Genomic DNA, 56,318 nt, shown 5'->3' on the forward strand with positions numbered 1-56,318 from the left:
TCGACTTCCTGCGCCCCGACTATGCGACCGCCATCCTCCTGTCGCAGGTCAGCGCGAACCAGACCGCGGCGGCCGCCAAGCGCGCGCTGCCCTTCCCCACCGCCGGCGTCGTGTTCCCCACGCCGTACACCAACGTCAACGACACCTATTACGACAGCGGCGGCGTGCGGCGCGACTGGCTCGGCGCAGTGACGCTGGACGTGCCGGTCGCCGACTGGCTCGATACGACCGCCACCTATTACCATCATTACGACAAGGGCAGCGGCGGCATCTATACGCCCGCGGTGTTCTCGCCCGACGGCTTCGCCTTGTCGGTGCGGACCACCGAATACGGGATCAAGCGCGACGGCGGCATCGCCAACGCGACCGCAAGGCTCGGTGATCACACGATCCAGCTCGGCTATTGGCACGAGGACAACCGCGCCAGCACGGACCGCAATTACTATGCGGCCAGCCTCACCAACCGTCCCGACGTCACCGATTTCCTCACCAACCCGTTCCGCAGCGACTTCCTGACGGACCTGACGACGGTCACCAACCAGTATTTCGTCAGCGACAGCTGGAAGATCCTGGACGCGTTGACGATCGCCGGCGGGTTCAAGGGGACGCGCGTCGCCAATGGCATCACGACGACGTTCGGCACGCCGTTCATCAACGGCAGGATCGCCGCGAAAGACTGGTTCCAGCCGCAGGTCGGCGCGACCTACAAGCTCGGCCGCCAGGAGTTCTTCGCCAATTATGCCGAGAACATGCGCGCCTATATCAGCTCGTTCCGCGGCCCGTTCGGTACGACGCAAGTCGGCTTCGAGGCGATCCGCGACACGCTGAAGCCCGAGACCTCGCGCACGATCGAGGGCGGTTGGCGGTTCGACCTCGGCAAGCTTCGCGGCGTGATCGCGGGCTACGACGTCAAGTTCAAGAACCGCCTGCTCGCGGCGTTCAGTGGCGCGAACATCCTGGGGAACCCGAGCATTCTCCAGAACGTCGGTAGCGTGACGAGCCGCGGCGTGGAGATCGGCGCGACCTATCAGGTCGCCCGCCCGCTCGCGCTGATAGCGTCCTATTCGTACAATGACAGCACGTACGACGACGACACCGTCAACGGCACCGCCTTCGTCGCGACCAGGGGCATCCGCACCGTCGACACGCCAGCGCACCTTGCCAAGGGCGAGATCAATTATGACGACGGCACGGTCTTCGGTAACGTCGCGGGCGCCTTCACCTCGCGGCGCAACGTCACCTACACCGGCGACGTGACGGTCAAGGGATACACGCTGTTCGATGCGGCGATCGGCTATCGCTTCCCGGTGACGAGTGCGCTCGCCGGCGTCGAGATCCAGGTCAACGCAGTGAACCTGACCGACCAGAAATACATCGCCGCGCTGGGATCGGGCCAGTTCTTCAATAGCGCGTCGTCGCTCAACAACACGATGCAGGCGGGGTCGCCGCGCCAGGTATTCGGGACGATCCGCCGCCGCTTTTGACGCGCAGGCACGCGCACCACGGGACCGAGTCGCAAATGCCACTTGCGTTCGGTCCCGCCCGATCCTCGGCTCGAGACACAAAAAAAGGGCGGCCCCGCAGGACCGCCCTTTCGTCTCGGCAGGGTCCGCGGCGTTACGCCGGCACCTTGTCCTTGTTGTAGATCGCGGCCGCAGCGCGGAGGATGTCGAGGATCTTCTCCTGCGCCTTGGGCTCGTCGAGCTCTTCCATCGCCGCCAGTTCGCGCGCGAGCCGGCTGGTCGCGCCTTCGAAGATCTGGCGCTCGGAATAGCTCTGCTCGGGCTGGTCGTCGGCACGGAACAGGTCGCGGACCACTTCGGCGATCGACACCAGGTCGCCCGAATTGATCTTCGCCTCATATTCCTGCGCACGGCGCGACCACATGGTGCGCTTGACCTTGGGCTTGCCCTTGAGCGTGTCCATCGCCTCGCGCATCGTCTTGTCGGACGACAGCTTGCGCATGCCGACGCTTTCGGCCTTGTTGGTCGGGACACGGAGCGTCATGCGCTCCTTCTCGAACCGCAGGACGTAGAGTTCCAGTGTCATGCCGGCGATTTCCGAGCGCTGGAGCTCGATCACACGGCCGACCCCGTGCTTTGGATAAACGACGAAATCACCGACATCGAAGGACAGTGCCTTGGCAGCCATTTGGGGCCTTTCCGGATCAGGCCTCCACGCGACGCCTCGACGAAGGACTCGTCGCTGCTGCATCGGGGGGAGGGATAGGTCTAACTCACGCCAGGCGCACGACTATCGTCATCACGCCCGTCACGGACGTGAGTAGCAGCTTTGCAACAAAATTACCAGCCGCACATGGGCCCCACGTGGCAGCCGGCTTGACCTATCCGGGATTGATCAGTCGCCCGCGCCGGGTTCGGGCGAGAAAAACTTGTCGAACTTGCCCTCGACGCCCTTCATCGCATCCGCGTCCGGCGGCGTCTGGTTGTCGTTGCGCGTGACGTTGGGCCATTGCGCCGAGAAGGTCGTGTTCAACTCGAGCCACTGCTCCAGCCCGCTCTCGGTGTCGGGCAGGATCGCCTCGGCGGGGCATTCGGGCTCGCACACGCCGCAGTCGATGCACTCGCTGGGATTGATCACCAGCATGTTCTCGCCCTCGTAGAAGCAGTCGACGGGGCACACTTCCACGCAGTCCATGTACTTGCAGCGGATGCAGGCATCGGTGACGACGTAGGTCATTGCAGAACTCCTGGGCCGGATTCCTTTCCGGCGACGAACGCGCCAGCGACTATGCGCGCAGGTCGGTCGCGTCAATCATAGCAAGCCTTCTGCGAGACGTTATCAGGGTTTGCCGGTCACGATTCCCCCCGCCCAAGCCACGCCGTCATCCTGACGGAAGTCAGGATCCAGAGTTACGAGACGCCGTCCTTTGGTATCCTGGGTCCTGACTTTCGTCAGGATGACGGGGGTGCTGTTGCGACGTCACCCGCTTCGACGATCGCGTATGTCGGAAATTCAGCTCACTCGGAAGCCGGATCGCGCACCGTCCCAACAGGCGTGCTGCCGGCAATCAGATCCTGATAGCATCCGTGCGCCTCGGGCGCGGGCCCACGCCGCACCGGCAACGCTTCGACCCGGATCACCCGGACCTGATCATCCGCCGCAAACGTCAGCACGTTGCCGACCCGCACCGGGCAATGCGCGCGGTCGATCGGGCGGCCGTCGATGCGGAGGCGCCCCTTCTCGGCGATCGCCTGCGCGGCGCTGCGCGTCTTGGCGAGCCGCACGAACCACAGGAACCGATCGATCCGCATCGCGCCTTCAACCATGGCGAACCAGTGCGGCAAGCCCGGCAAAGGCATTCTGCCGCGACGGATCGACCGGCGTCGGCAGCGCGGGGCGCGCAGGCGGACGACCACGCCATACCCAGCGCGGCGCATCGCCTGCCAGCGCCTTGAATCCGAGTTCGACCATCAACCGCTCCAACGCCGCAGGATCGACACCGATCGAGGTGGCCAGCGCGGGGTCGGGCGCAAACGGCGTACGCCCCTGCCGCGAGTCGTGCGCGGCCCGTGCGATGCGCTCGATCAGATCGACGCGAACCGCCTGAAGCCCGAGCGGGCGGAACCCGGCCTCCAGCACCGCACCCTCGCTGCCACGCGCCAGCACCGTGGCGCCATCGCGCGGGGCGGTGATCGTCGCACCGCGCACCGCCGCGAGGATACGCCGCCAGCGCGCCGACTCGGGCTTGAGCAACCGCGCATCGAACAGGTCGAGCGCGCCGACCGTGATGCCGATCTTGCGCAACCGCTTGCGCTCCTCGGGATCGATCGCGTCGAGCGCGAGCCGCATCGGTAGCCGCGGCAGGATCCCGCCGGCGTCCTCGATCGCACTGGCGACCGCGCGCAACGCCGGCGTGGCGTTCGGATCGCGACTCAGTTCGGCGAGGTGGACCAGCACCGTAATCCGCCGCTTGAGCATCGCGCCGAGCCAGAGCGACAGCCGCGCCTCGATCCGATCGCGCGCCGCCTTGTCGAGACAGTCGAGCGCGCGGTCGAGGATCAGCTTGGGCCGCGCGAACGACGGCCCTGCACCAAGCTTGGCGACCGGGTGCCCCGCCCAGATGATCTGCGCGGCATCGTCGAGCGCGATGTCGCCATCCGCCGCATCGACCAGCGACTGCCCGCGCCGCGACCGCTCGCCGGTCAGCCGCTTTTCCGCCGCCGCGAGCAACAACCTTTTGTCGCTCGCCCGTGCATCCGCCGCCACCGTAAACCGGAACCCGTCGAGACGGCCGATCGGATGATCCTCGACCATCACCTCGCCCTCGGGGCCGATCACCACCGGCAGCGCGCCGGCATCGGCACCGATCTGGCGCATCAGCGCGGTCGTGCGCTTGTCGACGAACCGCTGCGTCAGGCTCGCATGCAGCGCGTCCGACAGCCGCTCCTCCAGCGCCGTCGTCCGCGCCGCCCACAAGGTCGGCTCGGCCAGCCAGTCGGCGCGCTGTGCGATATACGCCCAGATCCGCGTCGCCGCGATCCGCCCGGCGATCACCGGCACGTCCCCTGCCACGGTATCGAGCCGCGCGATCTCGTCCGCGAACCACTGGTGCGGGATATGCCCCCGCCCCTCGCTCAGATGCCCGAACACCCGCGATACGAACCGCGCATGCGGATCGAGCCCGACTTTCCGGAAATCGGGCAAGCCGCACGCCGCCCACAATCGCGCGACCATCGCCGGATGCCGCGTCCGCTCGCGCACCCACCCCTCTTCAGCCAGCCGCTTCAACACGCCCAGATCGAGCGCCTGAGGCGCGGCGCGCAGCACACCGGCTGGGGGCCGCGCCTCAAGGCTCGCGACCAGCGCATCGATGCTGGAGAAATCCGGCTCGCCCTGCCGCCAATAGAGATTTTCGAGCCGCGGAAACCGGTGCTCCTCGATCGCCAGCACTTCCTCGGGCAGGAACGCGCCGGGGCCGTCGTCCGACAGCGCACCGAACGTGCCGTCGCGCTGATGCCGGCCCGCGCGCCCTGCGATCTGGGCCATCTCCGCCACCGTCAGCCGACGCTGGCGCTTGCCGTCGAACTTGTTGAGGCTGGCGAACGCGACATGCGCGACGTCCATGTTGAGCCCCATGCCGATCGCGTCGGTGGCGACCAGATAGTCGACCTCGCCCGCCTGGAACATCGCGACCTGCGCGTTACGCGTCCGCGGCGACAGCGCGCCCATCACCACGGCCGCACCGCCCCGCAGGCGCCGCAACATCTCGGCGACCGCGTAGACTTCCTCCGCTGAGAAGGCGACGATCGCCGAGCGCTTGGGCAACCGGCTGATCTTCTTCGCGCCCGCATAGGTCAGCGTCGAGAAGCGCGGCCGATTGACGATCTCCGCGCCGGGAACGAGCTTCTTGATCATCGGCCGCAGCGCTTCGGAGCCGAGGATCATGGTCTCCTCCCGCCCCCGCGCGCGCATCAGGCGATCGGTAAAGACATGCCCGCGCTCGGGATCCGCCCCCAGTTGCGTCTCGTCCAGCCCGACGAACGCGACGTCGCGATCGGGCATCGACTCGGCGGTACACAGGAACCAGCGTGCGTCGGCCGGTACGATCTTCTCTTCGCCGGTGACCAATGCGACCCGGTTCGCGCCCTTGATCGCGACCACGCGGTCATAGACCTCGCGCGCGAGCAGACGCAGCGGAAAGCCGATCATGCCACTGGAATGCGCGCACATCCGCTCGATCGCGAGGTGCGTCTTGCCCGTGTTGGTCGGGCCGAGAACCGCGGTCACGCCAGCGGAGACATCGTCGCTCATGGCCGACAACATCGGGGGTAAAGCGGGCGTGTGCAATGACCTGTGCGGAATTGCGGGGTTTAGGTGAGGCGAATTGCCTCTCCCTCCCTTAATTGCTGAACCCGGGAACAGAAGACGCGTGCGCCGAAATCTGACACCATCCGGCGAAGGCCGAGCGGGTCTGTAGGATCAGGCGCCCGCAGCCGGAGCACGCCCCGTCGCCGCCAAGCCCCGCAAGCGCCCCGGTTAATTTGACTTTAGTAAGTCGTCGCCACAACCGTCGCTTGGCGCCGAGGACATGCCGGCGCACGAGGTTTTGGACGCGATTTCGGGGCGGGCACGCGTGTATTTGCAGAAGGATCAGGCGCTGGATCTGGCAGGCGGCGCCGCCCGAGGGTTTGGCCGTGCGCGCGATCGTCAGCACGATATCGTATCGAAACTTGCCGCGCCCCGGATCGACTGGGTTCCCGATCTCGGCGCACGGATCGGCAGTCGCGACTGGTGGCGCGGGCTCGCGACCTGCACGGCATTGTGCGCGGCGACCGTCACGCTCGCGCCGGGGTTCACGCCGCTGGTCGGCGCGGTGCCGTCGCCGCTCGCCGGCGCGGAGTGGGAGGAAATGCGGGCGCAGGGCATCGCGCCGCTCGGCCAGGGCGCGACCACCGGGCGGCGAATGGCGGCGAACGATCTCGTCGCGCCGCTCGCCAATGCCCCGGAAAGGCCGACGCTCGAACTCTCCGCGACACTTGGCCAGGGCGATGCGTTCGACCGGGCGCTGATCCGCGCGGGCGTCGGTCGGGGCGATGCGGAGGCCGCCGCCGCGTTGGTCGCGCAGTCGGTCGATCCGATAACCATCCCGGCCGGCACGCGGATCGCGCTGACGCTCGGACGCCGGCCGGACCGCACGGTCGCGCGGCCGCTGGAGCATCTGAATTTCCGCGCACGGTTCGATCTTGCGCTTTCGCTCGCGCGCGGTGCGGGCGGGCTGACCGTCAACCGCGCGCCGATCGCGGTCGATTCGACGCCGCTCCGTATCCAGGGCCTGGTCGGATCCAGCCTGTACCGATCCGCGCGCGCCGCCGGTGTGCCCGGAAAGGCGGTGGAGTCGTTCCTTAAGGCGATCTCGACGCGGCTTTCGATCGGCCGCGACGTGACCGCGGCGGACAGCTTCGACGTGATCGTCGAACGCGAGCGTGCCGCGACCGGCGAGACCAGGATCGGCGACCTGCTGTTCGCCGGGATCGACCAGGGCCGGCGCAAGGTTCAGCTCGTCCGGTTCGCTCCCGATGAGGCGAACGTCGACGCCGACGACGAATCGAGCCGCGGCGGATGGTTCGATGCGAACGGCCAGACCGAACGCCGCGCCGTCTCGGGCATGCCGGTGGCCGGCCGGATCACGTCGAACTACGGCATGCGCTACCATCCGTTGCTGGGCTTCACGCGGATGCACAAGGGGCTCGATATCGGCGCACCCTATGGCTCGCCGATCCATGCAATGACCGACGGGATCGTCACCTTCGCCGGCCGCACCGGCGGATACGGCAATTTCGTCAAACTGTTGCACGGTGGCGGGATGGCCAGCGGCTACGGCCATATGAGCCGGATCGCGGTATCGTCCGGCACCCGCGTCCAGCAGGGCCAGGTGATCGGCTATGTCGGCTCGACCGGCATGTCGACCGGCCCGCATCTGCACTGGGAGGTGTGGAAGAACGGTGCCGCGATCAACCCACGCGCGGTGTCGTTCGCCAGCGTCGCTATACTGTCCGGTGCGAAGCTGCGGGCGTTCAAGGCGAAGGTCGCCCAGTTGCTGGCCGTGAAGGTGGGCGGGTAGCGGATCGTTCCCCATGACGCGGTGACCCAGCCGCACCATGGGACGCTCGATATGAGACGGCCCCAACGCCGTAGCCATGCTGCCAGAAGCCGGTCTGCCTGCCCGACCTTCGACGCCGATCGCGCCATCGCGGACGACCGTAGGGGCAATGTCTCAGGCAGGGCAAACCGACGTGGCGACGGTAGCCCCGCGCCGCCGCTACTTCCCCTGTGCCCGCCAGCGCTGGATCGTACGGCCGATGATCTGGTCCTCGCCGCCGACGTCGCGCCACAGTTCGGAGAATAGCGGGTCACCCGAGGCGGGGCATTTCGCTTCCGCGAGGTCGTCGAAGCTCACGCGGATCGGAATCGTGACGCCCTCCCCGCAGATGATGCATTCGCGATTCCGCAATGCGGGAATCGAATCGAGAAATCCTCGCGCGCCTTCCGGCATCGCCGCGCGGACGAAGGCCTGGTCGCGGTCGTTGTTGAGGCGCATGGCGATTATCGTGCCGCATTGCGACAGCACACCCTCGGCCAGATCCGACGGGCGTTGCGTGATGAGGCCCAGCGACACGCCGTATTTGCGGCCCTCCTTGGCGATCCGGCCCAGGATGCGACCGACCGAACTGTTCGCTTCCGTGCCCGCCGGAATGTAGCGATGCGCCTCCTCGCAGACGAGCAGGATGGGCCGCTGCGGTTCGTTGCGCGACCAGATCGCGAAGTCGAACGTCATCCGCGCGAGCACCGCGACCACCACCGCGGTGATATCCGACGGTACGCCGGAGACGTCGATGATGGAGATCGGCTTGCCGTCGCCGGGCAGGCGGAAGATGCGCGCGAGGAAGCTCGCCATCGTGTCGGCGACGAGCATGCCGGAGAACATGAACCCGTAGCGCGGATCGGCCTTGATCTCGTCAATCTTGGACTTGAGCCGCAGATAGGGCGCGGTGTCGCCGGCGCGGTCCATCTTGCCCATCTCGGCGCTGATGATCGTGGTCAGGTCGCTCAGCATATACGGGATCGGCGCGTCGACGGTCAGCTTGGCGATCTCTTGCCCGAGGCGGCTTTTCGCCTTCGCCGCGAGCAGGCATTTGGCGAGGATGTCGGCATCGAACTGGCGCGCGGAGCCGCTGCTGGTGAGAAAGACCTCGCAATGCTCCTCGAAGTTCATCAGCCAATAGGGCATCTGCAAATTCGAGACGTCGTAGATCGCGCCGTTCGCCTTGAACGCGGCGGCATATTCGCCGTGCGGATCGATCATCACGATATGCCCCTGCGGTGCGAGCTCGCAGATGCGGTGCAGGATCAGCGCGGCGCTGGTCGATTTGCCGGTACCGGTCGATCCGACGAGCGCGAAATGCTTGCCGAGCATCGCGTCGACGTACAACGCCGCGGGGATGTCGGTCGTCGGATAGACCGTACCGATCGTGATGTTCGCACGGTCGTCGGCGGCATAGACCTGTTGCAGGTCCGCCGTGGTGATCGGGAACACCTCGCAACCGGGCATCGGATAGCGCGTGACGCCGCGGCGGAATCGATAGAGCCGGCCGGTCAGCTTGTCCTCGTCGCCTTCGCCGAGATAGTCGATCTCCGCCGCCACGCAGGTGCCGGCGGCATCCTCCAGTTTCAACGAGCGGACATTGGCGACCAGCCATGTCGCGCCGACGCGCATCTTGATCTGGCTGCCGACCTGTCCGGCGGCTGCGACGACGCGGTCGGGATCGTCCTGCAGCACCGCGATCGCGGCACGATCGAGCAGGATGCGGCTGCTCGATCCGGCGATCGCGAAGACGACGCCGATGGGTGCGGCCGCGGCGCTCGCACTCGCGACCCCGCTCGTCAGGGGTGCCGCGCGCAGGAACGCGCCAGGTCCCGGCATGTCGCTCATTGCCGCAAAGTCTCCAGTCATGTCCGACCGACCCTGCCGCGATAATTGTAAATATCCGATGACGACAGCATTGATCTCGCTGAGAAAATCGCTGCGAGAGTGTAGTTACGCACGCATCGCGTGCTTTGGAGGCGCGCTAGACCCTGCGCGCGATCCAGCCTGCCGCCCAACCCAGGAACACCGACAGCGCGACCGCGACCAGCCCGTAGATCACCGAAGACCGATCCGCGGCGCGCGCGACGAAGCGCTCGAACCCCGATTTGCGGATGTCGATGTCGCGTACTGCGGCGGCCAGCACGCGTCCGTCGCGGATCAGGAACGTCTCCGCGGTGAACCGGCCGACGGGCACGCGGGCGGGTATGGACACGCGCGCGCGGTAGAGCACGCCGTCGGTGATCTCGACTGCGCGCGGCGCCTCGTAATACAGGCCGGCCCGGCGCTTGAGGTCGACGAGTCCCTTCTGGAAGCGGTCCTGTATCGGCGCTGGTGCGCTCGACGCTGGCGACAATTGCAAGCTGTCGAGGCCAAGTTCGTAGATCGCGCGCGTCCGATCGTCGACGAGACGGTCGATCGGCTTGGACGAGGCGATCGCGTAGAAGCTGGGGGCGGAGCGGTATCGCAGGCGTGCGGCGTTGACCCAGATGCCGGCGACCTTCTCCTTTTCGCGCATCAGGATCGACTGGGTCGGCCCCTTGACGACGACGACGACGTCGGTGGGCTGCTCACCCGTCGGCAAGCGGCCGCCGGGATAGAGGATCGCACCGAACAGCAGCAGCTCGGCGCCAGTGAAGCTGTAGGCGATCTCGATATTGCGCTGCGACACATCGGGGACGAGCACGGGCTTGGCCTGCGCCATCAGCAACGGCGCCAGCACCAGAAGCGGCCATGGCTTCATGCTCGCCGGCTCACGACAACGCGACCGAGAAGATTTCCTCGGGCCGCCAGACGAGTCCGAGCAGGATCCTCGCGCCGACGAGCAGCACCATGACGGCGAGCCCGAGACGCAGATATTCGGGCCGGAATTTGGTCGCGAACCGGGCGCCGACCTGAGCGCCCACGACCGAGCCCAGCAGGAGCAGCGCGGCCAGCACGATATCGACCGCCTTGGTGGTGGTCGCGTGGACCATCGTCGCGACCGCGGTCACGAACAGGGTCTGGAACAACGAGGTACCGACCACCACCGATGTCGCCATGCCAAGCAGGTAGATCATCGCCGGAACGAGGATGAAGCCGCCACCGATACCGAGCAATATCGTCAGAATGCCGGTGAAGAACCCGAGCAACAATGGAGCGAGCGGCGAGATGTACAGTCCGGAGGCGTAGAAGCGGGTGCGGAGCGGGAGCGCGGCGACGAGCGGGTGATGGCGACGCTTGCGCGCCTTGGGCGGGCGTCCGGTGCGGGCACGGCCGATCGTGCCGATCGATTCCTTGGCCATCAGGCCGCCGATCGAGCCGAGCATGATCACATAGACGATCGCGATCACCGTATCGATCTGGCCACTTTGCTGGAGCAGGCGGAACAACCAGGCGCCAAAAAACGACCCGAGGATACCGCCAGCGACGAGAACGCCACCCATCTTCGTATCGACGCCCTTGCGCCGGAAATGCGCGAACACGCCCGATACGCTGGCTCCGGTCACCTGACTTGCGGACGAAGCGGCGGCAACGGTCGGTGGAATGCCATAGACGATGAGCAGCGGGGTCGTCAGGAACCCGCCGCCGACGCCGAACATGCCCGACAGCAGCCCGACCCCCCCGCCCAGCAGGATGATGACAAGCGCGTTGACCGACAGGTTGGCGACGGGAAGGTATAGATCCACGCGGGCAGCGTTACACCGGATTACGCGGGCGGGGCTAGGCTCGACCTCTCAGAAGTCGCTACCGATCGACAGGGCGGGACCGGAGCCCGGGCGCGCGCCGCCGGCGATGCGTTCACGCCAGTCGAGCGTCAGGCGGATGGTCTTGCGCGAGACGGGCAGCGCGCCGACGATCGAAGGTCCGATGTCGAGACGCTCGGCGTCGCGTTGCGCGCTTCCCCATACGCCGACGCCGACATCGACCTGTGCCCCCGCGAACGTCCCGAGCGGATGCGTGAGTCGTGCGGAGGCATCGACGAAGCCTTCGATCCCGTCTCGCCCGATCGCGCCGGCCTGGCCATACGCTTCCAGACGCAGACCCGGTGCGACGTCCGCCGGACCATAGCCCGCAATCACCCCGACCGTCGGTCCGCCACGTCCGCCATCGAGGGCGAAGCGTTGCTCGGCGACGAGGCGGATCGGTAAGCGCGTCGGTTTCCATTCAATGCCGAACGCCGCCTCCCGTCCGACACCCTCAAGCGGCGTGGCAACGCGCGCGACCACCGCGAACCGGCGATGGCGGCCAAGCGCATAGGCGAGTCGCAAACCGCCTTGCGATGCGCCGAGTTGTCCGCCCGACACCGTTCCAGCTGGACCACCGCGCGCGAGCAGCCATGCGCTGGCGCTGAGTCGCCCCGGTGCTTTGGCGGCCAACGGCAGCGTTACCGGCAAGGGGCTGGCAAACATGTGAGGCGCGGCGGGGAACAGCACATCGGGACGAGCGCGCGCCACCAAGGGTGGCGGCTTGATCGTTGGTGTCTGCCATCGTCGCGGCTCGACGAAGACCGGCTGTGCGAGGGCATCATATGCCACGGTCGCCAGCCGAGGCGGCACGCGTGATCGCCGAAGCACCGCGGCGGCGACTTTGGGCACGAGCACGTCGATAACCCGCGGGATCATGGCCGACGACGGACGTACCGCGACCTCCGGTAATAGGAACGCCACGCGAATCATGACCCATCCCCCCAACGCCAATGCGAGAAACCGCAGCGGGCGGCCGACACTCATCGTGCCACGGCGGCGAGGCCCGGATCGGTGGCAGTTGCGGTGACGGCATCTTCGGGCGCCAGGTTGGGAAACTCGTGGCGCGTCTTGTCCCAAACCGGCGGCGCCCCTCGCAGCATGCCGATATAGACGAGCACCGCGCGTGGTGCGGCGATCAACGCGATGAGATTGCCGACCAGGAACCGCGGTAGCGCCCAGAATGCCTCGCGCACGCCGTAACTGCGCGCCGTGAACAGCATCCGCATGATCAATCGCCACGCCAGCAACGCGCCATTGGCGACAAGCAGCCAGAACGCGATCGGGTATGCGCCGTTCGCGTAGGGTGACGTCACGCCGACCTGGATGTGCAGTACCAAAGACGCCAGCCAGATCGGCACTGCGAGATAGCCCACCGCGAGAATCACGACCGCAAGCGGCGCACGTCGATCGCGCATCCGCATCCAGTGGTCGGCGATCGCGCGGGGCCGCCCCCAGCCGGTACGGTCCCAGCCGGCGAGTGCGATCCCTGTCATCCAGCGCGTCTTCTGGCGCACCGAGTCGCCGAGCGTCCCCGGGAAATAGGCGCGCACGGCAACGACGCTCCCCCTGTCGTCCACCGCGACGCGCGCGAAAATGCCGCGTGCGCCGAGTTCGGCCAGCCTCAGGCCCAGCTCGTAATCCTCGGTCAGGCTGGTCGCATCGAACGGATCGCCGCCCCGCGCCTGCGCGATCAGCGCAAGCACGGCTGGTGCGATGGCACAGCCGGTGCCCGCAAGCGGCATTGCGGCGCCCAATGCGGTCCGGACGACGATCTGCTTGGCGTGCGATTCGGCGAATTCGTCGGCATAATGCCCCGACACCAGTCGCGCACCGCGGTGCACCAGCGGCAGGACGGGAAGCTGGATCACGTCATACTGCTCGATCAGGCTGTCGAAGACCTGCAATTCCTGCGCATGCACGACGTCTTCGGCATCATGGATCACGACAGCCTTGGTCGGCCGATCCCCCCCGCCCCCTTCCCGCAGATCGTCGCGGCACAACGCCTGCCACAGGGTGTTGAGGCAGTCGGCCTTGGTCGTCGGCCCGTCGCGGGGCCCGATCACCAGCCTGATGCGCGCATCGCGTTCGGCGACCGCGGCGATCGCATCGATCGTCCCCCGGTCGTTCGGATAGGCGCCGACATAGATGCGGTAATGGTCATGCACGTAGCGATCGAGCGCGGTCGTCAGCATCCCGCCGATCACCGCCACTTCGTCCCACGCCGCGACGAACACCGCGATCCGTCCGGCAATGCGCGGTGATGGCAGGGTCGCGAGGGTCAAGCGCGCCCGGCCGCCAGCCCTGATCCGCTGACCGATATAGACCAGGTCGACCAGCAGATCGTCGACCCCCCCAAGGAACAGCCCGACGCCTGCAAACAGCAGCATTTCACGCGCGGACGCGTCGATGATCCACAGCGACTCGCCCAAGCCACACCCCCTAACATAGGGTACCGCAGGTTGCCGCCGCAGCGGACATAGTCGCATCGAGAACGGATGTTTGCCTTTTTCGCAAAATTACAGCCGGAACGAGAACCATCGCGTCGAACGCGCGTTACGACGATGATCCCTTTCCCCCCTTTCGGGATCGGCGCCGATGATGCCCGGCCCGGCCGCACCGCTGCGTAGCTTGCGGTGCGGCCTAACCGAGCTCCGGCGATCTCGTCACACCGATATGCTAGGGTCGATTGCGGCCGCCACCGGTGTTGCTGCCGCTACCCGCGCCGCCACCGGCGCCCGCCGCGCCGACCGTTCCGATGTTGCCGAACAGATCCTGGAAGAAGCCGCGTTCGCGACCGAGAGTCGGCGTCTTCTTGCCATAGGGTGCGATCGACGCGACCTGATCGAGGCCGCCGCGACGGATCGCGGTGACGGTGCCCTTCTGGTCGAAGCTGATCTGCAGCGTGATCTGTGCGTTCGGGCGCGGATTGCGGAATGCGAGGTTCCGGCTGTCGCGCGCGAGGTAATACCAGTCGCCCTGGTCGAACTGACCTGCGAGTGTCGGCTTGCCGAGCGTCTGCAGCACCGACTGGCGGTTGTCGACGCCCGGCTGGACCGAGTTGACGAGGTCGGTGTCGACCACATAGCCCTGGTGCGAGCGCAACTGGGTGCAGCCCCCACTGGCCAATGCGGCGACCGCAAGTGCTGCGGCGAGACCCGTACGGGCGGAAAACACGCTCATATAAACTCCCAACCGGGGCACGCGAAAACACGTGACGGGTCCCACGCGATTGCATCGGCCGCCGATCGCCTCGATATGCGAGGATGCGCGGGCAAACAAGCCGAAGCGCGGCTTCGTGTTGAGGACGATAGATTTTGAGCTGGTTGGGAAGACTGCTCGGCGAAAAGCCCGACGAGGCGCTGCCGCTGTATAACGCCGTCGTCGGCAGGGCCCGCGCGGAACATTGGTACCGCGAGGGCGCGGTGCCGGACACGGTCGACGGAAGGTTCGACATGATCGCGACGTTGCTCGCGATCGTGATGCTGCGACTCGAGACGGAGCCCGCTGGCGGCGAACCCGCGGCGCGGCTCGCCGAACGCTTCGTCGACGACATGGACGGGCAGCTCCGTGAAATCGGAATCGGCGACATCATCGTCGGCAAGCATATCGGCAAGATGATGAGCATGCTCGGTGGGCGCCTCGGCGCGTACCGCGATGGTCTGGCGGCGGGCGACATCGCGCCGGCTCTGGTGCGCAACCTGTACCGGGGTGCGGCGCCGGACGAGGCCGCGCTTTCCCATGTCCGCGAATCGGTGATGGCGTTCCATCATGGACTTGCCGCGAGGCCGCTACCGAATTTGTTATCTGGAGAATTACCGTGAAGCCCGAGTTCAGCCGCCTCGAACGCCTCGACACGATCGGCGAGCGCGAGCGGATCGTCGAGATCGCCGCGACCGGGGATGAGCGCGCGGCGCTGGCGAAGCGGTTCGCACTGCTCTCGATCACGCGACTCGACGCACGGCTCGGGATCAAGCGCACAGACAGCGGCATCGTCGTGAAGGGGCGCGTGACCGGCGCGGCAGTGCAGGCGTGTTCGGTGACCGACGAACCGCTGGATACGCACATCGACGAGCCGGTCGCGCTGCTGTTCGTCAAGCAGCTTGTCGCCGAGGGCGATGAGGTCGAACTGTCCGACGATGCGCTCGACATGGTCGCGATCGAGGGGGGTACGATCGATCTGGGCGAGGCGGCGGCGGATACGCTGGCGCTTGCGATCGATCCGTTTCCCCGCGGGCCGAACGCCGCGGCGGCGCTGGCGGCGGCGGGCGTGATCAGCGAGGACGAGTTCCGCCCGGCGAATGCATTTTCGGATTTGAAGGCGAGGATGGCGGGGAAGAGCTGAGTTTCAGCTTCGGAAGGGTGTGAACGCACCCCGTCCGCGCACATTCGCCTCCCCGGCGAAGGCCGGGGTCCAGGTGGAAAGGACGCAGTAACGGCGGACTGCCCTTCATTAGCAACGTCCCCCACCTGGGCCCCGGCCTTCGCCGGGGAGGGGATGTTGATGGGTTCCCACCTTCGCGGGGAAACAGGTTAGTCCGCGTCGGGACCTAGCGTCGGGTCGAGATCGCGGGGGCGGATGAATCGGGTCAAGCGGGCGGTGCCGGTGGCGATGTCCGCCCAGTCGGCCGTGTCGAACTGGAGTTCGGCGATGCTGGCGGTCGGGTATTTGTCCTCGACCGCGTCGCGTAAGGGGTCCGCGCCGTCCGCGACCAGCATTAGCACCAGATCCTCCAACCCGGGATTATGCCCAACCAGCAACGCGCTCTCGGCGTCGCCCGGAAATCCGTGCACCACGTCGAGCAGCGTCGCCGCCGACGCGAGATACACCCGCCGGTCCAGCGTCGGCGCGATCGTCCGGCCATAGCCCGATTCGATCTGCTCCAGCGTCTCCGACACGCGCACCGCGGGCGAGGCGATCGCATGATCGAACGTAAGTCCCAGCGTCCGCATGTGGCGGCCGACCATCGCGGCGGCGCGCTTGCCCTTGGCGTTCAGCGGGCGATCGAAATCCCGCGCGACCGGATCGTCCCAGCCGGACTTGGCGTGGCGCAACAGCGTCAACGTCTTCATGGCAATCCTCAAGCCGGTTCGCGGCTTTCATGCCCTACCGGAGCCCTTGAGGAAAGCCGGCTCGCGACTCGGGCCACCGCTTCCTCGAGCGTGACGCGCGCGATCGGCACGCCCGGCGGGAACGCGGCGAGCAGGCGTGAGGGCATCGCCGCCGACAGCATCACGAACACGCCCGAATCGTCGGCACGGCGGATCAGCCGGCCAAACGCCTGCGCCAGCCGCGCGCGGACGATTCGGTCGTCATAGGCCGAGCCGCCGCCCGCAAGACGGCGCGCGGCGTGAAGCACCGACGGCTTTGCCCAGGGCACGCCCTCCATCACCACGAGTCGCAGCGATTCGCCGGGGACGTCGACGCCGTCGCGCAGCGCATCGGTGCCGAGCAGCGACGCGCCCGGATCGTCGCGGAAGATGTCGACCAGCGTGCCGGTATCGATCGGATCGACGTGCTGCGCGTGGAGCGGCAGGCCTTCGCGCGCGAGGCGATCGGCGATTCGGCCGTGCACGCCGCGCAGCCGCCGGATCGCGGTGAACAGCCCGAGCGTGCCGCCACGGCTGGCGACGATCAACTGCGCATAGGCGTTGGCGAGCGCGCCGATATCGCCGCGTTTTACGTCGGTGACGATCAGCACTTCGGCCTGGCGGGTATAGTCGAACGGGCTCTTCGCCTCGAACCGCGCGGCGGGGCGGAGAAGGTGCGGCGCGCCGCTGCGCGCTTCGGCGACGTCCCAGTCGCCGCCGCCGGTGAGCGTCGCGGAGGTGACGAGCGCGCCGTGGGCGGGTTTCAGGACGATCTCGGCGAAGGGCCGCGTCGGGTCGAGCCAGTGGCGGTGGAGGCCGATGTCGAACTCGCGGCCCTCGATCCGGTCGACCGCGAGCCAGTCGACGAAATCGCCGTCGACCGGTCCGCCGACCCGCGCGAGCAGCGACAGCCACGCCGCCACCGTCTCCGCGCGCCAGCCGATCGAGGCGATCGCGCCCTCGACTCGCGCTCGGGCGGGGCCGTCCATCCAGTCGGGCGCTTCAGCGAGCACCGCTTCGAGACGACGGCCGAGCGTCACGAGCGGGCGGACGAGCGCGTCGAGCGCGGCGGCGGCGGGTGCCGCGGCCTCGATCAGCGTCGCGTCGGGTTCGGCGAGTTCGGTTTCGAGACCATAGCCCGCATCGCCGGGCTGCTCGGCGCGCGCGTAGGTGAGGCCGCGGACGGCGGCGAGCAGCGTCTCGATCGGGCCGAACGGCGCGCCTTCGCCGAGGCGTTGCAGCCAGCCGTCGGACGCCAGCGCGCCCGCCGCGGTGACCGCGTCGCTGATCGCCCTTGCCCCCTGTTCGTCGTAGCTGGCGAGATCGGACAGGCGCGCGGCGAGGCCTCGCCTGCGGCCGCGACCGCTCGATTCGGGGCCGAGGATCCAGCGGCGCAGTTCGATCGTCTCGGCGCCGGTCAGCGCGGTGGCGAACATCGAATCGGCCGCGTCGAAGATGTGGTGGCCCTCGTCGAACACGTAGCGCGTCGGCCGGGTCGCCAGTTCGCGGCCGCGCGCGGCGTTGACCATCACCAGCGCGTGGTTGGCGATGACGATATCGGCGTCGGACGAGGCGCGCGCGGCGCGCTCGATGAAGCATTTCCTGTAGTGCGGGCAGCCCGCATACACGCATTCGCCGCGTCGGTCGGTCAGCGCGGTCGAGCCGTTGCGGCGGAACAGGGTGGGTAGCCAGCCCGGCAGGTCGCCGCCGACCATGTCGCCGTCCGCGCTATAGGCGGCCCAGCGCGCGACGAGATGCGCGAGGATCGCCGCACGGCCCGCGAATCCGCCCTGCAGCGCATCCTCTAAGTTGAGCAGGCACAGGTAATTCTCGCGGCCCTTGCGCGTGACGACCTTGGCCTTGCGGATCGCAGCGTCGGGATAGAGCCGCGCGGTTTCCTGCCCCAACTGGCGTTGCAGCGTCTTCGTGTAGGTCGAGATCCACACCGCGCCGCCCGCCTTCTCCGCCCACAGCGACGCGGGCGCGAGATAGCCGAGCGTCTTGCCGATCCCGGTGCCCGCCTCGGCGAGGACGAGGTTGGGCGTGTCGCGCATCGCGCGCGGCGCGAAGGCGGCGGTCGCGGCGCCGGCATAGGCACGCTGGCCGGGGCGTTCCTCCGCGCCGTGCCCGGTAAGGTCGACGAGGCGCGCTTCGGCATCGCCGGGCTCGATCGTGACGGTACGCGGGGCGGGGCGCGGCGCATGCTCCTCCCATTCGGGCAGCACCGAGAACAACCAGCGTTCGTTGACCGTGGGCTTTTTCAGCCGCTCGGCGACGACCGGTGCCCAGGGCCAGCGCAGGCGAAACAGCGATTGCGCGGAGGTCCACGCGCCTTCGCGCTCCGGCCAGTCGCCGTCGGTGATCGCCAGCATCGCTTCGGCCGCGTGGAGGAGGAACGGCGCGACCTCGGCATCCTCGCACGGCACGTCCAGCCCGGTGACGCGCGCGATCCCCTTGGGCGTCGGCACGGCGAACTGCCCAGGCCGCAGGAACGCGTAGAGTTCGAGCAGGTCGAGCCCAGACAGGTCGGGATATCCCAGTCGCTGCCCGACGAGCGGCGCGTTGAGCATGATGACCGGCGTATCGGCCGCGATCCGAATCGCCTCGCCGCGCCCGATCGGACGGGCACCGTCCGCGTTCGCGATCCAAATACCGGCGTGGCTGGCGTGGAGGGCGGGATAGCGAAGCACCGGGCGACCTTGCTGCAACGAGAACGAAAGGGCAACCTGTTGTGGCGCTGCGGTGCTCCAACCATGGCGGCACGATCGTACCCCGCCAGAGCGAGGATTATCGGGAATCGGGGTGCGGATCCGCCGTTACGCAACCGGTACGGTGCCCGCGCGTTGCGCCCCTATCGATACCAAGCTTTATCTACATCAACAGGGACGATCATCATGCGGAAGTTTCTCATGGCGCTGAGCGCGCTCTCGCTCGCAATTCCTGCCGCCGCCGTGTTGCCGACGGGCAAGGCCGAAGCCCGCTCGAAGCGCGAGTATCGCGGCCATGATCGTCGCTACCGTGCAAAGCGTTGCCGCCATTCGAGCGGCACGACCGGCCTGGTCGCGGGCGGCGTCGGCGGTGCGGTGCTCGGCAACGCGGTCGGCGGCGGCCTGCTCGGCACGCTGGCCGGTGGTGCAGCGGGCGCGCTCGGCGGCCGCGCGGTCGACAGGACGATCACCGCGAAGGATCGCTGCCGCTAAGACCCATGCGGCGGTGTGGGGGTGACGGACAGCAGCGCACGCGCTAGTCGCGATGCACTATGACCGATGACCTTCGCACCGCCGCCCTTGAGTCCAAAGCCTGGCCTTATGAGGAGGCGCGCAAACTCCTCAAGCGGTATCCGCAGGGCAAGTCGGGTGCGCCGGTGCTGTTCGAGACGGGCTATGGCCCATCGGGCCTGCCGCATATCGGCACGTTCAACGAGGTTTTGCGCACGACGATGGTGCGCAACGCCTTCCACGCGCTGAGCGACACACCGACGCGACTGATCGCGTTCTCGGACGACATGGACGGCCTGCGCAAGGTGCCCGACAACGTCCCCAATGGCGACATGCTGCGCGAGCATCTCGGCAAGCCGCTGACGCAGATTCCCGATCCGTTCGGTACGCATTCGAGCTTTGCCGCGCACAACAACGCGATCCTGCGCGAATTCCTCGATCGCTACGGCTTCGACTATGAATTCGCGTCGTCGACCGAATATTACACCGGCGGACGTTTCGACGAGGCGCTCAAGGGCGTCCTCCGTCACTTCCAGGGTATCCAGGACGTGATGCTGCCGACGCTGCGGGCCGAACGCCGGGCGACCTATTCGCCCGTGCTGCCGATCTCGCCGACCAGCGGCATCGTGCTGCAGGTGCCGATCGAGGTGATCGACGCCGAAGCGGGCTTGATAGCGTTCGAGGATGAGGGCCAACGGATCGAGCAGAGCGTGCTGGGCGGCAAGGCCAAGCTCCAGTGGAAGGTCGACTGGGCGATGCGCTGGGTCGCGCTCGGCGTCGATTACGAGATGGCAGGCAAGGACCTGATCGACTCGGTCACGCAGTCGTCGAAGATCGCGCGTGTGCTCGGCGGCCGCCCGCCCGAGGGCTTCAACTACGAGATGTTCCTCGACGAGAATGGCGAGAAGATCTCGAAGTCGAAGGGCAATGGGCTCAGCCTCGAGCAGTGGCTGACCTATGGACCCGAGGAGTCGCTGGCGTTCTACGCCTACCGCGAGCCCAAGAAGGCGAAGTCGCTGCACATGGGCGTGATCCCGCGCGCGGTCGACGAATATTGGCAGTTCCGCGGCAATTATGCAGGCCAGGATCTGAAGCAGAAGCTCGGCAACCCGGTCCACCATATCCATGACGGCAAGCTCCCCGACGGCGAATTGCCGGTGACGTTCGGCCTGTTGCTCAATCTCGTCGGGGTGATGGGCGATGCGAGCAAGGAGCAGGTCTGGGGCTATCTCGCCAACTATGTGCCGGACGCGTCGGCGGCGAAATATCCCGAGCTCGACCGGCTGATCGGCTATGCGTTGGCTTATAGCCGCGATTTCGTCGCGCCGACGCTGAAACGCCGCGCGCCCGAGGGTGTCGAGGTCGCGGCGCTCGAGCGGCTCGACGCCGAGCTCGCCGCGCTGCCGGCCGATGCGGGGGCGGAGGATATCCAGAACATCGTCTACGAGATCGGCAAGACCGGCGGGTTCGAGACTCTGCGCGACTGGTTCAAGGCGCTGTACGAGACGTTGCTCGGCTCCGAGCAGGGCCCGCGGATGGGGAGCTTCATCGCGCTGTACGGCGTGGCGAACTCGCGGAAACTGATCGCGGAGGCGTTGGCGCGATAGGGGTACCTTCGCCCAATTGCAGACGCTCGCTTCAAAGCGCATTCTGTAGTGATGAAGCTGCTGCTCTTAATCCCGTCGTTGGCATTGAGCGCGTGTTCGCAATCCGCCGACACGTTCCACGTCTATGACCGACAACATCGAGTGCGTTCTGCGAACGTAGACGTTTGTGGTCGCGTGACTAGGCTCCACCGAGTGGGAAGCCAGCTATTTGGGATTGTGCCGATCTCCTGCGAGGGAGATGGAAAGGTTCACCTGCTTCTGGACAATGGGCGCAAGATCGATTGCCTAATCGGATATGTAACCAGCCTGCCGCAAACGTGGAGATATCAGATCGTGGCGGAAAAATGCGGGCCTCTGCTAAGTCAGTGATGTCTGCTTTCCACCATTCCAGACATTCCTTGGCGCGCCGAACTGCGGCATGCGTGCCTATCGGTTCGCGGACCTGCAGAGTGATCCGTCGGTTCTGTCATCATGACGCGTGCGCAGGGGAAACGAGAGATGCGGTTGTTCTTCGACGAGGCGCAGCGGACTCATGCGCCGGCGCGCGAGCTGCATAATGGGGCGTTCACCGCTTATGCCGAGACGCCTGTGCGGATCGATTCGATCCTGCACGCGCTTGGCCCGGTCGAGGCGCCAGAGGATCGTGGCGAGGCGCCGATCCTCGCGGTGCATTCGGCGGCCTATGTCGCGTTTCTCAAGGATGCCGCGCGGTTGTGGCGCGAGGCGGGGCGCGAGGGTGACGCGATCCCGTACGCGTTTCCGGTCCGGGGACGCCGGCCGCTCGACCTCACCCGGATCGACGCGCTGATCGGCGCGCACAGCTTCGACGCGACCACGCCGATCACGGCCGAGACCTGGGCCGCGTCCTATGGCAGCGCGCAATCCGCGCTTGCCGCGACGCATGCGGTGCTGGGTGGCGACCGCGCCGCGTTCGCGCTGTGTCGGCCGCCGGGGCACCATGCGGGAGCGGATTATTTCGGGGGGTACTGCCACCTCAACACCGCCGCGATCGCTGCGCAGGCCGCACGCGATGCCGGCATCGCGCGCGTTGCGATCCTCGATATCGACTATCACCACGGCAACGGCACGCAGGATATCTTCTACGCCCGCGGCGACGTGTTCTACGCGTCGGTCCACGCCGATCCCAAGACCGACTATCCGTTCTACTGGGGCCATGCCGACGAAACCGGCGAGGGCGACGGGCTCGGCACGACGCTGAACCTGCCCCTCCCCCACGGCACGCAGATCGACGCCTTTCGCGCCGCGCAGACCGCGGCGCTCGACGCGATCGACGCGTTCGACCCCGGCCTGCTCGTCGTCAGCTTCGGCGCGGACACGTGGGAAGGCGATCCGATCTCGCATTTCGCGCTGACCACGCCGGACTATGCGGTGTTCGCCGCCGACATCGCGGCACGCGGACGGCCGACCGTCATCGTGATGGAGGGCGGATATGCGGTCGACGCGCTCGGCCATAACGTCGCGAGTTTCCTGAGTGGGTTCTGAGACGCCGATTGCTCTGGGCACGCGTGCATACCGCCGGCTGACGCTGGCGATGCTGTTCGCGGGGTTTTCCACCTTCTCGCTGCTCTATTCGGTGCAGCCGCTGCTGCCGCTGTTCGCCGCGCAGTACCGGCTGACCGCGGAGGCGGCGTCGCTCGCGGTGTCGCTGGCGACCGGGCCCCTGGCGATCGGCATCCTGTTCGCCGGGTTCGTTTCGGACCGCGTCGGCCGGCGCCCGCTGATGATCGCCGCGATGTTCGCGGCGGGCGCGCTGACCTTGTCGGCGGCGGTCGTGCCGGGGTGGAGCGGGTTGCTCGTGCTGCGCTTCCTAACCGGCGTCGCGCTCGCGGGCGTGCCGGCGGTGGCGATGGCCTATGTCGCGGAGGAGGTCGATGCGGGCGCAGTCGGCGCGGCGATGGGGCTGTATATCGCCGGCAGCGCCCTTGGCGGGATGGCCGGGCGGCTGGTCGTCAGCGTCGTCGCCGATCTCGAAGGCTGGCGGTGGGCGTTGGCCGCCGTCGGGATCGCGGGGCTGGCGATGGCCGAGGCATTCCGCCGGCTTGCGCCGCCGTCGCGCAACTTCACGCCCAGCGTAGGCCGGCCGGGTGCGTTGCTGCGCAGTGCCGGGTCGCTGTTCACCGACCGCGCGATGCCGTTGCTGTATCTCGAGGCGTTCCTGCTGATGGGCGTGTTCGTCACGATCTATAACTATGCGGGCTTCAGGTTGATGAGCCCACCTTATGGCCTGAGCCAGGCCGCGGTAGGCGGCGTGTTCCTGCTGTACGTGCTGGGATCGGTGAGTTCGGCAAAGTTCGGCACGCTGGCAGGACGGCTCGGGCGGCGGAAGGTCTTCTGGATCCCGGTCGTATTGCTGATCACCGGCGTCGCGCTGACCGCAATGACGCCGTTGGCGCTGGTGATCGCAGGGATAGCGGTCGTGACGATCGGCTTCTTCGGCGCGCATTCGATCGCGAGTGCCTGGGTCGGGCGACGCGCCCAAGGTGCGCGCGGACAGGCGGCGGCGTTCTATCTGTTCTTCTATTATATGGGGTCGAGCGTGCTGGGATCGGCCGGCGGGTTTGCCTGGACGCATGCCGGGTGGCCCGGCGTAACGGCATTCTGCCTGTTGCTGGGTATGGCGGCGCTGGCGATCGGACTGGTGCTGCGCACGGTGCCGCCGCTGGTGGTCGAGCCCCCCGTGCCGCAGCGGATGCCGGATCCGTGAGACAAGGCTGTCAGTTGGTCGATGTTCCCCCGCAGTGCAGCCACATACCCGTCATTCCCGCGGAGGCGGGAACCCATATTGGCTGGCTTCACAATAGGATCGCACACTATTGAGGATATGGGTCCCCGCCTGCGCGGGGATGACGACAGGGTATATGTTAGGAACCCGCGTCACCGCGACGCCACGTCGATCGCATCGACTGGCGGCAGACCGGCCATTCCCTTGGCGACCGCCTCGACCCGCTCCATGACGCGGAGGACGTTGCCGCCCGACAGCTTCGTCAGGTCGCCATCGCTCCACCCGCGCCGCGCCAGTTCGGCGAACAGCAGCGGATAGCCGTCGACGCCTTTCAGACCGATCGGCCCGGTCCCCTGGATCCCGTCGAAATCGCCCCCGATCCCGACATGGTCGCGGCCTGCGATCTTGGCGATATGCTCGACATGGTCTGCCACCGTCGCGGCGGTGACCGGAGGTTCAGGATGCGCGGCGTCCCACGCCACCAGCGGCGCGGGCGATTTGGCGCCATAGACGTTGGCCGGCACGCCGATGGATTTTGCATAGGCGGAGCGTCCGATGTCCCAGGCGCGCCACGCGGCTGACAGGAATGATGGGTAGAAGTTCACCATCACCACGCCGCCGTTCGCGCCGATCGCGCGGAGCAGGTCGTCGGGGATGTTGCGCGGCGCGTCGGCGATCGCGCGCGCGCTGGAGTGCGAGGCGATCACCGGCGCCTTGGTCATCGCCAGCGCGGCGGCCATCGTCGCGTCCGAGACGTGGCTGACGTCGACGATCATGCCGATCCGGTTCATCTCGGCGACCACCTGCCGCCCGAAATCGCTGAGCCCGTTGGCGCGCGGCGCATCGGTCGAACTGTCCGCCCAGTTCAGGCTCTTGCCGTGCGTCAGCGTCATATAGGCGACGCCGAGCGCGCGGTACTGACGCAGGACGGAGAGTCGACCGTCGATCTGGTGCCCGCCCTCGACCCCGATTAGCGAGGCGATCCGCCCGGCCTTCTCGATCCGGCGAATGTCGACCGCGGTGGTGGCGAGCTCGAACGTCGCCGGGTTCGCCGCGACGAAGCGGCGGACGATATCAATCTCCTCCAGCGTCATCTCGACCGCGCGCGGCGCGTCCGCGGGGATATAGACCGACCAGAACTGGCCGCCGACATAGCCTTTGCGCAGACGGGGGATGTCGGTCTGGAGCGGGTTCGGCAGATGGGCGGTATCGACCGAGAGATTGACCGCCTCGACCTTCGCATCGTGCAGGTCGCGGATTTCCCAGGCAAGGTCGTTATGGCCGTCGATCACCGGGCTACGCGCCAGCACGCGTTCGACCCGGCGTGACATTTCCGGATCCGGGGCAGCGTCGGGGCTCGCCTGCGCGGCCAACAGCAGGAATGCGGCGATCATGTCTTGGTCCCCAATAGCGTCCGTTTCATCCTGAAGGAGGTGTTCGCGTGCGACAAGCCGGGTAAGGCGCTCGCCGAACGCAGGCGGAGGGTTGGACTTGGATACGGGACAGCCCGAACCGGCGCGCGAGGCGGAGCGACGCCTGTCCACCGCGATCGCGATCGCGCGGCTGATCGGGATCATGGGGATCGTCTATGTCCACGCCTGGACCGGGCGGACTGCGGAAGAGCTGTCGGCGGTGGCGTTTAGCGGCCAGGCGGTTTTCCGCACCGCGTTGGGCGAGATATTCGGGCGTAGCGCCGTACCTTTGCTCGGCATGATCTCGGGCTGGCTGGTCGTCTCGGCCGCGACGCGGCAGCGCTACGGTGCGTTCCTGCGCGGCAAGGCGCGGACGATCCTGCTGCCGATGCTGCTGTGGAACGCGATCGCGATCCTGCTGGTCGGGACGGCGGCGACGTTTGGCGACCTGAAGGCGCCGACGCCATCGAGCATCGGCTGGACGCTGAACGAACTCGTACCGCTGGCGCACGCCAACGACATCAACGTGCAGATGCCGTTCTTGCGCGACCTGTTCGTCTGCATGATTCTTGCCCCGCTGCTGGTGCGCGCATCGACTGCGTGGCTGGCGCTGGTCGCGTCGATCGTGGTCGTCTGGAGCGTGTCCGGCGTGCACGTGCCGCTGTTGTTACGGCCGCAGATCCTGCTGTTCTTCACCGCCGGGATCGCCGCGCGCCGGTTTGGCGTGGCGGAGCGGGTGGCACGGTGGCCGGTCGCCTTGTGCGCTGTGCCGTTCGTCGTGCTTGTCGCGCCGCGACTCTGGACTGCGCTGTTGGGAAACATGTTCTTCGATTCGCATCCGCAGGGGATGGCGGCGTTCGACATCGCCTTTCGGTTGACCTCCGCGGTGCTGTTCTGGCGGGTGGCCTGGGCGCTGGCGGGGAGTCGCGTCGCGGATCGGTTGCGCGGGATCGAGCGCTACGGATTTCTCGCATTCTGCGATCATCTGGTGTTGTTGTGGCTGTTCGGGCCGGTGATCGGTCTGGCGACCGGCGCGATGGGCGCGGCGCTCTATCCGGCGTATCTGCTGGTCCAGCCGTTGCTGGTGCTCGCCGTTACGATCGTTCTGGGACGCGCGTTGATCGCGGTTTCACCGACCGCCGCGCGGGTACTGAGCGGGGGACGGCTCGGGCGGTAGAAGGTTCGATCAGTCGCCGCGCGACGGCGGTCCGCGCTGGTTCACCCATGACTGGTTGCGGACGACGGTCGAGCGGACCGGCCGCCCCGCCGCATCGTGCCAGGGGCGATAGCGAAAGCGCAGTTCGATCAGGCGGCAGGTGGTCGCGTCGAGCACGGCATTGCCGCTGGAGCGTGCGATCAGGCAGTGCGTCACGCTGCCGTCGGTCTCGACCGTGTAGCGCACGCCGACGATGCCGCCCGCGCCAATCACCGCCTCGGCATCGGGGAAGTCCCTGGTCTTGAAGCGCCCCTGCAAGAGGCGTGGCGGGGTTTCGGCGCCACCGTCGCCGTCGCCGTCCCCTGATCGGCCGCTGCCGGTGCCGTTTCCCTCGCCGCCCGCGCCGGTGCCGGGTCCGGGAATCGGTGCGGCGCCGGTGGTGGCGTCGCTGCCGAGGCCGGGTTTGCGTGCGACGACGACGGGTGGCGGTGGGACGACCGGAGGGATGATCGGCGTGGGGACGACGAGTTCGGTGGCCTTCGAGCGGAGGTTCGCCGGGGACGCCGCGCCTTCGGGGCGGTGGCGTCTTGTCGGGCGGGGGATGATCTTTTCGGGCGGCGGTGGCGGTGGTGTAGGGCCGACTGCGAAGGTCTTGAGGGCATCGGGGATTGCTGGCGGGATGGTGACGCCGAGACCGAAGATGAGCGCGTAGCCGATAGCGGCACTCAGTAGCGCGGCACTGGCGGCGGATACCAGGCGGTCGCGCGGGTTCTGTTGGGCGCGGTACATGCCGGGTAATTGGGGAGGTGGGCGGTGGACGGCAACGGGGTGGCGGCAGCGTTCGCTAGCAAGAGCGTGGCTCCTCTACCCACTAGCGGGCGCTGAGGAGCCTTTGGATGAGCCGCTTAGTATTTCGAAGGGGCCGGGATTTTAAAGGACCACCCCGGCGGAGGCCGGGGCCCAATTGGTGAGCCGCTAGTGATGACACGCAACGATCATCAATGCCGTTTCCCACTTGGACCCCGGCCTGCGCCGGGGGGGGGGGGAAGGGTTAGGTAGGCGCTGGTTTGCGAACGTGCAGGATGGTTCGCATCTGCAAACCCTGGCGCATGCTCGATACGAGAACGGGCGGCGCGACCGAGGTCACACCGCCCGTTCCTGGCGCGCGCCGCGGGAGTAAATCCCGCGTCGTCGGTCGGCGCTGGAGCGCCGCCGGCCGGGCTTGCTGTTGCGCTCGGCTTCGCCTTGCGCAGCGGCGTTCGCCTACAGCTTCGCCGTCAACTCCGGCACGATCTTGAACAGATCGCCGACCAGGCCGATGTCCGCGACCTGGAAGATCGGCGCGTCCTCGTCCTTGTTGATCGCGATGATGACCTTCGAGTCCTTCATGCCGGCGAGATGCTGGATCGCGCCCGAGATGCCGATCGCGACATACACTTCCGGGGCGACGATCTTGCCGGTCTGGCCGACCTGATAGTCGTTCGGCGCGTAGCCCGCGTCGACCGCAGCGCGCGAGGCGCCGACGCCGGCACCCAGCTTGTCCGCGAGCGGATCGATCGTCGCGTGGAACTGGTCGCTCGAGGCCAGCGCGCGGCCGCCCGAGACGATGATCTTCGCGCTGGTCAGCTCGGGACGCTCGTTCTTGGCGATCTCCGAGCCGGCGAAGGTCGACAGACCCTTGTCGCCGGTCGAGGCGACCGCTTCGATCTCGCCCGAACCACCCTTGGTCGCAGCCTTGGCAAAGGCCGTGCCGCGCACCGTGATGACCTTCTTGGCATCCGACGACTGCACCGTCGCGATCGCGTTGCCCGCATAGATCGGGCGCGTGAACGTGTCCTCGCTCTCGACCGACAGGATGTCGCTGATCTGCATGACGTCGAGCAATGCGGCGACGCGCGGCGCGATGTTCTTGCCGTGCGTGGTCGACGGCGCGAGGAACGCGTCGTGATGGCCCATCAGCTCGACGATCAGCGGCGCGACGTTTTCCGCCAGCGCATGTGCGAACGCGGCGTCGTCGGCGACATGCACCTTGCCGACGCCGGCGATCTTCGCGGCCTCGGCCGCGACGCCGTCGACGCCCTGGCCGGCGACCAGCAGATGGACTTCACCGAGCTGGCTTGCCGCCGTGACGGCAGACAGCGTGGCATCCTTGACGGCCGTGCCGTCATGTTCGACCCAGACGAGCGTCTTCACTTGGCGACTCCCATTTCCTTGAGCTTGCCGACCAGCGCGTCGACATCGGCGACCTTGATCCCGGCCGAGCGCTTGGCGGGCTCGACGACCTTCAGCGTGGTCAGGCGCGGCGTCACGTCGACGCCGAAATCGGCCGGCGTCTTTTGCGCCATCGGCTTCGACTTGGCCTTCATGATGTTCGGCAACGAGGCATAGCGCGGCTCGTTCAGGCGAAGATCGGTGGTGATGATCGCGGGGAGCTTCAGCGTGTCCGTCTCGGCACCGCCATCGACTTCGCGGGTCACATGAACCGAACCGTCGGCGATCTCGACCTTCGACGCGAACGTGCCCTGGCCCCAGTTAAGGATGCCGGCGAGCATCTGCCCGGTCTGGTTGTTGTCGTCGTCGATCGCCTGCTTGCCGAGGATCACCATGTCGGGCTTCTCCTCCTCGACGATCTTGGCGAGGATCTTGGCGACGCCGAGCGGCTCGACCTTGGTCTCGCTGACGACGAGGATCGCGCGGTCGGCACCCATCGCGAGCGCGGTGCGGAGCGTTTCCTGGCTCTTCTGCTCGCCGATCGAGACGACGACGATCTCCGTCACGCCCTTGTCCTTCAAGCGGATCGCTTCCTCGACCGCGATCTCGTCGAACGGGTTCATGCTCATCTTGACGTTCGCCAGATCGACGCCCGTTCCGTCCGCCTTCACGCGAGGCTTCACGTTGTAGTCAAGCACGCGCTTGACCGGTACCAGCACCTTCATCGGGATTCCTTCCAAGGTGGATATGTTCGTTTCGCCCGCCGGTTGCCCGGCGGCGTTGACCGGTCAGATGGCGGTTTCGAGCCGTTTTCGCAAGTGCGGTACGGAAACATCGCTATGCCGTAGCGTCACGACGACGACCTCACCGGACGAGATGCGGTACCAACGAAAAAGGGCCCGGACGTTTCCGTCCGAGCCCCGTTTTTCGCAGAATCAGTATGCGAAGCGAAGCGCGTTACGCCGCGACCTTCTGCACCTCTGCGACGATCTTCTTGGCTGCATCGCCGAGGTCGTTCGCGGGAACGATCGCCAGGCCGGAGTTCGCTAGGATCTCCTTGCCCTTCTCGACATTGGTGCCCTCGAGACGGACGACGAGCGGCACCGACAGGTTCACTTCCTTCGCCGCGGCGACGATGCCGTCGGCGATGATGTCGCACTTCATGATGCCGCCGAAGATGTTGACGAGTATGCCCTTCACGTTCGGATCCGCGAGGATGATCTTGAACGCCGCCGTCACCTTCTCCTTGTTGGCGCCGCCGCCGACGTCGAGGAAGTTGGCGGGGAACATGCCGTTGAGCTTGATGATGTCCATCGTCGCCATCGCGAGACCGGCGCCGTTGACCATGCAGCCGATGTCGCCGTCGAGCTTGATATAGGCAAGGTCGTACTTCGACGCCTCGAGCTCGGCGGGATCTTCCTCGGTCTCGTCGCGAAGCTGGAGCAGGTCCTTGTGGCGAAACAGCGCGTTGCCGTCGAACGCGACCTTCGCGTCGAGCACCATCAGCTTGCCGTCCTTGGTCACGGCGAGCGGGTTGATCTCGATCTGCTCGGCATCGGTGCCCATGAACGCGTCATACAGCTTCGACGCGGTGCTGGCCGCCTGCTTGGCGAGATCGCCGGTCAGTTCGAGCGCGGCTGCAACCGCGCGGCCGTGATGCGGCATGAAGCCGGTCGCCTGGTCGATGTCGATCGACTGGATCTTCTCGGGGGTGTCGTGCGCGACCGCCTCGATGTCCATGCCGCCCTCGGTCGAGGCCACCATCATCACCCGGCCGGTGGTGCGGTTGAGCGTCAGCGCGAGGTAGAATTCCTTCTCGATGTCGACGCCGTCGGTGACGTACAGGCGGTTGACCTGCTTGCCGGCATCACCCGTCTGGATCGTGACGAGCGTGTTGCCGAGCATGTCGGTCGCCGCCGCGCGAACCTCGTCCTCGGTCTTGGCGAGGCGGACGCCGCCCTTGGCATCGGGGCCGAGCTCGACGAACTTGCCCTTGCCGCGGCCGCCGGCGTGGATCTGCGCCTTGACGACATAGAGCGGTCCGGGAAGCTTCTTCGAGGCCTCGACGGCCTCCTCGACGGTCAGCGCCGCGAAACCGGCGGGGACGGGGACGCCGAACTTGGCCAGCAGTTCCTTGGCCTGGTATTCATGGATGTTCATCGGGAAGGCTCCACGCAATTTTTAGGAAACTCGGGAATTGGGTTGGCGTAAAGCACAGGGCGGGCTGCAAATCCACCCTTAAGGCATTTGCACTTGCGTCTCGTTCTCATTAGCGGAGCATCTCGACTGAATCGGTACGATTTTTCCTTGAGACAATTCGCCTTTTGCCGTGGCGTCTCCCCGCTCCTATACGCGGCCTATGGCGATCTGGCTTGGCCTCTTCCTGTTTCTCTGTGCCGTGATCGGCATGGCGGCGTTTGCCTATGCCGTGCACCGGCGGTCGACGCTCGGCTTCGGCTGGGTCCTGCATGATAGCCACCGCCGCGCGCGCCACTGTAATCGGGAATGGGACCTGTACGCGGCGATCTTTGCGGTGCCGTCGTTCACGATGCTCCTCGCTGCGCCGGTCCGGCGGCGTGTCGTCACATCTCAAGCTGCCGAATCGTAAGACGTTTGGAAATTAGTAACCACTTGGGGAGCAGTATTCCGGACATGACACAGCCGGTCCCCATCCCCCCCGCCGAGCCGCAAGGCCAGGAGCTCCGTCAGGCGCTGCGCAAGGCCGTCAAGATGCGTGCACATCTGCGCGACCGGGGCCAGACGCGATTCGAGATCGAGGTGACGGATTTGTCGCTCTCGGGCTTTCGTGCGGAGACGAGCTTCACGTTGTGGCCGGGGACGGTGGTTTGGTTGACCCTGCCGGGGTTGGCTGCGCTCGAAGCGGTGGTCGCGTGGCGCGACAAGTTCAAATACGGTTGCGCGTTCGCCAAACCGCTGCATCCCGCGGTGTTCGAGCATATCGTGGCGCTGAGCCAGCGATAGGCGGCCGCGTTCTCCTGCGAACGCGGGAGCCCAGGGTTATTCAGCCCGACCTTTAGTTACCCTGGATTCCTGCGTTCGCAGGAAAACAGTCCGTGCCGGGCACTCTCCCTTACGCGGCATCGGCGCGGGTGCGGCCGCGCCGGCGCCCTTCAGTCGAACAGACTCGACACGCTCGTCTCGTCCGCGATCCGCTTGATCGCCTCGCCCAGCAGCGGCGCGATCTGCAGATGGCGAATTTTGCCGTGCGCGTCCTTGATGACCTCATGATTGCCGATCGAGTCGGTGATCACCAGTTCGCGCAACTCGGAGCCTTCGACTCGCGCCACCGCGCCCCCCGACAGCACGCCGTGCGTGACATAGGCGACGACGCCCTCGGCCCCCGCCTCCATCAGCGCGGCCGCCGCATTGCACAGCGTGCCCGCGGAATCGACGATGTCGTCGATCAGGATGCAGAAGCGCCCCTCGACCTCGCCGATGATGTTCATGACTTCCGACTCGCCTGCGCGCTCGCGACGCTTGTCGACGATCGCGAGCGGGGCGTTGTCGAGTCGCTTGGCGAGCACGCGCGCGCGGACCACGCCGCCGACGTCGGGCGACACGACCATCAGGTTCTTGCCCTTGAACCGCGCGATGATGTCCGCCGACATGACCGGCGCCGCGTAGAGATTGTCCGTCGGGATATCGAAGAAACCCTGGATCTGGCCGGCATGCAGGTCGACCGACAACACGCGGTTCGCGCCCGCGACGGTGATCAGGTTGGCGACCAGCTTGGCCGAGATCGGCGTACGCGGGCCCGGTTTCCGATCCTGCCGCGCATAGCCCATATACGGGATCACTGCGGTGATGCGCCGCGCCGACGCACGCTTGAGCGCGTCGATCATGATCAGCAATTCCATGAGGTTGTCGTTGGCAGGATAGCCGGTCGACTGGATCACGAACACGTCCTCGCCGCGGACGTTCTCGTTGATCTCGACGAAGACCTCCTCGTCCGCAAAGCGCCGAACGCTGACGTCGGTCAGCGGAATCTCGAGATAGGCGGAGATTTCCTGCGCCAGCGGCAGGTTCGAATTGCCGGTCATCAGTTTCATGAAGCTATTTCCCGCTCGATATTCCGCACCCCTTAGGCGCACGAATCGTGTCGTGAAAGGGTTGCGTGGAATGGTTTGCCCGGGCGCGCACGGCTACGTACAGCGGCCGGATGACCGTAATCACCCGTTTCGCCCCCTCGCCCACCGGCCGGCTGCACGTCGGCAACATCCGCACCGCGCTCCACAATTGGATGTTCGCGCGGGCGAACGGGGGCACGTTCGTGCTCCGGATCGACGATACCGATCCCGAGCGCAGCGAAGAGCGCTTTGTCGATGCGATCCGCGCCGATCTCGACTGGCTCGGGATGACTCCTGACCTGGAGGAACGGCAGTCGGCGCGGTTCGCGCTGTACGAGGCGCGGTTCGCGGCGCTGGTCGCGAGCGGGCACGTCTATCCGGCGTACGAGACGACGCAGGAACTCGACCTGAAGCGCAAGATCCAGGCTGGGCGCGGGTTGCCGCCGATCTACGACCGCGCGGCGCTGGCGCTCGACGACGCGGCACGCGCCAAGCTGGAGGCGGACGGCGTGCAGCCGCATTGGCGGTTCAAGCTCGATCACGACTCGGCGATCGCCTGGGACGACCTGATCCGCGGCGCGGCGCATTTCGAGGCGAAGACGATGAGCGATCCGGTGATCCGACGCGCCGACGGATCGTGGCTGTACATGCTGCCATCGGCGATCGACGATGCCGAGATGGGCGTGACGCATGTGGTGCGCGGCGAGGACCATGTGTCGAACACCGCGCTCCAGTTGCAGATGTTCGCAGCACTCGGCGTCGCGCCGCCGCGGTTCGCGCATGAGGCCCTGCTGACGGGGGCGGAGGGGAAGCTGTCCAAGCGGCTTGGGTCGCTCGGCGTCGATCATTTCCGTGAGGTCGGGATCGAGCCGCAGGCGGTGCGCGCGCTGCTGGCGCGTATCGGCACGAGCGATCCGGTCGAGCCGATCGCCGACGCCGCGCCGTTGATCGCCGGGTTCGACTTTGCGCGGTTCGGGCGCGCGCCGGCGCGATTCGACGAGGCGGAACTGGCGGCGCTGAACGCGCGGATCCTGCATGCGCTCCCGTTCGAGGCGGTGACCGAGCGCTTGCCCGCGGGCATGACTGTAGCGGCGTGGGAGGCGGTGCGGCCGAACCTCGTCACGCTGGCCGATGCGGCGGATTGGTGGCGCGTGATCGAGGGGCCGGTCGCCGTAGAGGGCGAGGTCGAGGTCGACTATCTCGACCAGGCGCTGGCGGCAGCCGAGTCGATCGACTGGTCGAGCGATCCCTGGCACGCGTTGACGGCGCGGTTGAAGGCGGAGACGGGGCGCAAGGGCAAGGCATTGTTCCTGCCGTTGCGGCGCGCGCTGACCGGGCGCGATCATGGGCCGGACATGGCCGCGCTGCTGCCGCTGATCGGGCGCGAGCGGGCCTTGGCGCGATTGGCGGCGCGCTGATCCCGCCCGCCCTAACGTCGGTCTGCCCCTTATGTTCTCCCGCGAAGGCGGGAGAACAAGGAGTGGCGGGCTGACGGTTGATCGGATCGCAACGGACCTATTCTCGCGGCAGTGGCAGGAGCGCCGCCCCCACCTCCAAACACCACCCCGGCGGAGGCCGGGGCCCAGCTGGAAAGGTCGCAGTAACGACGCGCGCCCTACGTTAGCGACGTCCCCCAACTGGGCCCCGGCCTTCGCCGGGGTGGTGGGTGTGTCCGATGGCGCGCTGCCAAACTGGTCGAATTGATGTGCAAAGCCGGTCTGCCGTTCCCAGTCGCTCGCGAACGCCTCCGGCGCCGATCGGGTAGCGGACGCGCCCCCCCAAAACCCTCTTGCCCCTGAAATGTAATGATGTACCATCCCCAACGGCGGTACCTATCTCGCCGCCATCCTCAAGGAGAAACAGGGGAGACGGAAAATGTACGCGGATCGACCAAACCGGACCGGCGGATTCAATCCCGGGAGTCTCGGAATCGCGCTAGCCGTAAATGGCGCTGTTATCGGCGCGTTGTTCTTTGCCGCCCCGCACGTCCTGCCGTTCGTGCCCGACAAGCCGCTCGTCACCTATGTGCCCTACACCCCACCGCCGCCGCCCGAGCCGGTTCCGCCCGCCGATCCGCTGATCCGTCAGCAACCGCGCCCCGCCCCGCGTCCCGACGCACCGATCCCGCAGGTCCCGACGCGCACGGATGCCCGCTTCGAGGTCGCCCCCGACCCGCTTCCCTATACGCCGCCGATCGAGGTCGAAGGCACCGGCACAGGCACCGTCGTGGTCGATCCGCCGAAAGCGGCACCCGTGTTCGTCCAGCCCGGGATCGACCCGCGCTATGCCGCCGTTTTTCAGCCGAGCTACCCATCCGAGGAACGCCGCGCCGAACGCGAAGGCCGCGTCGTCGTCCGCGTGTTCGTCGGCACCGACGGACGCGTGAAACAGGTCGAGCGGGTCAGCGCGACCACCGACGCCTTCTACCGCGCGACGCTGGACCGTGCGCTGTCAAAGTGGCGGTTCAAGCCCGCGACGCGCGACGGCGTCCCGGTCGAGGCGTGGCGATCGATCGCGCTGACGTTCGTGCTCCAGAACTAAAGCTGCCGAAACCAAAGCTTGCGGGTGCGGGGCTGGCCTAGCTGGCTCCGCCCCCCTATCTTGGTGCGCATGGGCTTTTTCAGTCGTTTCACGCCGATCGTCGCCTATCGCGACCTGCGGCTCTTCTTCAGCCAGCGCCGGCCGTACGAGCTCGTGTTTCTTGTCGCCGCGCTCGGCGTCACTAGCTTCCTGATCTACGCGTTCATGAAGGATTCGTACGTCGAGAAGGAATATCGCCCGAAGATCATCTATGTCGAGCAATGGCCCGCGGATCGTACCGATGCGCAGATCGTCGCGCAGCAGAAGATCGACGCGCCGGTAAAGGCCAAGGCGCTCGCCGAACAGAAGGCCCGGGAGGATGCGCAGCGTGCCTCGTTCAAGCGGCTGGACGACAAGCTCAAGGCGATGGGAATCTGACCGGGGGGGATCTGACCGACCAGCGCTGGCTCGGCGCCGCGCTTACGCTCGCCGAGCGTGGTCGTGGCAGGACGGCGCCCAATCCCAATGTCGGCTGCGTGATCGTACGCGACGGCCGCGTCGTCGGGCGCGGCTGGACGCAGCCGGGCGGTCGTCCGCATGCCGAAGCGATGGCGCTGGCCGAGGCTGGAACGAACGCGCGGGGCGCCACCGCCTATGTCACGCTCGAGCCCTGCGCGCACCGATCGACCCGCGGGCCAGCCTGTAGCGACCTGCTGATCGAGGCGGGCGTCGCACGAGTCGTCGCGGCGCTGGAAGATCCCGACGCCCGCACCGCCGGCCAGGGGTTCTCCCGGCTTCGGGAAGCAGGCCTCCTCGCGACATCCGGCATGCGTTCGGACGAGGCCCGCCGTTCGATGGCCGGGTTTCTCACGCGGCAGGCGCTCGGTCGTCCCCATGTCACGCTCAAGCTTGCGACATCGCTCGATGGCTGCATCGCGATAGCGGACGGGTCGAGTCGCTGGATCACCGGCCCGCAGGCCCGCGCGCACGCGCATCTCGAGCGGAGTCGACACGAAGCGATCCTCGTCGGGCGTGGCACATATGCGGCCGATGCACCGCGACTCGATGTGCGGCTGCCGGGTCTGGAAGATCGCGCGCCGAAACGCGTGCTTCTATCCTCGACCATACACGACATGCCCGGCTGGACCGTGATCGCCGCCCCGCACGCCATCGCCACGCTCCCCAATGTCGACCACATCCTGGTCGAAGGCGGCGCTGCCGTAGCGTCGGCGTTCCTCGCGGCCGATCTGGTCGACCGCCTCCTTCTCTACCGCGCACCGATTCTCATCGGCGGCGGCAAGCACGCACTGCGCGATATCGGCCTCACCGACCTGACCAAGGCGCATGATCGCTGGGCGATCGTCGATGCGCGGCAACTTGGCATGGACCGGCTCGAGGTCTACGAGCGCGAACGAAACGAGGGATAATGTTCACCGGAATCGTCACCGACATAGGCACCGTCACAACCGTGGAGTCGCAGGGCGACACCCGCGTCCTTGTCAGCACTGCCTATGATACCACCACCGTCGATCTCGGCGCGTCGATCTCCTGCTCGGGCGTCTGCCTGACCGTCGTGGATAAAGGCCCCAATTGGTTCGCGGTCGACGTCTCCGGCGAGACGGTCAGCCGCACGGCGAAGGACCAGTGGACCGAGGGCCGGAAATTCAATCTCGAACGCGCGATGAAGCTCGGCGACGAGCTTGGCGGCCACATCGTCACGGGCCATGTCGATGGGCTCGGCACCGTCGTCGCGCTTGCGGAGGAAGGCGGCTCGCACCGCGTCACGATCCGCGCAGGCGCCGATATCGCGCCGTTCATCGCGCCCAAAGGTTCGGTGACGATCGACGGCGTCTCGCTCACCGTGAACAGCGTCCGGGACAGTGAGGGAGAGGTCGAGTTCGGCCTCAACATCATCCCGCATACCTGGGCGGTCACCACGCTCGGAACGATCCAGATGGGGCAGTCGGTCAATATCGAGATCGACGTCCTTGCCCGCTACCTCCAAAGAATGGAGCATTACCGTGCCTCTGCCCGCTGAGCTTGCCCGTCTGAAGCATGGTTATCTCTCCAGCCCCGAAGAGATCATCGACGAGGCGCGCAACGGCCGGATGTTCATTCTGGTCGACGACGAGGACCGCGAGAACGAGGGCGACCTCGTCATCCCTGCGCAGATGGCGACGCCTGAGAAGATCAACTTCATGGCCAAATACGGTCGCGGCCTGATCTGCCTCGCGCTCACCAGGGATCGTACCGAAGAGCTCGGACTCGAGCTGATGAGCCGCAACAACGGCACGCGGCACGAAACCGCGTTCACCGTGTCGATCGAGGCGCTCGAGGGCGTCACCACGGGTATTTCCGCGGCAGATCGTGCGCGGACCATCGCGGTGGCGGTCGATGCGACCAAGGGCAAGCCGGACATTGTTACCCCCGGCCACGTCTTCCCGCTGGTCGCGCGCGACGGCGGCGTGCTGATCCGCGCCGGCCATACCGAGGCGGCGGTCGACGTCGCGCGGCTTGCCGGGCTCAACCCCTCGGGCGTGATCTGCGAGATCATGAACGAGGACGGCACGATGGCGCGGATGGACGATCTCGTCACCTTCGCGCAGTTCCACAACGTCAAGATCGGCACGATCCGCGACCTGATCGCGTATCGCCGCCGCTACGATCACCTCGTCGAGAAGCGTGCCGAGGCCAGCTTCACCTCGGAATGGGGTGGCGACTGGACCGCGCTGACGTTCTGGAACAAGGCAACCGGCACCGAGCAGGTCGCGCTGGTCAAGGGCAAGATCGACCCCGCCACGCCGACGCTCGTCCGCATGCACGCGCTGTCGCCGTTCGCGGATATCTTCGGTGAATCGGGCGATCGCGGCCGCATTCTGGCGCGTTCGATGCAGATGATCGCGGACGAGGGCGCCGGCGTGATCGTCGTCATCAACCGCCCGCGCAGCAACACCTTCACCTCGGCGGTCATGAAGAAGGCCGGTGCGGAGATCACGCCCGACATGGAGGAACTGCGCGACTATGGCGTCGGCGCGATGATCCTGACCGAGCTCGGCGTGCACGACATGGTGCTGATCACCAACACGCACCACACGCTGGTCGGGCTCGACGGCTATGGCCTGTCGATCGTCGGCGAGCGGCGGATCGCATCCCTGGATACCGAAGAAAGCGCAAACTGATGGCCCATCTCCTCATCGTCGAAGCCCGGTTCTACGATCACCTCAACGACCTGCTGGTCGAGGGCGCGAAGGCCGCGATCGAAGCCGCCGGCCACACGCACGAGACGATCACCGTGCCCGGCGCGCTCGAAGTCCCCGGCGCGATCGCGCTGGCGGCCGAGAGCGAGACGTTCGATGCATACGTCGCGCTGGGCGTCGTGATCCGCGGCGAGACCTATCATTTCGAGATCGTCGCAGGCGAGAGCGCACGCGGCATCATGCAGCTGACGATGGACGGCCTGCCGATCGGCAACGGCATACTGACCACCGAGAACGAGGCGCAGGCGCTCACACGTGCCAAGCCGACCGAAGGCGACAAGGGTGGTGGTGCAGCGAACGCGGCGCTGGCGATGCTGGCGCTCAAGGACCGCTTCCTCGCATGAGCGACGCGCGTGGGTGAGGTGATCAACCTGCGACTTGCGCGCAAGCAGCGCGCTCGGGCCGAGGCGTCGGTGCGGGCGGACCAGAACCGGCGCGTGTTCGGGCGGACAGCGGCGGAAAAGACGAGGGACGCGGCCGAGCACGCTCGGATCGACGCGACGCTCGACGGCGCTAGACTTGAGGGTCTCACACCCGACAAATCTGCGGAATAATCTCACCCTCACCCTTCCCACGGGAGGATGTCGCGGATCCCACCCCTCTCCATTGGGAGAGGACGCGATGGCAAAGCCGGCGATGGGCTAGAGTGAGGGCAAAGCTGAAATCCTCCCCCGCCAGGGGGAGGTGGCAGGCGTCAGCCTGACGGAGGGGGAGGTAAGCGATACCCTCCGTGCCGTGTCCGCCCCCTCCGTCGCCTACGGCGCCACCTCCCCCTGGCGGGGGAGGATCGTGAAGTCGGCGCGCTTGGATCGACGGCGTAGAAAACGCTCACGACCCCCGAACGCAAATCACCCCGCCCCTACAGGACTCCCCTCACCGCCCAGCCGCAGGAACGTCGCGCCCCCAGCGCCGTTATGCCCCCGTAACAAAGTGGCCATCATGATTTCGGATGCGAATGCGACGTTGCTCGCCAAGCTCGGCTTTGCCGCCCGCGGCATAGTCTACATCCTCGTCGGCTGGTTCGCGGTCGACGCGGCACTGCGCGGCGGGAAGATCGCCGACAATCAGGGCGCGATTGGGTCGATGGCGGACGAGCCGTTCGGCCCGTTCCTGCTCGCGATCGTCGCCGCAGGGCTGCTCGGCTACGCGATCTGGCGGCTGACCGAGGCCGCTGCCAATCCGGAGGGGATCGGTAGCGACATCAAGGGAAGCCTCAAACGCATCGGCCATGTCGTCAGCGGGATCGCCCACCTGATCCTCGCGTGGACCGCCGCCAAGCTCGCGATGAAATCCGGATCGCGCGATACCGCCGTCTCGCCCGGCGACGAGAGCGCCCGCGACTGGACCGCGTTGCTGCTCGACCAGCCCGCTGGCCGCGTTCTGGTCGGCGCGGTCGCGATCGGCATCCTCGTCGCGGGCTTCCAGCAGGCAAAGAAGGCGTGGCGCGGCGACTTCATCCACGATCTGCGCGGCGATGCCCCTGCCCCCGGCTATGTCTGCACGATGGGCCGGATCGGCTACAGCGCGCGCGCGCTCGTGTTTCTGATCGTCGCGGGGCTGTTCGGACTCGCCGCGTGGACCGCACATGCGAGCGACGCGGGCGGCGTGGCCGAGGCGCTGGAGCGACTGCAGTCGCAACCGGGTGGGAAGTGGCTCCTCGCGCTGACCGGGATCGGTCTGGCGCTGTTCGGCGCGTACAGCCTGATCGAGGCGCGCTTCCGGCGGCTCCATGTCAATCTTCCCGGAACCAGTTAACCGGACGACAGCATATCGTTAAGGCGCGGATGTTAACCGGCATCAATATGTATACGATCGCCTTCGACGTTCCGACCAAGACTCTCATCATCGTCACCGAAGGGTTCTGGTCGGTCGCGACGACCGCGGCGTTCTCCGCCGAACTGCTCGCACGGGGTACGGCGGCGCGGGTGTATCATGGGCGGTTCGTCGTGCTCGCCGACCTGCGCAAGGCGGCGATCCAGCCGCTGAAGGTCATCGATGCGCTCGAAGCGATGATGCCCAAGGCCCTGAAGGTGACGTCTGCGCCGATCGCCGCGGTGGTCGCGTCGCATTTGGCCAAGCTCCAGACCGAACGCTATCTGAAGGCCGAGAATTGCCGCACCTTCCTCGACATCGACGCGGCGAAGGCATGGCTGGCCGGGGATCGCATGCCGGCCTGAGCTGCCGTCAGCCTTCGCCGGCCGTTTCCAGCAGCGCCGCCTCGACCTCCTCGACGCTGATCCCGAACGCGCCTGCCAGTGCCGACATCGACGCGCCGCGATCCGCGAGAGTCCGTATCCGCTTCGAATCGACGATGGTCGTATAGCCGCGCGTATCGCGCTCCTTCTTCGTCTCCTCGCCACTGCGCGCGAGTGCACCCGAGCGACGGCGTTTGGAGATCTTCAGCGCTTCGACATCATTGGTTGGTGGCGCATTCAAGCGCGCCTCGATCCGCTGATCCTCCTCGATCCGGCGCGCCTCGCGCGCACGCTCGCGCTCCTGGGACTGGAGATCGCGCTGGGCGAGCCGCGATTCAGACCGTTGCTCGGACGCGGCAAGCCGCTCCCTCGCGCGCTGCTCGCGGCCGTTGGCGCGCTCCTCCGCCCGCTTTGCGGCACGGTCGGCGGTGCCGGGCATGAGCGGCCCCGTTCCCCTGCCGCCGCTCGGCCAACCGTCGGTCATTCGATATCCTGTCGTCACCGGTGCGCCGTACGACGCGGAGGCGCGCTGCTAGGCGATGGCGGCACCGGTGACCAGAGGTTCGTCCCTCACGATCCTCCCCGGCAGGGGGAGGTATCGTCGAAGGTGATGGAAGGGGGAGGAACAACGTTCGTGCGTACCTCCCCCTCCATCAGGCTGGCGCCTGCCCCCTCCCCCTTGCGGGGGGAGGATCGAGCGCCGAGCCGGTTCGCGCTTATGCGTTCGCAGTCTCGAGCGCGGGGTAGTCGATGTACCCCTCGGGGCCCTGGCTGTACCACGTCTTCGCATCGTCCTTCGCCAGCGGCGCGCCGGTGCGCAGCCGCTCGGGCAGGTCCGGGTTCGCGATGAACGTACGACCGAAGGTGATCGCGTCGGCATTGCCCGAATCGAGTTCGGCCTGTGCCTCCTCGACGCTGGTATAGTCCGAGTTCACGATCAGCACGCCGTTGAACACCTTGCGGATCTCGGGGCTGAGCTTGGGCACGTCGGTCTTGCCGAACGTACCATCGGGACCAGGCTCGCGCAGTTCGAGGAACGCGATGCCGAGGTCCGACAGCGCCTTGGCCGCTGCGGTGAACAACTCCTTCGGGTTACTGTCGTCGACGCCCTGCGAATCGCCATTGGGCGACAGGCGCACGCTGACGCGGTCGGCACCGGCGACCGCGATGACGCGCTCGGCGACTTCACGGAGTAGGCGCACGCGGTTCTCGATCGAGCCACCATATTCGTCGGTGCGGCTGTTGGCGTTGTCGCGCAGGAACTGGTCGATCAGATAGCCATTGGCGGCATGGATCTGCACGCCGTCGAAGCCAGCTGCCAACGCATTCTTCGTCGCCAGCTCGTAATCGTTCAGCAGGCGCGGGATCTCGTTCAGTTCGAGCGGACGCGCGACCTCGAAATCCTGCTTGCCCTCGAACGTGTGCGCCTGGCCTTCGGTCGCGGTTGCCGACGACGAAACCGGCTGCATGCCGATCACCGACGAATGGACCTGGCGACCCATGTGCCACAGCTGCGCGACGATGCGACCACCAGCGGCGTGGACCGCGTCCGTGACGGGCTTCCAGGCGGCGACCTGCGCATCGGTCCACAGACCCGGCGCGAACGGCCAGCCGAGGCCTTCGCGGCTGATGCCGGTGGCCTCCGAGATGATCAGGCCGGCGCTTGCCCGCTGCGTATAATAGTCGACCATGATGTCGGTCGGCACCGCATCCCTGTCGGCACGCCCGCGCGTGAGCGGCGCCATGATGATGCGGTTCGGCGCGTCGATGGCACCAAGAGTAATCGGATCGAAAAGGCTAGGCATGGGGGCTCCTTATTGGCCTGACGGGCGCAAGATAGGAGGCTACAGGGCGGCATGCATCGCCCCGACCCGCAAACATTATCTAGCCTGCCCGATACGGCACATGCGGTATCGCCGCCCGCGCCGGGGCTGGTCGCGTTCGCCGCGCTGGTCGTCGCCAACGTCGCGCTCGCGTTCGGACCGTGGTTCGTGCGCGCGACCGAAGTCGGACCGGTCGCCGCGGGGTTCTGGCGCCTGACGCTCGCCGTACCGTTCCTGGTCGCGCTGGCGGTGCAGCAGGGCGCGCGACCGACCAGGCTGGGCCGCGGCGTGTGGATCGGGCTGATCGTCGGCGGCGTGTGTTTTGCGGCCGATCTCGGCGCGTGGCATCTCGGCATCCGGCGCACGACGCTCGCCAATGCGACGTTGTTCGGCAACGCGGCGACGCTGATCTTCCCGATCTATGGCTTCCTGGTCGCCAAGGCATGGCCGACGCGGACGCAGGGCTGGGCGCTGGTGCTGGCGGCGGCGGGGGCTGCGCTGTTGCTGGGGCGCTCGTACCAACTCGATGCCAAGAACCTCGTGGGCGACCTGCTCTGCATTCTCGCGGGGCTGCTCTACACGGTCTATTTCATCCTGATGGCGCGCGCGCGGGCGACGCTGGCGCCGCTGTCCGCGCTGACCCTGTCGACGCTCGCCGGGATCGTGCCGCTGCTCGTGTTCGCGCTGGCGATGGGCGAGCGGGTGTGGCCGACGCACTGGGGCCCACTGATCGGGCTCGCCTTGTGCAGCCAGGTGCTTGGCCAGGGGCTGATGATCTATGCGCTCGGCCGGTTCACGCCGCTGGTGATCGGGATCGCATTGCTCATCCAGCCTGTGGTTGCCGGTGTGGTGGGCTGGCTGGTGTACGGCGAACGGCTCGGCGCGGCGGATCTGGTCGGTGTCGTGATGGTGGCGGTCGCGCTGGTGCTCGTCCGCCAGGGACCTCCCCCCGAATTACCTCTTGAAGACGCGCGTGATACGTCTGATTTTGAACGGCAGGAGACGGTATGACCCAGGACCTTACGCTCGACGAAATCCGCGCAAAGCTTGCGCCTGGCATCGCCGCCAACGCGGCGTTCGACGGCTGGAGCGATGCCGCGCGCGACATGGCCGCGCAGGCCGAGGGGATCGACACCGATATCGCCGCGCTGGCCTTTAAGGACGGTCCGGTCGACATGATCGACGCGTGGTTCGCGCATATCGACCGCGTGATGCTCGCCGCAGTGCCGCCCGAACGCCTCGCGCTGATGAAGATCCGCGAAAAGATCACCGCGCTGGTCGAGGCACGCCTCGATGCGACATCGATCGACCGCGAATCGCTGCGCCGCGCGCTGGCGGTCCTCGCACTCCCGCAGAATCTGGCGAAGGCGACGCGGCTCGGCTGGCGGACGGTGGACACGATCTGGCGGGCCGCGGGCGATGTCGCGACCGACTATAACTATTACACCAAGCGCACGATCCTGCTCGGCGTCTATGCGTCGACGATCACCGTCTTCCTCGATGACGACAGCGAAGGCCTTGCCGAGACCCGGGCGTTCCTCGGTCGCCGGATCAGCGGGATCATGCAGTTCGAAAAGGCCAAGGCCGGTTTCCTCAAGCGCACCGAGCACGGCTTCAGCCTGTCGCGATTCGTCGGCCGCCTACGCTATCCGACCGCGTGAGGGCTTGGGCGCAGCCCGACCGGAGGCTCGTCATCTCGGGCGCGACTCAGATCCGGAGCCACAGATAACCGCACATGTGGCTCTGGATCCTGACTTTCGTCAGGATGACGGGGTGTTAGCGGTAGGGTGATCCGCTTTGGGCTTCCCTTCCCCCAGCGTTACTGATAATCAGTCGCATCATGGACACTCGCCCCGATCGTTCCGTCAGCCTCGAAACCCTGCCGCGCAAGCAGCATGCGATTGTCGCCGCCATCGAATGGGCGCGTCTCGCCGGGCCTGAAGCGCGACGCCTGCGCGAACTGGGCTTCGACGAGGGTGTCGATGTCGAGGTCCTGCACCGCGCGACGCTGGGCCAGGGCCCGATCGCCTGCCGGATCGGCCGGATGACCGTCGCGCTGCGTCGCGCCGTCGCCGGCGCGATCCAGGTTTCTCCCATGCCTGCCGCGGCCGAATAATCCTTTAGAATGAACGCAGCACCGCTGGTCGCGCTGGTCGGCAATCCCAATGCCGGCAAGAGCGCGCTGTTCAATGCGCTCACGGGTGCGCGGCAGAAGGTCGGCAATTATCCGGGCGTCACGGTTGAGCGCAAGGTCGGGCGGCTGACGCTCGACGACGGACGGCCGGTCGAACTGGTCGACCTGCCCGGCGCGTACAGCCTCGAACCCTCTTCTCCCGACGAGCGCGTGACGCGCGACGTCGTTACCGGCACGCAGGACGGCGAGCGCCTGCCCGACGCGCTGGTCGTCGTCGTCGACGCCGCCAATCTCGACAATCATCTGCGCTTCACGCTCCAGCTGATTGCGTTGGGATTACCGGTCGTGGTCGCACTCAACATGGTCGATCTCGCCGAGCGCGACGGCTTGAAGCTCGATCCCAAGATCCTCGAACGCGAACTTGGCGTGCGCGTGATCCCGACCGTCGCGGTGCGCAAGCGTGGTCTCGACGAGCTCAAGGCCGCGCTCTCCAGCATCGTCGTCAACGGCCCGATGCGGCTGCGCAAATCGGACGGCAGCGTTCAGGACGACATCGTCACGCTCCAGCGCCGCGCGCGCCAGATCGCCACGTCCGCGACCGTGTCCGAGACGACCGTACGCCGCTGGACGCACATGCTCGATGCGGTCGCACTGCACCCCGTTGCCGGCCCGATCCTGCTGCTCGCGATCATGTTCCTGATGTTCCAGGCGGTGTTCAGCTGGGCACAGCCGTTCATGGACGCGATCGATGCGGGCTTCACCGCGTTGCAGGCGTTCCTCACGTCCGAACTCGCCCCGTCGCTGCTCCGCTCGCTGCTGGTCGACGGCGTGATCGCGGGCGTCGGCGCGGTGATCGTGTTCCTGCCGCAGATCCTGATCCTTTTTCTCTTCATCCTCGTGCTCGAGGCGAGCGGCTACATGGTCCGCGCGGCGTTCCTGATGGACCGCGTGATGGCGAGCGTCGGGCTGTCGGGCCGTGCGTTCATCCCGCTGCTGTCGAGCTTTGCCTGCGCGATTCCCGGCATCATGGCGACTCGGACGATCGACGACGAGAAGGACCGGCTGACGACGATCCTGATCGCGCCGCTGATGACGTGCTCCGCCCGCCTGCCGGTCTACACGTTGATCATCGGCGCGTTCATTCCCAACACGCAGGTGCTTCCCTTCGTCGGGCTGCAGGGTCTGGTGATGCTCGGGCTGTACGTGATGGGGATCGTCGGCGCGTTCGTCGCCGCGCTGGTGCTGCGCCGGACGGTCACCAAGGGCGTGTCGTCGGGCTTCATGATGGAGATGCCCAAATACCAGTGGCCGCAGTGGCGCGACGTCGGCATCGGGCTATGGAGCCGCGCGCAGATTTTCCTGAAGCGCGCCGGCGGCATCATCCTCGTCTCGACGGTCGTGCTGTGGGTGATGCTGAGCTTCCCCAAGCCGCCCGAGGGCAGCAAGGTCTCGCCGGTCGACTATTCGGTCGCAGGGCGTATCGCCAACGGCATCGCGCCCGTGTTCGCGCCGATCGGCTTCAACCGCGACATCGTGCTGGCGTTGATCCCGGCGATGGCCGCGCGCGAAGTGGCCGTGGCGGCGATCGGCACGGTCTATGCTATCGACGACCCCGACAGCAATCAGGGCGGAAAGGCGATGATCGAGAACCTGCGCGGCCGCTGGAGCCTGCCGACCGCGCTCGCCTTCCTGATGTGGTTCGTGTTCGCACCGCAGTGCATTTCGACGATCGCTGTCACGCGTCGCGAGACCAACGGATGGAAATGGCCGGCGTTCATGGTTGGCTATTTGTTCGCCGCCGCCTACATAATGGCCGGAATCACATATTGGCTGGCGATGTTCGCCGGCCTCTGAGGGGCATCATGGCAGGCAGCGTCAACAAGGTCATCATCGTCGGCAATCTGGGTCGCGACCCGGAGAGCAAGGCGTTCCAGAACGGCGGCAAGGTCGTCAATCTGCGCATCGCGACGTCCGAGTCCTGGAAGGACAAGATGTCGGGCGAGCGCAAGGAAAAGACCGAGTGGCATTCGGTCGCCATCTTCAACGAAGGCCTCGCCAACGTCGCGGAGAAGTATCTGCGCAAGGGCTCGAAGGTCTATATCGAGGGCGCGCTCCAGACCCGCAAATGGCAGGATGCGCAGGGCCAGGACAAATATTCGACCGAGATCGTGTTGCAGGGCTTCAACAGCGTGCTGACGATGCTCGACGGCCCGAATGGCGGCCAGGGCGGCGGCGCAGGCGGCGGCGGCGGTAGCCGTGGCGGCGGCGACGACTGGGCCGGTGCTGGCGGCGGCAACGACTTCGGCGGCGGCTCGTCGGGTGGCGGCGGCGGTTACGGCGGCGGCGGCGGCGGCGGCGGCGGTCGTGGCAGCGCACCCTCGGGTGGCGGTAGCGGTGGCGGGGCCCGCGGCGGCAGCTTCGGCCAGACCGGCGGCTTCTCGGACGATCTCGACGACGACGTGCCGTTCTGATCTCCGTGACGCCGCTATACTCCGTTCCGAAGACTGCCGTGTTCGACGAGGCTGAGCGTAGCCGCGTGATCTCGGCCTACGACGTCGCCGGTGCCCGCGCCAAAGGCCAGCTCGACGACATCGTGTCGTTTGCAGCGGAGCTTTGCGGGGCACCGATCGCGTTGGTCAGTCTGGTCGAGGAGGAGTATCAGCGCTTTCTCGCGCGGAGCGGTACCGACCTGGAACAGACGCCGCGCAGCATGTCGTTCTGCGCGCATGCGATGCATCATCACGATGTGATGGAAGTGCCCGACGCGCAGGCGGATCCGCGGTTCGTCGACAATGCGCTGGTGACCGGCGAGCCGTATGTCCGCTTCTACGCCGGTGCGCCCCTGGTCTCCAGCGAAGGCGTACCGCTGGGCGCGCTCTGCGTGCTGGCGCCGGACCCGCGCGAGGGGCTGACGCGGTTCCAGCGGGACGGCCTGACGCTGCTCGCCAGGGCGGCAATGGGTCGGCTCGACGATCGCAGGACCGCCCGCGAACAGGCATTGGCCGAAGCCGAGGCGCGACGCACGCTGGAGGCGAGCGACCTGCGGTTCCGCACGCTCGCCGACACCATGCCGCAGATGGTATGGTCGACGCTGCCCGATGGCTTCCACGATTATTATAATGCGCGCTGGTACGAGTTCACCGGCGCACCCGCCGGTACGACCGACGGAGAGGGCTGGAACGGCATGTTCCACCCCGAGGATCAGGATCGCGCCTGGGCGATCTGGCGCCAGTCGCTCGCAACCGGCGACCCCTATAATATCGAATATCGCTTGCGGCATTTCGACGGCACGTACCGCTGGGTCCTGGGTCGCGCGCTGCCGGTCCGCGACGAAAGCGGCGCGATCCAGCGCTGGTTCGGCACATGCACCGACATCCACGAGCAAAAGCTCGCCTATGAAGAACGCGAGGTCATCAGCCAGGAGCTGAGCCACCGCATCAAGAACATATTCGCGGTCATTGCCGGGCTCATCGCGTTCTCGGCGCGGGGCAAGCCGGAGTTTGCCGGAATCGCGACCGACCTGCGCCACCGGATCAACGCACTGGGTCGCGCGCATGATTTCGTCCGCCCGCACAGCGCCAGTTCGCGACCGTTGATGGCGCAGAACAGTCTACACGGCCTGCTGCACGAATTGTTCGAGCCGTATCAGCGGATCGACGGCGCACGGGTCAGCGTCGCGGGCGAGGATGTGACGATCGACGATCGCTCGGCGACGCCGCTCGCGTTGATGTTTCACGAACTCGCAACCAACGCGACCAAATATGGCGCGCTTGCAACCGAACTCGGCACGGTCCGGATCACCGTCGCGGCAAATGGCGACAGGGTGACGTTGAACTGGCGCGAAGCGGGGGGGCCGTCCGTTGCAAAACCTGAGACTCCTGCAGGCTTCGGGACGCAGCTGATCGAGATGAGTGCGGTGCGTCAGTTGGGCGGTAGCGTGACCCGGACGTGGAATGAAGACGGCCTGATCGTCGAGCTGATGATCCCGAAGGCTGCGTTCAGCCGCTGACGCGAATGACGTCGTCGTGCGCGGTCGGCTCTTCGTCGCATGCAAGGGCCGCAGCCGCCAGGATCGCAGCATCGCTGAACGGCTTGCGGATATAGCCGAGGCATTCCGCGTCACCGATCTGCGCAGGGTTTGCGGTAACGAACACGACCTTGACGCCGTAATCCTGCGCCATCCGCTTGGCGATCTCCGGTCCGGTCGGTCCGTCGCGCAGGTTGATGTCGACGAATGCGAAGCTGCATCCCGGTGCCGCGGCGATCGCGCTGTCACGATCCGCCGCAATCCCCACCACGCCGTACCCGGCATCCATGAGGATACGCTCCAGGTCGAGCGCAACGAAAATCTCGTCTTCGACAATAAGGGCGGTCTTGGTCATCGGCGGAGTAACCAGTCGCCCGCCGATCGGTTCCGTCGCGATACTGATCTCAATCAGTATCGCGCAACATAGTGTTACATTTGTCGCAGGCCGATCATGGCCGAAGCAGGAATACCGCGTGTTCGGCGAGCAGGTTGGCGGCGCCCGTACCAGTCTGCTTGTCGCCCGACAGGAACCACGCATTCTCTACCGTGATGCCGCGCGTCCTCACGAAGCTGCGGAAATCGTCGATCGTGACGTGGTGGATGTTGGGCGTGTCGTACCAGCTCTCTGGCAATTGCCGGGTCACCGGCATCCGCCCGCCCCACAGCAGCGACAGCCGCACGCGCCAATGCGCGAAATTGGGGAAGCTGACGAACGCCCGCCGACCGATCCGAAGCAGGTGATCGAGCACCAGATCGGGCGCGCGCGCGGTCTGCAAGGTCTGGCTGAGGATCGCGTAATCGAAGCTGCCGTCGGGATAGCCGGCCAGGTCGACGTCCGCATCGCCCTGGATCACCGACAAGCCGCGCGCGACCGCCGAGGCGACGTTGCGCGCGTCGATCTCCAGCCCACGCGCGTCGACGCCGCGGGTGTCGCGCAGCGCCGCCATCAGCGCGCCGTCGCCACAGCCGATATCGAGCACGCGGCTGCCTTGCGCGACGTTCTCGGCGATGACGGCAAGGTCGGTGCGTAACGTCATGGTGCGGTCCGTAACTGATCGGCAAGCCCGGGGGCGAGCCGCTCCATATAGCGATCCGCGCGGACCAGCGGGTGGAAGCCGAGCCCTGCATAGACGCCGTGCGCGTCGGCGGTGACGAGCCCGATCCGCCGCAGCCCGGCAAACGACGGATGATCGAGGAACCAGCCGACCATCCGCCGTCCCAGCCCCTGCCCGCGCACCGTCTCCTCGACCCAGACGTCCGCCAGCCACGCAAACGTCGCGTGATCAGTGATCATCCGCGCGAACCCGACCTGCGCGTCATCGCGGTAGGCGCCGAGGCAATGCGATCCCGCGATCGCACGTTCGACGAGCGCCCGCTCGATCCCCGGCGACCAGTAGCTGCTCGCCAGCCAGCCGTGGATGCGGTCGATCTGCAACCGGCTCGCATCGTCCGAAAGAATGATCGTCATCGCCCCGCCCTCAGGAATCCGTCGACGACCCGGTTCAGATCGGGCGCCTCGAGCAGGAACGCATCGTGGCCATACGGGCTCGACAGTTCGACGAAGCTGACCGGCGCGCCGGCGGCGTTCAGGGCCTGGACGATCGCGCGCGATTCGGCGGTCGGATACAGCCAGTCGGTGTCGAAGCTGACGAGGCAGAACCGCGACTTGGTCGCGCGGAAGGCGTTGGCGAGCAGTCCACCATGTTCCTCGGCGAGATCGAAATAATCCATCGCGCGCGTGATGTAGAGATACGAGTTCGCGTCGAACCGGTCGGTGAACGCGAGCCCCTGATGCCGCAAATAGCTCTCCACCTGGAAATCCGCGTCGAATCCAAACGACTTCGCGTCACGTGCCTGCAATCGGCGACCGAATTTCTCGGTCAGTCCCGCTTCCGACAGATAGGTGATGTGCGCCGCCATCCGCGCGACGGCGAGCCCCGCGGTCGGTGCCGAATCGTCGTGATACTCACCGCCTCGCCAGTTGGGATCGGCCATCACCGCCTGGCGCCCGACCTCGTGGAAGGCAATGTTCTGCGCGGTGTGGCGCGCGGTCGACGCGATCACGACGCACGCCTTCACGCGCTCGGGGAAGGTGGCGGGCCAGCTCAGTGCCTGCATCCCGCCCATCGATCCGCCGACGACCGCGTGGAGCACGCCGACGCCGAGATGATCGAGCAGCATGCCTTGCGCGCGGACCATGTCGCGGATCGTGATGACCGGAAACGCCATCGCCCAGGGCCTGCCGGTCGCCGGGTTGATCGTCGCGGGGCCGGACGAGCCCATGCAGCTGCCGAGCACGTTGGCGCACACGACGAAGTGCCGCGCGGGGTCGATCGGCTTGCCCTCGCCGACCATCCGCGTCCACCAGCCCGGCTTCCCGGTGCGGGGATGCTCGGATGCGACATGCTGGTCGCCGGTGAGCGCATGGCAGATCAGGATGGCGTTCGAGGCGTCGGCGTTCAGCGTGCCGTAGGTCTCGTAGGCGATATCGACCGGCGACAGCAACACGCCGCCATCGAGCTTGAGCGGTCCGGGCAGCGTGACGCGCCGCGCCAGGCCGAAGCGGCGGTCGGTCTCGGGGTCGATGGTCGCAGGATCGAGCATGCCGCGCGCTACCATAAGCGGCCGCCGTCACACCAGCGCGCCGTCCACATCCTCGATCCTCCCCCGCCAGGGGGAGGTGGCGCCGAAGGCGACGGAGGGGGAGGACACGCAACGACGGTTTCCCTTGCCTCCCCCTCCGTCTGGCAAGCGCCAGCCACCTCCCCCTGGCGGGGGAGGATCGCCCCGTCATCCTGACGAAAGTCAGGATCCAGAGTATCAGGCGCCGACATTCGTCGCTCTGGATCCTGACTTTCGTCAGGATGACGGGGGGGGCGAGAAGGATGACGGGAGCGAAACCCGGCGTCCCCGACGCCACCGGCACACACAAGCATTTGCCACCGCGGCACCGCGCCCGCTATGCCCCGCGGCCATGACAAACATCATGCCCGCACCCGCGCCGAAGCCCTGGATCATGGGGATCGCGCCGTACACGCCCGGCCGCTCGACGACCGACGATGGCCGCAAGGTGATCAAGCTGTCGTCGAACGAGAATCCGCTCGGCACCAGCCCCGCCGCCAAGGCCGCGTTCGATGCCGCCGACCGGACGCTCGAACGCTATCCCGATGCGGGCGCGGTCGAATTGCGCGAGGCCTTGGCGGCGCAGTACGACCTCGATCCGGCGCGCGTCATCTACGGCACCGGGTCGGACGAGATCCTGCATCTAGTCGCGGGCGCCTATGCGGGCCCCGGCGACGAGATCATCCATGTCCGCTACGGTTTCGCGGTCTACGAGATCGCGACGCGCCGCGTCGGGGCCCAACCCGTCATCGTCGACGACCGCGACTATGCGACCGACGTCGATGCGATCCTGGCGGCGGTCACCGAGCGCACCCGCGTCGTGTTCGTCGCCAACCCCAACAACCCGACCGGCACATTCACGCCGCGCGCGGAAATCGCGCGACTGCATGCAGGCCTGCCGAAGTCGGTGCTACTGGTGCTCGATCAGGCCTATGCCGAATATCTGTCGCCCGAGGAGGACGATGCGGGTCTCGCGCTGGCGATGACCGAGGCGAACGTGCTCGTCACGCGGACCTTCTCGAAGATCCACGGGCTGGCCGCCGAGCGGATCGGCTGGGGCTATGCCTGCGCGCCGATCATAGACGCGATGCACCGCATCCGCGCGCCGTTCAACGTGACCACCGCCGGCCAGGCCGCCGCGGTCGCCGCCCTCGCCGACACCGGCTTCGTCGACGCGACTCGCGCGCACAACGACACGTGGCGCGGCTGGTTCGTCGAGCAGATCGGCCAGATGGGCAATGCGGGGCTGCGTTGCGTACCGTCGAAGGCGAACTTCGTGCTGGTGCTGTTCGAGGGCACACTGACCGCCGACGCCGCCTATCACGGACTGATGGAGGCGGGCTATATTGTCCGCTGGCTACCAAGCCAGGGGCTGCCCAACGCGCTGCGCATCACGATCGGCACCGAGGAGGAGACGCGCGGCGTCACCGCGGCGCTGCGCGATCTGGTCGAGCGGGCCTGATGCTGCCGTTCGCGCGCGTCACGATCATCGGGCTGGGGCTGATCGGCTCGTCGGTGGCGCGCGCGGTGCAGGAGACGATGCCGACGGTTCGCATCACCGGCTACGACGCCGACGCGGGCGTGCGCGAAGCGGCGGACCGGCTGCAATTCTGCGACGACGTCGCGGACTCGGCGGGTGCCGCGGTGATCGACGCCGACCTCGTGATTCTCTGCGTCCCCGTCGGGATCATGGGCGACGTCGCGCGCGAATTCGCAGCCGAGCTCCCCGCGGATGCGATCGTCAGCGACGTCGGCAGCTGCAAGGCCGAGATCGTCCGCGCGCTGACCGACGCGCTACCGGGCGCTACCGTGATCCCGGCGCATCCGGTCGCCGGCACCGAGCGCTCCGGCCCCGAAGCGGGCTTTGCGACGCTGTTCCGCAACCGCTGGTGCATCGTCACGCCCCCCGAAGGCGCGGATGCGGTCGCGGTCGAGCGCGTGGCCGAATTCTGGCGGCGGCTCGGCGCGCAGGTCGAGACGATGGCGCCCGAGCATCACGACCGCGTCCTCGCGGTGACCAGCCATCTGCCACATCTTATCGCCTACACGATCGTCGGCACCGCGGGCGATCTCGAGGAAGTGACGCAGTCGGAAGTCATCAAATATTCCGCCGGCGGCTTTCGCGACTTTACGCGCATCGCGGCGTCAGATCCGACGATGTGGCGCGACATCTTCCTCAACAACCGCGAGGCGGTGCTGGAGATGCTCCAGCGTTTCTCGGAGGATCTGAGCCAGCTCCAGCGTGCGATCCGCTGGGGCGACGGCGATGCGCTGTTCGACCTGTTCACGCGGACCCGCGCGATCCGCCGCAGCATCGTCGAGCAAGGCCAGGACGACGACGTCCAGGACTTCGGCCGCACCCACGAGTGAAATTTAACCACCCCGGCGAAGGCCGGGGCCCAATTGGGTAGGCCAACGTGACGACGCGCAACGCCCGTTCGCCACGTCCCCCAATTGGGCCCCGGCCTTCGCCGGGGTGGTCGCATATATCAATCCAGCGCGTTCATCGCCGCATGGACACGCTGCTCGGCCTCCTCGCGCGGCAGGCCCGGCGGCACCACCTCGCCAAAGCGGAACGTGATCACCCCCGGCCGCTTCGGGCCCTTTTTCGGCCATACCAGCCCGCTGTCGCATGCGATCGGCACAGTCGGCATCTTCAACGCGCGGTAGAGCCCGGCGAACCCGGGCTTCAGCGCCGGATGCTCCCCCGGCGAAACCCGCGTGCCTTCGGGAAAGATCAGGATCGACCGCCCCGTCGCCTTCGCCGCGGTCGCCTCGCGCATCATGCTGCGCATCGCCTTGGCCGACGCCTCGCGGTCGACGACGATCGCGCCATAGCGCCGCGCCGCCCACCCCCAGGCCGGAATATCGGCGAGCTCGCGCTTCAGCACGATCGCCGGGCCGTCGAGCATCCGCTGCAGCTCGAGCGTCTCGAACATCGCCTGATGCTTGCACGCATAAAAGGCCGGCTCGGTCGGCCTGGTCCCCTCGATCCGGACATGCACACCGAGAATAACCCGTGCGCACCAACGATGAAACCGCGTCCAGATCGTCGAATGCACGATGACCGCGCGCGACCCGAACAGCGCCGAGATCGGCACGCTCACCACGATCGGCACCGACCCCGTGTAGAAAACGAGCATGAACGCCCAGTTGCGCAGCCAAATCATCCGCCAAATCCTATCCACAGCGCGATCCGGCGAAGGATCAACTTGTTATATTCGTTGACCAAGGTCCCGAGGCGAGGCGTGCCGGGCACCCCGTCGCCGAGAATCACGACGTTCTTGTCGAGCGCCGCCGCCAGTTCCATCCGGGCCCGCGCGACATGCCAATCCGACGTTACCAGGCGCACCGACCGGTATTTGTGCACGCGCACCCACCGCGCCGTTTCCTCCGCATTCGAGCGCGTGTCGACCGCGTCCGCGCCAAGATCGATGCAGCACGCGAACCAGGCAGGCGAGGTCCGATACTCCAGTGCGAGATCGATCGGCCGAACCCCCGGCGCGACGCCCGTCACGAGCATCCGCCTGGCCTGATGATCGCGGAGCAAGGCGATGCCGCGGTCGATCCGCCCTGCCCCACCGGTCGGCACCACGATCGCATCGGTCGTGAAACCGTCGAGCGGCTTGGGCAGCAGCAGCATGAACACCGCGAAGCCGAACGCCCAGGCGAGACCCAGGATGCCAAAGAACCGCACGATCACAGGATGTGCCTCAGCGCGCGGACGATCGTGACGCGCGCGGCGAGCGTGGCGAGGACGACGAACGCAATCGGCAGCAGCGCGAGCGCCACCCAGTCGACCCCGCCAAGCGTAACGCCGCCCAACAGCTCCGAACCCAATCCGTGCAACCGGATGCCGATGAACCCGACCACCAGCAGCGCCGCGACACCGCCGCCGACGCCACCGATCGTCGCATCGAGCGCGATCCGCCGCTGGAACAATCGCGCGACCTGCAGATCGGTCGAGCCGAGCATATGCATCACTGCGATCGTCGCGCGATGCGTCTCCAGACCGGCGCGCGCGGCCAGTACGACGACTGCCGCGGTCGCGCTCGCCATCAGCAGGACCAGCGCCAGTGCGAGGACCGTGAGCGACCGCATGACGTCGTTGACCGGTGACATCCAGCTTTCGTGACGATCGACGCGGACCGCGGGGCTCAGACGGCGCACCGTGGCCGCGACCCGCACGGCGGCGACGTCGCCATGGTCGGCGAGGTCGACATCGATCATCGCCGGCACCGGCAATTGCGGATCTGCGCCATCCGACCCGAGCCAGGGTTGCAGCAACCGGGTCAGCTCGGCGCGATCGACCGGCGTGGCGCGCGCCACCGCTGGCATCCTACGCAGCGCCGCAAGCACGCGTGCGGCGGCGACGTCCCGCCGCACCGGATCGCCATCGACGACCTGCACCGTCAACCGCCCCGCCAATTGCCGATCGAGCAGGCGCGCCGCACTCGCGGTCGCCAGCCCGAGCGCCGCCGCGAGCATCGTCAGGAACAGCATGATCGCCATCACCCACGTCATCGCGCGCAGGCCACCCGCCTCGTCGAGCACGCGGCGTTCGGCCGAGGACCGGGCTTTCGTCAGCATCATGAATCAGGCCGCGTCGGCGGATACCGGAGCGACCCCGTCGGATCGAGCAGCCGCCCGCGATCGAGCCGCATCATCTGCGCGCCGGGTATCCGCCCGAGCAGGTGGAAGTCGTGGGTCGCGACGACCACGGTCGTCCCCAGCTTGTTGAGCGATTCGAACAGATGCAGCAGCCGCTCGGCCATGTCGGGATCGACGTTGCCGGTCGGCTCGTCCGCGACCAGGATCTCGGGGCGGGCGATCACCGCGCGGGCGATCGCGACGCGCTGTTGCTCGCCACCCGACAGCGTCGC

The 56,318-nt window shown here is 67.1% G+C and carries 57 protein-coding genes (2 of these 57 running past the window's edge); 29 read left to right on the forward strand and 28 right to left on the reverse strand.

Annotation, left to right across the window (positions count from 1 at the left end; all coding sequences use genetic code 11):
• A protein-coding gene (locus HMP09_RS12150) for a TonB-dependent receptor (protein WP_176500583.1) crosses the window boundary here: on the forward strand, positions 1-1,484 show its 3' portion. It extends 805 nt beyond the left edge of the window; 1,484 of the gene's 2,289 nt are visible here — the last part of the coding sequence; the start codon falls outside the window, past its left edge; its stop codon occupies positions 1,482-1,484.
• A 133-nt stretch (positions 1,485-1,617) separates the two neighbouring features.
• On the opposite strand, the gene HMP09_RS12155 is transcribed toward HMP09_RS12150, so the two are convergent.
• From HMP09_RS12155 to HMP09_RS12170, 4 genes are all read right to left on the reverse strand, one after another.
• Positions 1,618-2,151: a CarD family transcriptional regulator gene (locus tag HMP09_RS12155; RefSeq protein ID WP_056053923.1), complete on the reverse strand. Its 534-nt coding sequence runs from the start codon at positions 2,149-2,151 to the stop codon at positions 1,618-1,620.
• Between the two features lie 207 nt (positions 2,152-2,358).
• Positions 2,359-2,700: a ferredoxin FdxA gene (fdxA, locus tag HMP09_RS12160; RefSeq protein WP_056018438.1), complete on the reverse strand. Its 342-nt coding sequence runs from the start codon at positions 2,698-2,700 to the stop codon at positions 2,359-2,361.
• Between the two features lie 281 nt (positions 2,701-2,981).
• Positions 2,982-3,290, reverse strand: a complete 309-nt coding sequence (locus tag HMP09_RS12165) for an RNA-binding S4 domain-containing protein (RefSeq protein WP_232090218.1) — start codon at positions 3,288-3,290, stop codon at positions 2,982-2,984.
• Positions 3,283-5,775 carry a helicase-related protein gene (locus HMP09_RS12170; protein WP_176500584.1) on the reverse strand — a complete coding sequence of 831 codons (2,493 nt, stop codon included), beginning with the start codon at positions 5,773-5,775 and terminating at the stop codon, positions 3,283-3,285. The genes HMP09_RS12165 and HMP09_RS12170 overlap by 8 nt, the downstream gene beginning before the upstream one ends.
• Before the next feature lie 277 nt (positions 5,776-6,052).
• Between HMP09_RS12170 and HMP09_RS12175 the strand changes: the two genes are divergently transcribed.
• On the forward strand, positions 6,053-7,585 hold the full coding sequence (locus tag HMP09_RS12175) for a M23 family metallopeptidase (RefSeq protein WP_232090220.1): 1,533 nt from the start codon (positions 6,053-6,055) through the stop codon (positions 7,583-7,585).
• A gap of 198 nt (positions 7,586-7,783) precedes the next feature.
• Here HMP09_RS12175 and HMP09_RS12180 read toward each other — a convergent pair whose 3' ends face one another.
• From HMP09_RS12180 to HMP09_RS12205, 6 genes are all read right to left on the reverse strand, one after another.
• Positions 7,784-9,454, reverse strand: a complete 1,671-nt coding sequence (locus HMP09_RS12180) for an ATP-binding protein (protein WP_176501742.1) — start codon at positions 9,452-9,454, stop codon at positions 7,784-7,786.
• A gap of 136 nt (positions 9,455-9,590) precedes the next feature.
• Positions 9,591-10,349, reverse strand: coding sequence for a TIGR02186 family protein (locus HMP09_RS12185; RefSeq protein ID WP_232090223.1), 759 nt, complete (start codon positions 10,347-10,349; stop codon positions 9,591-9,593).
• A gap of 10 nt (positions 10,350-10,359) precedes the next feature.
• Positions 10,360-11,274, reverse strand: coding sequence for a sulfite exporter TauE/SafE family protein (locus HMP09_RS12190; protein WP_056064073.1), 915 nt, complete (start codon positions 11,272-11,274; stop codon positions 10,360-10,362).
• 48 nt (positions 11,275-11,322) lie between these two features.
• The gene (locus tag HMP09_RS12195; protein WP_232090226.1) at positions 11,323-12,264 is read right to left on the reverse strand and encodes a hypothetical protein; all 942 of its coding nucleotides are present in this window, start codon (positions 12,262-12,264) and stop codon (positions 11,323-11,325) included.
• Between the two features lie 50 nt (positions 12,265-12,314).
• The gene (locus tag HMP09_RS12200; protein ID WP_232090228.1) at positions 12,315-13,763 is read right to left on the reverse strand and encodes a glycosyl transferase family protein; all 1,449 of its coding nucleotides are present in this window, start codon (positions 13,761-13,763) and stop codon (positions 12,315-12,317) included.
• 247 nt (positions 13,764-14,010) lie between these two features.
• The gene (locus tag HMP09_RS12205) at positions 14,011-14,514 is read right to left on the reverse strand and encodes an outer membrane protein assembly factor BamE (RefSeq protein ID WP_176500587.1); all 504 of its coding nucleotides are present in this window, start codon (positions 14,512-14,514) and stop codon (positions 14,011-14,013) included.
• A 134-nt stretch (positions 14,515-14,648) separates the two neighbouring features.
• On the opposite strand from HMP09_RS12205, the gene HMP09_RS12210 reads away from it, so the two are divergent.
• Together HMP09_RS12210 and HMP09_RS12215 are read left to right on the forward strand one after the other, a co-directional pair.
• The gene (locus HMP09_RS12210; protein WP_232090229.1) at positions 14,649-15,155 is read left to right on the forward strand and encodes a ubiquinol-cytochrome C chaperone family protein; all 507 of its coding nucleotides are present in this window, start codon (positions 14,649-14,651) and stop codon (positions 15,153-15,155) included.
• Positions 15,152-15,676, forward strand: a complete 525-nt coding sequence (locus HMP09_RS12215) for a YceD family protein (protein ID WP_176500588.1) — start codon at positions 15,152-15,154, stop codon at positions 15,674-15,676. Before HMP09_RS12210 ends, HMP09_RS12215 begins: the two co-directional genes overlap by 4 nt.
• Positions 15,677-15,864: 188 nt before the next feature.
• On the opposite strand, the gene HMP09_RS12220 is transcribed toward HMP09_RS12215, so the two are convergent.
• Together HMP09_RS12220 and HMP09_RS12225 are read right to left on the reverse strand one after the other, a co-directional pair.
• Complete coding sequence (locus HMP09_RS12220; RefSeq protein ID WP_176500589.1) at positions 15,865-16,404, reverse strand: SixA phosphatase family protein; 540 nt, start codon at positions 16,402-16,404, stop codon at positions 15,865-15,867.
• A gap of 8 nt (positions 16,405-16,412) precedes the next feature.
• On the reverse strand, positions 16,413-19,112 hold the full coding sequence (locus HMP09_RS12225; protein ID WP_176500590.1) for an ATP-dependent DNA helicase: 2,700 nt from the start codon (positions 19,110-19,112) through the stop codon (positions 16,413-16,415).
• 204 nt (positions 19,113-19,316) lie between these two features.
• Between HMP09_RS12225 and HMP09_RS12230 the strand changes: the two genes are divergently transcribed.
• The 4 genes from HMP09_RS12230 (at position 19,317) to HMP09_RS12245 (ending at position 23,972) form a co-directional block, all read left to right on the forward strand.
• Complete coding sequence (locus tag HMP09_RS12230; protein WP_176500591.1) at positions 19,317-19,622, forward strand: hypothetical protein; 306 nt, start codon at positions 19,317-19,319, stop codon at positions 19,620-19,622.
• Positions 19,623-19,681: 59 nt separating this feature from the next.
• Positions 19,682-21,247, forward strand: a complete 1,566-nt coding sequence (locus HMP09_RS12235) for a lysine--tRNA ligase (RefSeq protein WP_176500592.1) — start codon at positions 19,682-19,684, stop codon at positions 21,245-21,247.
• Positions 21,248-21,745: 498 nt separating this feature from the next.
• A complete protein-coding gene (locus HMP09_RS12240; protein ID WP_176500593.1) occupies positions 21,746-22,750 on the forward strand; it encodes a histone deacetylase family protein in 1,005 nt (334 codons plus the stop codon).
• A complete protein-coding gene (locus tag HMP09_RS12245) occupies positions 22,740-23,972 on the forward strand; it encodes an MFS transporter (RefSeq protein WP_232090231.1) in 1,233 nt (410 codons plus the stop codon). Before HMP09_RS12240 ends, HMP09_RS12245 begins: the two co-directional genes overlap by 11 nt.
• 170 nt (positions 23,973-24,142) lie before the next feature.
• Here HMP09_RS12245 and HMP09_RS12250 read toward each other — a convergent pair whose 3' ends face one another.
• Complete coding sequence (locus HMP09_RS12250; RefSeq protein WP_176500594.1) at positions 24,143-25,384, reverse strand: dipeptidase; 1,242 nt, start codon at positions 25,382-25,384, stop codon at positions 24,143-24,145.
• A gap of 97 nt (positions 25,385-25,481) precedes the next feature.
• On the opposite strand from HMP09_RS12250, the gene HMP09_RS12255 reads away from it, so the two are divergent.
• On the forward strand, positions 25,482-26,579 hold the full coding sequence (locus HMP09_RS12255) for an acyltransferase family protein (protein WP_232090232.1): 1,098 nt from the start codon (positions 25,482-25,484) through the stop codon (positions 26,577-26,579).
• Between the two features lie 9 nt (positions 26,580-26,588).
• Here HMP09_RS12255 and HMP09_RS12260 read toward each other — a convergent pair whose 3' ends face one another.
• The 4 genes from HMP09_RS12260 to sucC form a co-directional block, all read right to left on the reverse strand.
• Positions 26,589-27,347, reverse strand: coding sequence for an energy transducer TonB (locus tag HMP09_RS12260; protein WP_176500595.1), 759 nt, complete (start codon positions 27,345-27,347; stop codon positions 26,589-26,591).
• Positions 27,348-27,821: 474 nt separating this feature from the next.
• Complete coding sequence (locus tag HMP09_RS12265; protein WP_176500596.1) at positions 27,822-28,751, reverse strand: electron transfer flavoprotein subunit alpha/FixB family protein; 930 nt, start codon at positions 28,749-28,751, stop codon at positions 27,822-27,824.
• Positions 28,748-29,494, reverse strand: coding sequence for an electron transfer flavoprotein subunit beta/FixA family protein (locus tag HMP09_RS12270; RefSeq protein ID WP_055874757.1), 747 nt, complete (start codon positions 29,492-29,494; stop codon positions 28,748-28,750). Before HMP09_RS12270 ends, HMP09_RS12265 begins: the two co-directional genes overlap by 4 nt.
• A 232-nt stretch (positions 29,495-29,726) precedes the next feature.
• Positions 29,727-30,929 (reverse strand): ADP-forming succinate--CoA ligase subunit beta, encoded by a 1,203-nt coding sequence (sucC, locus tag HMP09_RS12275; RefSeq protein ID WP_128454819.1) that lies wholly within the window; start codon positions 30,927-30,929, stop codon positions 29,727-29,729.
• Between the two features lie 199 nt (positions 30,930-31,128).
• On the opposite strand from sucC, the gene HMP09_RS12280 reads away from it, so the two are divergent.
• On the forward strand, positions 31,129-31,377 hold the full coding sequence (locus HMP09_RS12280) for a hypothetical protein (protein WP_176500597.1): 249 nt from the start codon (positions 31,129-31,131) through the stop codon (positions 31,375-31,377).
• 44 nt (positions 31,378-31,421) lie between these two features.
• Positions 31,422-31,751, forward strand: a complete 330-nt coding sequence (locus HMP09_RS12285) for a PilZ domain-containing protein (RefSeq protein ID WP_176500598.1) — start codon at positions 31,422-31,424, stop codon at positions 31,749-31,751.
• A 149-nt stretch (positions 31,752-31,900) separates the two neighbouring features.
• Here HMP09_RS12285 and HMP09_RS12290 read toward each other — a convergent pair whose 3' ends face one another.
• On the reverse strand, positions 31,901-32,839 hold the full coding sequence (locus HMP09_RS12290) for a ribose-phosphate pyrophosphokinase (RefSeq protein ID WP_176500599.1): 939 nt from the start codon (positions 32,837-32,839) through the stop codon (positions 31,901-31,903).
• Positions 32,840-32,949: 110 nt separating this feature from the next.
• On the opposite strand from HMP09_RS12290, the gene gltX reads away from it, so the two are divergent.
• The 10 genes from gltX (at position 32,950) to HMP09_RS12340 (ending at position 40,811) form a co-directional block, all read left to right on the forward strand.
• Positions 32,950-34,275, forward strand: a complete 1,326-nt coding sequence (gltX, locus tag HMP09_RS12295) for a glutamate--tRNA ligase (protein WP_176500600.1) — start codon at positions 32,950-32,952, stop codon at positions 34,273-34,275.
• Between the two features lie 547 nt (positions 34,276-34,822).
• Positions 34,823-35,398, forward strand: a complete 576-nt coding sequence (locus HMP09_RS12300) for a TonB family protein (RefSeq protein WP_232090233.1) — start codon at positions 34,823-34,825, stop codon at positions 35,396-35,398.
• Positions 35,399-35,467: 69 nt separating this feature from the next.
• Positions 35,468-35,815 carry a hypothetical protein gene (locus HMP09_RS12305; RefSeq protein WP_176500602.1) on the forward strand — a complete coding sequence of 116 codons (348 nt, stop codon included), beginning with the start codon at positions 35,468-35,470 and terminating at the stop codon, positions 35,813-35,815.
• Between the two features lie 11 nt (positions 35,816-35,826).
• The gene (ribD, locus tag HMP09_RS12310) at positions 35,827-36,804 is read left to right on the forward strand and encodes a bifunctional diaminohydroxyphosphoribosylaminopyrimidine deaminase/5-amino-6-(5-phosphoribosylamino)uracil reductase RibD (RefSeq protein ID WP_176501747.1); all 978 of its coding nucleotides are present in this window, start codon (positions 35,827-35,829) and stop codon (positions 36,802-36,804) included.
• On the forward strand, positions 36,804-37,415 hold the full coding sequence (locus tag HMP09_RS12315) for a riboflavin synthase (RefSeq protein ID WP_176500603.1): 612 nt from the start codon (positions 36,804-36,806) through the stop codon (positions 37,413-37,415). Before ribD ends, HMP09_RS12315 begins: the two co-directional genes overlap by 1 nt.
• Positions 37,399-38,556, forward strand: coding sequence for a 3,4-dihydroxy-2-butanone-4-phosphate synthase (ribB, locus tag HMP09_RS12320; protein WP_176500604.1), 1,158 nt, complete (start codon positions 37,399-37,401; stop codon positions 38,554-38,556). Before HMP09_RS12315 ends, ribB begins: the two co-directional genes overlap by 17 nt.
• Positions 38,556-38,978, forward strand: coding sequence for a 6,7-dimethyl-8-ribityllumazine synthase (ribH, locus tag HMP09_RS12325; protein WP_056419110.1), 423 nt, complete (start codon positions 38,556-38,558; stop codon positions 38,976-38,978). Before ribB ends, ribH begins: the two co-directional genes overlap by 1 nt.
• Positions 38,979-38,987: 9 nt before the next feature.
• Positions 38,988-39,188, forward strand: a complete 201-nt coding sequence (locus tag HMP09_RS12330; protein WP_176500605.1) for a DUF4169 family protein — start codon at positions 38,988-38,990, stop codon at positions 39,186-39,188.
• A 385-nt stretch (positions 39,189-39,573) separates the two neighbouring features.
• Positions 39,574-40,389, forward strand: a complete 816-nt coding sequence (locus tag HMP09_RS12335) for a DUF1206 domain-containing protein (protein ID WP_232090876.1) — start codon at positions 39,574-39,576, stop codon at positions 40,387-40,389.
• A 47-nt stretch (positions 40,390-40,436) separates the two neighbouring features.
• On the forward strand, positions 40,437-40,811 hold the full coding sequence (locus HMP09_RS12340; protein WP_176500607.1) for a hypothetical protein: 375 nt from the start codon (positions 40,437-40,439) through the stop codon (positions 40,809-40,811).
• A 7-nt stretch (positions 40,812-40,818) separates the two neighbouring features.
• Here HMP09_RS12340 and HMP09_RS12345 read toward each other — a convergent pair whose 3' ends face one another.
• Entirely contained in the window at positions 40,819-41,313 is a 495-nt protein-coding gene (locus HMP09_RS12345; protein ID WP_232090234.1) for a hypothetical protein, read from the reverse strand.
• 232 nt (positions 41,314-41,545) lie between these two features.
• Entirely contained in the window at positions 41,546-42,634 is a 1,089-nt protein-coding gene (locus HMP09_RS12350) for an alkene reductase (RefSeq protein WP_176500608.1), read from the reverse strand.
• Between the two features lie 51 nt (positions 42,635-42,685).
• Between HMP09_RS12350 and HMP09_RS12355 the strand changes: the two genes are divergently transcribed.
• The 6 genes from HMP09_RS12355 (at position 42,686) to HMP09_RS12380 (ending at position 48,795) form a co-directional block, all read left to right on the forward strand.
• A complete protein-coding gene (locus HMP09_RS12355) occupies positions 42,686-43,663 on the forward strand; it encodes a DMT family transporter (protein ID WP_176500609.1) in 978 nt (325 codons plus the stop codon).
• Positions 43,660-44,313: a COQ9 family protein gene (locus tag HMP09_RS12360; protein WP_176500610.1), complete on the forward strand. Its 654-nt coding sequence runs from the start codon at positions 43,660-43,662 to the stop codon at positions 44,311-44,313. The genes HMP09_RS12355 and HMP09_RS12360 overlap by 4 nt, the downstream gene beginning before the upstream one ends.
• A 179-nt stretch (positions 44,314-44,492) precedes the next feature.
• A complete protein-coding gene (locus tag HMP09_RS12365) occupies positions 44,493-44,768 on the forward strand; it encodes a FeoA family protein (RefSeq protein ID WP_055874807.1) in 276 nt (91 codons plus the stop codon).
• A 9-nt stretch (positions 44,769-44,777) separates the two neighbouring features.
• The gene (gene feoB / locus HMP09_RS12370; protein ID WP_176500611.1) at positions 44,778-46,640 is read left to right on the forward strand and encodes a ferrous iron transporter B; all 1,863 of its coding nucleotides are present in this window, start codon (positions 44,778-44,780) and stop codon (positions 46,638-46,640) included.
• A gap of 8 nt (positions 46,641-46,648) precedes the next feature.
• The gene (gene ssb, locus HMP09_RS12375) at positions 46,649-47,257 is read left to right on the forward strand and encodes a single-stranded DNA-binding protein (protein ID WP_176500612.1); all 609 of its coding nucleotides are present in this window, start codon (positions 46,649-46,651) and stop codon (positions 47,255-47,257) included.
• A gap of 5 nt (positions 47,258-47,262) precedes the next feature.
• Positions 47,263-48,795: a sensor histidine kinase gene (locus HMP09_RS12380; RefSeq protein WP_443026418.1), complete on the forward strand. Its 1,533-nt coding sequence runs from the start codon at positions 47,263-47,265 to the stop codon at positions 48,793-48,795.
• On the opposite strand, the gene HMP09_RS12385 is transcribed toward HMP09_RS12380, so the two are convergent.
• The 4 genes from HMP09_RS12385 to metX all read right to left on the reverse strand — a co-directional run bounded on the left by HMP09_RS12385 (position 48,785) and on the right by metX (position 51,417).
• Complete coding sequence (locus HMP09_RS12385) at positions 48,785-49,168, reverse strand: response regulator (RefSeq protein ID WP_176500613.1); 384 nt, start codon at positions 49,166-49,168, stop codon at positions 48,785-48,787. The two genes, HMP09_RS12380 and HMP09_RS12385, sit on opposite strands and share 11 nt — an antisense overlap.
• Positions 49,169-49,262: 94 nt before the next feature.
• Complete coding sequence (gene metW, locus HMP09_RS12390) at positions 49,263-49,850, reverse strand: methionine biosynthesis protein MetW (RefSeq protein WP_176500614.1); 588 nt, start codon at positions 49,848-49,850, stop codon at positions 49,263-49,265.
• Positions 49,847-50,281 carry a GNAT family N-acetyltransferase gene (locus HMP09_RS12395; protein WP_176500615.1) on the reverse strand — a complete coding sequence of 145 codons (435 nt, stop codon included), beginning with the start codon at positions 50,279-50,281 and terminating at the stop codon, positions 49,847-49,849. Before HMP09_RS12395 ends, metW begins: the two co-directional genes overlap by 4 nt.
• Positions 50,278-51,417 (reverse strand): homoserine O-acetyltransferase MetX, encoded by a 1,140-nt coding sequence (metX, locus tag HMP09_RS12400; protein ID WP_176500616.1) that lies wholly within the window; start codon positions 51,415-51,417, stop codon positions 50,278-50,280. Before metX ends, HMP09_RS12395 begins: the two co-directional genes overlap by 4 nt.
• A 382-nt stretch (positions 51,418-51,799) precedes the next feature.
• On the opposite strand from metX, the gene hisC reads away from it, so the two are divergent.
• On the forward strand, positions 51,800-52,897 hold the full coding sequence (gene hisC, locus HMP09_RS12405) for a histidinol-phosphate transaminase (RefSeq protein WP_176501750.1): 1,098 nt from the start codon (positions 51,800-51,802) through the stop codon (positions 52,895-52,897).
• On the forward strand, positions 52,897-53,805 hold the full coding sequence (locus HMP09_RS12410; protein ID WP_176500617.1) for a prephenate/arogenate dehydrogenase family protein: 909 nt from the start codon (positions 52,897-52,899) through the stop codon (positions 53,803-53,805). Before hisC ends, HMP09_RS12410 begins: the two co-directional genes overlap by 1 nt.
• A gap of 119 nt (positions 53,806-53,924) precedes the next feature.
• On the opposite strand, the gene HMP09_RS12415 is transcribed toward HMP09_RS12410, so the two are convergent.
• The 4 genes in view from HMP09_RS12415 to ftsE are tightly spaced (each overlapping or abutting the next) and all read right to left on the reverse strand, a layout consistent with a single transcriptional unit that may run on beyond the window.
• On the reverse strand, positions 53,925-54,605 hold the full coding sequence (locus HMP09_RS12415; RefSeq protein ID WP_176500618.1) for a lysophospholipid acyltransferase family protein: 681 nt from the start codon (positions 54,603-54,605) through the stop codon (positions 53,925-53,927).
• Positions 54,602-55,138 carry a YdcF family protein gene (locus HMP09_RS12420; protein WP_443026419.1) on the reverse strand — a complete coding sequence of 179 codons (537 nt, stop codon included), beginning with the start codon at positions 55,136-55,138 and terminating at the stop codon, positions 54,602-54,604. The genes HMP09_RS12415 and HMP09_RS12420 overlap by 4 nt, the downstream gene beginning before the upstream one ends.
• Positions 55,135-56,028 (reverse strand): permease, encoded by an 894-nt coding sequence (locus HMP09_RS12425; protein ID WP_232090236.1) that lies wholly within the window; start codon positions 56,026-56,028, stop codon positions 55,135-55,137. Before HMP09_RS12425 ends, HMP09_RS12420 begins: the two co-directional genes overlap by 4 nt.
• On the reverse strand, positions 56,025-56,318 hold the end of the coding sequence (ftsE, locus tag HMP09_RS12430) for a cell division ATP-binding protein FtsE (protein WP_176501753.1). It continues 426 nt past the right edge of the window; the window shows 294 of its 720 coding nt (coding positions 427-720); its start codon lies off the right edge, out of view — the gene reads right to left on this strand; the stop codon is at positions 56,025-56,027. Before ftsE ends, HMP09_RS12425 begins: the two co-directional genes overlap by 4 nt.

The sequence above is a fragment of the Sphingomonas sp. HMP9 genome, assembly GCF_013374115.1.
In the GTDB taxonomy this organism is placed as follows: Bacteria; Pseudomonadota; Alphaproteobacteria; order Sphingomonadales; family Sphingomonadaceae; genus Sphingomonas.

Coding starts and splice junctions, on each gene's coding strand:
- HMP09_RS12350 (WP_176500608.1), bottom strand. CDS start 42,634: ATGCCTAGCCTTTTCGATCCGATTACTCTTGGTGCCATCGACGCGCCG.
- sucC (WP_128454819.1), bottom strand. CDS start 30,929: ATGAACATCCATGAATACCAGGCCAAGGAACTGCTGGCCAAGTTCGGC.
- HMP09_RS12240 (WP_176500593.1), top strand. CDS start 21,746: ATGCGGTTGTTCTTCGACGAGGCGCAGCGGACTCATGCGCCGGCGCGC.
- HMP09_RS12220 (WP_176500589.1), bottom strand. CDS start 16,404: ATGAAGACGTTGACGCTGTTGCGCCACGCCAAGTCCGGCTGGGACGAT.
- HMP09_RS12180 (WP_176501742.1), bottom strand. CDS start 9,454: ATGAGCGACATGCCGGGACCTGGCGCGTTCCTGCGCGCGGCACCCCTG.
- HMP09_RS12410 (WP_176500617.1), top strand. CDS start 52,897: ATGCTGCCGTTCGCGCGCGTCACGATCATCGGGCTGGGGCTGATCGGC.
- fdxA (WP_056018438.1), bottom strand. CDS start 2,700: ATGACCTACGTCGTCACCGATGCCTGCATCCGCTGCAAGTACATGGAC.
- HMP09_RS12235 (WP_176500592.1), top strand. CDS start 19,682: ATGACCGATGACCTTCGCACCGCCGCCCTTGAGTCCAAAGCCTGGCCT.
- HMP09_RS12365 (WP_055874807.1), top strand. CDS start 44,493: ATGGACACTCGCCCCGATCGTTCCGTCAGCCTCGAAACCCTGCCGCGC.
- HMP09_RS12205 (WP_176500587.1), bottom strand. CDS start 14,514: ATGAGCGTGTTTTCCGCCCGTACGGGTCTCGCCGCAGCACTTGCGGTC.
- HMP09_RS12230 (WP_176500591.1), top strand. CDS start 19,317: ATGCGGAAGTTTCTCATGGCGCTGAGCGCGCTCTCGCTCGCAATTCCT.
- HMP09_RS12355 (WP_176500609.1), top strand. CDS start 42,686: ATGCATCGCCCCGACCCGCAAACATTATCTAGCCTGCCCGATACGGCA.
- HMP09_RS12415 (WP_176500618.1), bottom strand. CDS start 54,605: ATGATTTGGCTGCGCAACTGGGCGTTCATGCTCGTTTTCTACACGGGG.
- metW (WP_176500614.1), bottom strand. CDS start 49,850: ATGACGTTACGCACCGACCTTGCCGTCATCGCCGAGAACGTCGCGCAA.
- HMP09_RS12360 (WP_176500610.1), top strand. CDS start 43,660: ATGACCCAGGACCTTACGCTCGACGAAATCCGCGCAAAGCTTGCGCCT.
- hisC (WP_176501750.1), top strand. CDS start 51,800: ATGCCCGCACCCGCGCCGAAGCCCTGGATCATGGGGATCGCGCCGTAC.
- HMP09_RS12270 (WP_055874757.1), bottom strand. CDS start 29,494: ATGAAGGTGCTGGTACCGGTCAAGCGCGTGCTTGACTACAACGTGAAG.
- HMP09_RS12335 (WP_232090876.1), top strand. CDS start 39,574: ATGATTTCGGATGCGAATGCGACGTTGCTCGCCAAGCTCGGCTTTGCC.
- HMP09_RS12170 (WP_176500584.1), bottom strand. CDS start 5,775: ATGAGCGACGATGTCTCCGCTGGCGTGACCGCGGTTCTCGGCCCGACC.
- ribH (WP_056419110.1), top strand. CDS start 38,556: ATGGCCCATCTCCTCATCGTCGAAGCCCGGTTCTACGATCACCTCAAC.
- ssb (WP_176500612.1), top strand. CDS start 46,649: ATGGCAGGCAGCGTCAACAAGGTCATCATCGTCGGCAATCTGGGTCGC.
- HMP09_RS12185 (WP_232090223.1), bottom strand. CDS start 10,349: ATGAAGCCATGGCCGCTTCTGGTGCTGGCGCCGTTGCTGATGGCGCAG.
- metX (WP_176500616.1), bottom strand. CDS start 51,417: ATGCTCGATCCTGCGACCATCGACCCCGAGACCGACCGCCGCTTCGGC.
- HMP09_RS12165 (WP_232090218.1), bottom strand. CDS start 3,290: ATGGTTGAAGGCGCGATGCGGATCGATCGGTTCCTGTGGTTCGTGCGG.
- gltX (WP_176500600.1), top strand. CDS start 32,950: ATGACCGTAATCACCCGTTTCGCCCCCTCGCCCACCGGCCGGCTGCAC.
- HMP09_RS12425 (WP_232090236.1), bottom strand. CDS start 56,028: ATGATGCTGACGAAAGCCCGGTCCTCGGCCGAACGCCGCGTGCTCGAC.
- HMP09_RS12280 (WP_176500597.1), top strand. CDS start 31,129: ATGGCGATCTGGCTTGGCCTCTTCCTGTTTCTCTGTGCCGTGATCGGC.
- HMP09_RS12290 (WP_176500599.1), bottom strand. CDS start 32,839: ATGAAACTGATGACCGGCAATTCGAACCTGCCGCTGGCGCAGGAAATC.
- HMP09_RS12385 (WP_176500613.1), bottom strand. CDS start 49,168: ATGACCAAGACCGCCCTTATTGTCGAAGACGAGATTTTCGTTGCGCTC.
- HMP09_RS12305 (WP_176500602.1), top strand. CDS start 35,468: ATGGGCTTTTTCAGTCGTTTCACGCCGATCGTCGCCTATCGCGACCTG.
- HMP09_RS12260 (WP_176500595.1), bottom strand. CDS start 27,347: ATGTACCGCGCCCAACAGAACCCGCGCGACCGCCTGGTATCCGCCGCC.
- HMP09_RS12395 (WP_176500615.1), bottom strand. CDS start 50,281: ATGACGATCATTCTTTCGGACGATGCGAGCCGGTTGCAGATCGACCGC.
- HMP09_RS12345 (WP_232090234.1), bottom strand. CDS start 41,313: ATGACCGACGGTTGGCCGAGCGGCGGCAGGGGAACGGGGCCGCTCATG.
- HMP09_RS12315 (WP_176500603.1), top strand. CDS start 36,804: ATGTTCACCGGAATCGTCACCGACATAGGCACCGTCACAACCGTGGAG.
- feoB (WP_176500611.1), top strand. CDS start 44,778: ATGAACGCAGCACCGCTGGTCGCGCTGGTCGGCAATCCCAATGCCGGC.
- HMP09_RS12175 (WP_232090220.1), top strand. CDS start 6,053: ATGCCGGCGCACGAGGTTTTGGACGCGATTTCGGGGCGGGCACGCGTG.
- HMP09_RS12340 (WP_176500607.1), top strand. CDS start 40,437: ATGTATACGATCGCCTTCGACGTTCCGACCAAGACTCTCATCATCGTC.
- HMP09_RS12195 (WP_232090226.1), bottom strand. CDS start 12,264: ATGATTCGCGTGGCGTTCCTATTACCGGAGGTCGCGGTACGTCCGTCG.
- HMP09_RS12285 (WP_176500598.1), top strand. CDS start 31,422: ATGACACAGCCGGTCCCCATCCCCCCCGCCGAGCCGCAAGGCCAGGAG.
- HMP09_RS12250 (WP_176500594.1), bottom strand. CDS start 25,384: ATGATCGCCGCATTCCTGCTGTTGGCCGCGCAGGCGAGCCCCGACGCT.
- HMP09_RS12155 (WP_056053923.1), bottom strand. CDS start 2,151: ATGGCTGCCAAGGCACTGTCCTTCGATGTCGGTGATTTCGTCGTTTAT.